Annotated in this window: 32 protein-coding genes; 21 read left to right on the top strand and 11 right to left on the bottom strand. The window is 38.9% G+C overall.

The window, feature by feature from the left end; all coding sequences use genetic code 11:
• Positions 1-264: 264 nt before the first annotated feature.
• The 4 genes from mtnN to A6E03_RS16470 all read left to right on the top strand — a co-directional run bounded on the left by mtnN (position 265) and on the right by A6E03_RS16470 (position 4,132).
• Complete coding sequence (mtnN, locus tag A6E03_RS16485) at positions 265-960, top strand: 5'-methylthioadenosine/S-adenosylhomocysteine nucleosidase (RefSeq protein WP_065601310.1); 696 nt, start codon at positions 265-267, stop codon at positions 958-960.
• A gap of 66 nt (positions 961-1,026) precedes the next feature.
• The gene (locus A6E03_RS16480) at positions 1,027-1,980 is read left to right on the top strand and encodes a cobalamin biosynthesis family protein (protein WP_065592159.1); all 954 of its coding nucleotides are present in this window, start codon (positions 1,027-1,029) and stop codon (positions 1,978-1,980) included.
• Positions 1,981-2,023: 43 nt separating this feature from the next.
• Positions 2,024-2,635 carry a TRIC cation channel family protein gene (locus A6E03_RS16475; RefSeq protein ID WP_065592160.1) on the top strand — a complete coding sequence of 204 codons (612 nt, stop codon included), beginning with the start codon at positions 2,024-2,026 and terminating at the stop codon, positions 2,633-2,635.
• A gap of 189 nt (positions 2,636-2,824) precedes the next feature.
• Positions 2,825-4,132 carry a peptidoglycan DD-metalloendopeptidase family protein gene (locus tag A6E03_RS16470; protein ID WP_176703498.1) on the top strand — a complete coding sequence of 436 codons (1,308 nt, stop codon included), beginning with the start codon at positions 2,825-2,827 and terminating at the stop codon, positions 4,130-4,132.
• A 54-nt stretch (positions 4,133-4,186) separates the two neighbouring features.
• Here A6E03_RS16470 and A6E03_RS16465 read toward each other — a convergent pair whose 3' ends face one another.
• From A6E03_RS16465 to erpA, 3 genes are all read right to left on the bottom strand, one after another.
• On the bottom strand, positions 4,187-7,282 hold the full coding sequence (locus A6E03_RS16465; protein WP_065601308.1) for an efflux RND transporter permease subunit: 3,096 nt from the start codon (positions 7,280-7,282) through the stop codon (positions 4,187-4,189).
• A gap of 9 nt (positions 7,283-7,291) precedes the next feature.
• Entirely contained in the window at positions 7,292-8,404 is a 1,113-nt protein-coding gene (locus A6E03_RS16460) for an efflux RND transporter periplasmic adaptor subunit (protein ID WP_065601307.1), read from the bottom strand.
• A 137-nt stretch (positions 8,405-8,541) separates the two neighbouring features.
• Complete coding sequence (gene erpA / locus A6E03_RS16455; RefSeq protein WP_065592164.1) at positions 8,542-8,883, bottom strand: iron-sulfur cluster insertion protein ErpA; 342 nt, start codon at positions 8,881-8,883, stop codon at positions 8,542-8,544.
• A 234-nt stretch (positions 8,884-9,117) separates the two neighbouring features.
• On the opposite strand from erpA, the gene hemL reads away from it, so the two are divergent.
• The 14 genes from hemL to A6E03_RS16385 all read left to right on the top strand — a co-directional run bounded on the left by hemL (position 9,118) and on the right by A6E03_RS16385 (position 31,411).
• Positions 9,118-10,413 carry a glutamate-1-semialdehyde 2,1-aminomutase gene (hemL, locus tag A6E03_RS16450; RefSeq protein WP_065601306.1) on the top strand — a complete coding sequence of 432 codons (1,296 nt, stop codon included), beginning with the start codon at positions 9,118-9,120 and terminating at the stop codon, positions 10,411-10,413.
• A 264-nt stretch (positions 10,414-10,677) separates the two neighbouring features.
• Positions 10,678-11,763 (top strand): AI-2E family transporter, encoded by a 1,086-nt coding sequence (locus tag A6E03_RS16445; RefSeq protein WP_065592166.1) that lies wholly within the window; start codon positions 10,678-10,680, stop codon positions 11,761-11,763.
• Positions 11,764-11,888: 125 nt separating this feature from the next.
• Positions 11,889-12,908, top strand: a complete 1,020-nt coding sequence (gene rsmC / locus A6E03_RS16440) for a 16S rRNA (guanine(1207)-N(2))-methyltransferase RsmC (protein ID WP_065592167.1) — start codon at positions 11,889-11,891, stop codon at positions 12,906-12,908.
• Positions 12,909-13,072: 164 nt separating this feature from the next.
• Positions 13,073-16,453, top strand: coding sequence for a response regulator (locus A6E03_RS16435; protein WP_065592168.1), 3,381 nt, complete (start codon positions 13,073-13,075; stop codon positions 16,451-16,453).
• Positions 16,454-17,063: 610 nt separating this feature from the next.
• Positions 17,064-18,737: an ABC transporter substrate-binding protein gene (locus A6E03_RS16430; protein ID WP_065601305.1), complete on the top strand. Its 1,674-nt coding sequence runs from the start codon at positions 17,064-17,066 to the stop codon at positions 18,735-18,737.
• 148 nt (positions 18,738-18,885) lie between these two features.
• The gene (locus A6E03_RS16425) at positions 18,886-19,872 is read left to right on the top strand and encodes an ABC transporter permease (RefSeq protein ID WP_065592170.1); all 987 of its coding nucleotides are present in this window, start codon (positions 18,886-18,888) and stop codon (positions 19,870-19,872) included.
• A gap of 2 nt (positions 19,873-19,874) precedes the next feature.
• Positions 19,875-20,900 carry an ABC transporter permease gene (locus A6E03_RS16420; RefSeq protein ID WP_065592171.1) on the top strand — a complete coding sequence of 342 codons (1,026 nt, stop codon included), beginning with the start codon at positions 19,875-19,877 and terminating at the stop codon, positions 20,898-20,900.
• A gap of 1 nt (position 20,901) precedes the next feature.
• A complete protein-coding gene (locus tag A6E03_RS16415) occupies positions 20,902-21,885 on the top strand; it encodes an ABC transporter ATP-binding protein (protein ID WP_065592172.1) in 984 nt (327 codons plus the stop codon).
• Positions 21,886-21,907: 22 nt separating this feature from the next.
• On the top strand, positions 21,908-22,903 hold the full coding sequence (locus A6E03_RS16410; protein ID WP_065592173.1) for an ABC transporter ATP-binding protein: 996 nt from the start codon (positions 21,908-21,910) through the stop codon (positions 22,901-22,903).
• Between the two features lie 51 nt (positions 22,904-22,954).
• Positions 22,955-24,673, top strand: a complete 1,719-nt coding sequence (locus A6E03_RS16405; protein WP_065601304.1) for a glycoside hydrolase family 9 protein — start codon at positions 22,955-22,957, stop codon at positions 24,671-24,673.
• A 2-nt stretch (positions 24,674-24,675) separates the two neighbouring features.
• Positions 24,676-25,551 (top strand): N-acetylglucosamine kinase, encoded by an 876-nt coding sequence (locus A6E03_RS16400; RefSeq protein ID WP_065601303.1) that lies wholly within the window; start codon positions 24,676-24,678, stop codon positions 25,549-25,551.
• 22 nt (positions 25,552-25,573) lie between these two features.
• Positions 25,574-27,475 carry a beta-N-acetylhexosaminidase gene (locus A6E03_RS16395; protein WP_065601302.1) on the top strand — a complete coding sequence of 634 codons (1,902 nt, stop codon included), beginning with the start codon at positions 25,574-25,576 and terminating at the stop codon, positions 27,473-27,475.
• Between the two features lie 38 nt (positions 27,476-27,513).
• The gene (locus A6E03_RS16390; RefSeq protein ID WP_065592177.1) at positions 27,514-29,919 is read left to right on the top strand and encodes a GH36-type glycosyl hydrolase domain-containing protein; all 2,406 of its coding nucleotides are present in this window, start codon (positions 27,514-27,516) and stop codon (positions 29,917-29,919) included.
• A gap of 79 nt (positions 29,920-29,998) precedes the next feature.
• A complete protein-coding gene (locus A6E03_RS16385) occupies positions 29,999-31,411 on the top strand; it encodes a phosphoglucomutase/phosphomannomutase family protein (RefSeq protein WP_065601301.1) in 1,413 nt (470 codons plus the stop codon).
• Between the two features lie 92 nt (positions 31,412-31,503).
• Here the strand turns inward: A6E03_RS16385 and A6E03_RS16380 are convergent, their stop codons facing one another.
• From A6E03_RS16380 to A6E03_RS16355, 6 genes are all read right to left on the bottom strand, one after another.
• A complete protein-coding gene (locus A6E03_RS16380) occupies positions 31,504-32,544 on the bottom strand; it encodes an ABC transporter ATP-binding protein (protein WP_065592179.1) in 1,041 nt (346 codons plus the stop codon).
• On the bottom strand, positions 32,544-34,175 hold the full coding sequence (locus A6E03_RS16375; RefSeq protein WP_065592180.1) for an iron ABC transporter permease: 1,632 nt from the start codon (positions 34,173-34,175) through the stop codon (positions 32,544-32,546). Before A6E03_RS16375 ends, A6E03_RS16380 begins: the two co-directional genes overlap by 1 nt.
• A 66-nt stretch (positions 34,176-34,241) precedes the next feature.
• Positions 34,242-35,255 (bottom strand): Fe(3+) ABC transporter substrate-binding protein, encoded by a 1,014-nt coding sequence (locus A6E03_RS16370; protein ID WP_065592181.1) that lies wholly within the window; start codon positions 35,253-35,255, stop codon positions 34,242-34,244.
• 171 nt (positions 35,256-35,426) lie between these two features.
• Positions 35,427-36,656 carry an ammonium transporter gene (locus tag A6E03_RS16365; RefSeq protein ID WP_065592182.1) on the bottom strand — a complete coding sequence of 410 codons (1,230 nt, stop codon included), beginning with the start codon at positions 36,654-36,656 and terminating at the stop codon, positions 35,427-35,429.
• A gap of 17 nt (positions 36,657-36,673) precedes the next feature.
• On the bottom strand, positions 36,674-37,012 hold the full coding sequence (gene glnK / locus A6E03_RS16360) for a P-II family nitrogen regulator (protein WP_060994159.1): 339 nt from the start codon (positions 37,010-37,012) through the stop codon (positions 36,674-36,676).
• A 168-nt stretch (positions 37,013-37,180) separates the two neighbouring features.
• Positions 37,181-37,549, bottom strand: coding sequence for a YacL family protein (locus tag A6E03_RS16355; protein WP_065592183.1), 369 nt, complete (start codon positions 37,547-37,549; stop codon positions 37,181-37,183).
• Between the two features lie 137 nt (positions 37,550-37,686).
• Here A6E03_RS16355 and A6E03_RS16350 point away from each other — a divergent pair, with 137 nt between their 5' ends.
• From A6E03_RS16350 to A6E03_RS16340, 3 genes are all read left to right on the top strand, one after another.
• The gene (locus tag A6E03_RS16350) at positions 37,687-38,829 is read left to right on the top strand and encodes a sugar diacid recognition domain-containing protein (protein ID WP_065592184.1); all 1,143 of its coding nucleotides are present in this window, start codon (positions 37,687-37,689) and stop codon (positions 38,827-38,829) included.
• Between the two features lie 129 nt (positions 38,830-38,958).
• Complete coding sequence (locus A6E03_RS16345; protein WP_065601300.1) at positions 38,959-40,224, top strand: GntP family permease; 1,266 nt, start codon at positions 38,959-38,961, stop codon at positions 40,222-40,224.
• 12 nt (positions 40,225-40,236) lie between these two features.
• Positions 40,237-41,376, top strand: coding sequence for a glycerate kinase (locus A6E03_RS16340; RefSeq protein ID WP_065601299.1), 1,140 nt, complete (start codon positions 40,237-40,239; stop codon positions 41,374-41,376).
• Between the two features lie 99 nt (positions 41,377-41,475).
• Here the strand turns inward: A6E03_RS16340 and acnB are convergent, their stop codons facing one another.
• Together acnB and A6E03_RS16330 are read right to left on the bottom strand one after the other, a co-directional pair.
• Positions 41,476-44,064: a bifunctional aconitate hydratase 2/2-methylisocitrate dehydratase gene (gene acnB / locus A6E03_RS16335; protein ID WP_065592187.1), complete on the bottom strand. Its 2,589-nt coding sequence runs from the start codon at positions 44,062-44,064 to the stop codon at positions 41,476-41,478.
• Between the two features lie 222 nt (positions 44,065-44,286).
• On the bottom strand, positions 44,287-46,545 hold the full coding sequence (locus A6E03_RS16330) for a patatin-like phospholipase family protein (protein ID WP_065592188.1): 2,259 nt from the start codon (positions 46,543-46,545) through the stop codon (positions 44,287-44,289).
• Positions 46,546-46,935: the final 390 nt, after the last annotated feature.

The following is a 46,935-nucleotide window of genomic DNA, read 5'->3' as shown; positions in this document are numbered from 1 at the left end:
AAATTTTTAAAGAGCAAACTAACAGTAAAACCGTGATTCGCATCACTCGCTTCGTGTCAGTGGATGCGCAGTATAGGCAAATCAGATTTTCGTGCAAGCATTTTTATTAAAAAAAATACCGCTCGAACAACAAGTGAACAACAAGGTCAATTATCGACCTTTCAATCGCCCTTTATCGCTAAATTCGTACATTACTCTTATCTCCTCACTCTTTAATAGCTATGTTACAATCACCTTCTATTCTACTTTTATCGAGATATACAAATGAAAATCGGCATTATTGGTGCAATGGAACAAGAAGTTGCCATCCTTAAAGAAAAAATTGAAGGATTAACAACAACAATAAAAGCAGGTTGTACTTTTCATACAGGTACACTTTCAGGAACTGATGTTGTTTTATTGCAATCAGGCATTGGTAAAGTTGCAGCTGCAGTAGGTACAACTCTACTTATTTCTGATCATCATGTAGATCTTGTTCTTAATACTGGTTCTGCTGGTGGTTTCGATTCATCATTAAACCTAGGCGATGTAGTTATTTCAACTGAAGTTCGCCATCACGATGCAGACGTTACTGCGTTTGGTTACGAAATAGGTCAAATGGCACAACAACCAGCCGCTTTTAAAGCTGATGAAAAATTAATGTCTGTAGCAGAGCAAGCATTAACGCAAATGAAAGATAAACATGCTGTTCGTGGTTTAATTTGTACGGGTGATGCTTTTGTATGTACGCCTGAACGTCAAGAATTTATCCGAACTAACTTCCCTTCAGTTATTGCTGTAGAAATGGAAGCCTCTGCTATTGCTCAAACTTGCCACCAATTTGATGTTCCATTTGTTGTTGTTCGTGCAATTTCTGACGTAGCAGATAAAGAGTCACCAATGACTTTTGATGAATTCCTGCCTCTTGCAGCACAAAGTTCATCAGAAATGGTGATTAATATGGTTGCTCTATTGAAATAATTTCACCTTTATTAAGCTAACTTATTTGGGTTGGCTTAATACTCTGACTATTAGTTAACTATATTCATGTTTGATAAATTTTCTTTATTGATAGCTGATTACTCCCTATTAGTTTTATGGGGGGCTTTATTATTCCATTTAGTTTTACCAATACCTGTCCATGCTCACCCAATGGCTATTTGGCGTAAATTCGCAAAATTGCTAGCTAAAAAAGTCAATACCACTAGCTCCTATCAACAACGTTTGATTTCGGGTTCACTTGCGTGGGCGCTAATGATAACCCCTGCCATTATTATTTATATTGCTGCATTACCTCTCATCTGGAATCTGCCATTATTTAATCTAGGATTACTTTTAATCTCCTTGGAATGGCGAGGTGTCGAAAAACTTTGTAAAAATACGATACAAGCAATCAACCAAGAAGACAAAAAAGAAGCAAAAACGATTTTAATGCCTTGGTTAAATAGAGATGTTGAACCGCTTTCCCTTTTAGGCTTAGGTAAAGCAAGCGCAGAGACAATGGTTTTAGGTTATGCACGAACCGTAATTGGCGTGCTGTTCTGGTATGGTATTGCTGGAGGGATCGGGGCTTTTATTTATCGTTTATCTTTAGAATTAGCTCGTGCTTGGTCACCGTCAAGAGATACATTTAGGCCATTTGGCATTCCTGCATTAACCGTTCAATCCACTCTAGATTTCATTCCTTTAAAACTGTTTAGCTTTTTATGTCTTTTAGGAAAACACGCCCAAACAATACTTCAAACGATTAAACAGCAAGGAAAAAGCTGGCCAAATAAAAATAATGCTTGGCTACTTATCATTATTGGCAAAAAATTTGAGCTTTCTATGGGCGGTCCTGTTATTTATCAGGGCAAGAAAATCAGTAGGCCAAAAATTGGAGGGCGAATCGCACCTTCGGCGATTCATTTAGCACAAATACATCGTTTTTTAAGTTGGAGAATAGCTATCTGGCTAATTCTTCAAAGTACTCTAATGGTTATAATCAAACATGGTTTATAACTGTACTCTCAACAACATCATGCAGTAAGTCATAGAGGACAAGATGTTAATCTATATAATTGATATGTTCGGCACCGCCATCTTTGCTATTTCGGGAGTGTTATTAGCAGGAAGGTTAAAAATGGACCCCTTTGGCGTCACGGTACTTGCGAGCGTTACCGCCATCGGTGGTGGTACAATTCGAGATATGGCACTTGGTGCTACCCCTGTTTTCTGGATTACTGATACAAACTATTTATTAGTCATTTTTATTACCTGCATTTTAACCATGTTAATCATCAGAAAACCTAAACGCCTTCCTTGGTATGTTCTCCCTGTCTCTGATGCTATTGGATTAGCGGTCTTTGTAGGGATCGGTGTAGAAAAAGCCTTGAGCTATAATGCAGATCCTATGGTGGCAGTGATTATGGGAGTAATTACAGGTTGTGGCGGTGGGATAATTCGAGATGTACTTGCTCGAGAAGTCCCAATGGTATTAAGAAGTGAAGTGTATGCGACTGCTTGTATTTTAGGAGGCATAGTTCATACCTCTGCACTCGAGTTTAATATCCAAAGTTCAACAGCGATGCTTATGGGAGTAGCTGCCACACTCATAATTCGTTTAGCTGCAATTCGTTGGCATTTATCCTTACCAACATTTGCATTAAATAAATAAGACTCAGACAGGCAGTAAAACCAGCTGCCTGTTGAGTAATTTAATATTAGGATTGTTGTTTTATTGAACTTTTATGATAAAAAAGGTGACCAAGGTTTAACTATAACCCCGTGTCATAGTAGTTAACTAAAAAACAAGCTAAACTTCTATGTCGTTATTTACATTCAAAATTTACTACCTAATCGAATGATATTATCTAAATTAACTCGCATTCCTGTAATCCATCGCATTCTTATTGGTATTTGTAGTGCTGGTATAGCGGCAACAATCGCTACAATACCCGACTCTGTTGCACCCGACTCTGGGTTTTACAAACTATCAATTGGCCAAAGCTACCCTATCGAGATCCGCAAAGAATCTCTTGTTACCCATGAACTAACTGAAAAAAACAAACAACTTTCGTGGGAAACCTATACGGTTAAGCCGGGTGAAAGTGCATCAGTCTTATTTAGTCGAGCAGGTCTAACCGCTCGACAACTTTACAATTTGACGAGCAGCGATAAAGAAATAGAGACACAATTAACCCGCCTCCGTCCAGGAGATAAATTAAAGTTTGGTTTTAATCAAGATCAAGAAATCATTCAACTTATTCGACCTATCAACAAATTTGAAACCTACCATATTAGTAAAGTAGGCGATAATTATCTTGGTCTGTTTGAAAAACAAGAAATAGAAACTCAACTGAATTATACCAAAGCAACCATTACGTCTAACTTTTGGAATGCTTCTATTGGTGCTGGCTTAAACGCCAATCAAATAATGGAGCTAGCTGGCATTTTTGGTTGGGATATCGACTTTGCGTTAGATATCCGAGAAGGCGATAACTTCAAAGTTCTTTATGAAGAAAAGTACGTCGAAGGCGAATACGCGGGTAAAGGAAATATCATTGCTGCATCATTTACCAATCGAGGTGATACTTTTACTGCCATTCGTAATGATAAAAACGGCAATTTCTATGAACCAAATGGCCGAGCAATGAAAAAGGCTTTTTTACGTTCACCAATTAATTTCCGTTATGTAAGCTCTAACTTTAACCCTCGTCGCTTGCACCCTGTAACTGGCCAAAGAAAAGCCCATAGAGGAACAGATTATGTAGCTCCTGTTGGCACTCCTATTTGGGCGGCTGGTGATGGTGTTGTCGATAAAGCCGGCTATAACCAATTTAATGGTAACTACGTATTTATTCGCCACAGTAATACTTATATTACGAAGTACCTACACATGACTAAACGTTATGTCAAAACAGGTCAACGAGTAAAACAAGGCGATACTGTTGGTACCCTTGGTGGCACAGGCCGAGTGACAGGCCCTCACTTACATTATGAATTTTTAGTAAACGGTGTTCATAAAGATGCCAGAACCGTCTCTTTACCTCAATCGAAATCATTAACTGGTAACGATAAAAAAGAGTTTGAAGTTGTGGCTAAAGAACGCTTAAAACAATTAGAACAATACAGCGAATTTATTGTAGGTAACCACCCTGTACTTACTCACTAAACAATAAATCATCATAATGCCCTAATGAATACAATATTCGTTAGGGCATATTTTTTAGTGGCTTCTTTTTATATCTCTATCTCTTCCAAGCATTAATAGACACGGCGTTAGTACCAAAGTTAATACCGTAGCAAATGCTAATCCTCCGGCAACAGCGGTTGCTAATTGAGACCACCACTGCGTACTCGGTGCTCCAAACTCAACTTTTTGATTAACTAAATCAATATTCATTTCAAGCACCATGGGCATTAAACCTAGAATCGTCGTTACGGTTGTGAGTAGTACAGGTCTTAAACGTTGGATCCCTGTACGTAATATGGCATCTACTTTTTCAACGCCTTCTTTACGCAAGGTATTATAAGTATCAATAAGAACTATATTATTATTAACAACGATCCCCGCTAAAGATATAACCCCGATTCCTGACATAATGATGCCAAAAGGACGTTGGAATATTAGTAAACCAGCAAACACCCCAACCGTAGAAAATAAAACGGCGCTTAAAATCAGAAACGCTTGATAAAAACTATTAAATTGAGTCACTAGGATTATCGCCATTACAGCTAACGCAACGATAAAGGCATTCTGAAGAAATGCAGCTGAATTGTTTTGCTCTTCATTCTGTCCCCTTAATTTAAACTCAACACCTTCAGGTAAACCTAAAGCAACAAGAGCTAATTCAATTTTAGGTAACTCAATACTTAGATTATACCCCTCACTCATATCGGCTTTAACCGTTAAGATTCTATGCCCATCAATACGATGAATTGTATCTTGTTTATGAGTAGGAATAACTCGAGCAAAATTAGTAATAGGCACTAATCCCAATACCGTTTTTACTCTTAATTCATCAAAGCGCCCAATATCTCGATGCTCTTCAGGAAAACGAACTAAAATATCAACCTGCTCATTATTATCATCTGGTAAATAGTCTCCTATCTTCAGACCATTAGTAACAAATTGAACCGTATTACCGACAAGAGTCGCATCTGCCCCAAAACGAGCGGCATCATCTCTGCGAATATCAATTTTCCAATCAATGCCTTGTTTGTTTGAGGTATCACTGACATTAGTAAAAGCAGCATCACCATCAATCCAAGACCTTACTTTTTTTACTGATTGGTTCAAGTCATCTCCGTTACGGGCACTAAGCTCTATCACTAAATCATGCTCACTTGGGGGGCCTGCATTTGGTGTACTGAACTCTAATTCAATTCCCGCAATATCCTTTGTCTGTATTCTTAAATCTTCGATAATCTCTTTTACTGGTCGACGGTATTGCCAATCTACAGGTGTGATCTGTATTTGCCCAATCTCATCATCTCCACCCGTTCGAGTATAAACACTATCTAGTTCTTCCATTCCTAAAATAGGATCCTGAACTTCAACCATTAGCTTATCTTTTTCATTAATAGAAAGATCACCATGAGACCGTACTTTTACAGTTAAAAACGGGGGGTCAACGTCGGGGAAGAAAACAACACCTAAACCTGCTTTAGCATAAGTAAATCCAATACCAATCGAGAATATAATAGCGAGAAATAAGATCTTAAACGGGTGCTTTAACGCAATAGATAGCGTATTAAAGTAAAGCTTAGTGATCCCTTCAGCCTGACTATAATCACCTTGGCTCAAAGCGTATAGTTTCTCTTTTTTCTTAGGTAGTATTTGCTGAGGTTTCCCACATAAACTTCCCAATACAGGAACAAATAACAGCGCCATAAACAAGGAGGCGCTTAATGTCGCAATCAGCGTAAGTGGCAGGTATTTCATGAATTCGCCAGTGATATCTGGCCAAAATAATAAGGGAGCAAAAGCGGCTAATGTTGTCGCGGTAGATGCGGTAATTGGCCACGCCATTCGTTGAGCAGCTTCTCGATAGGCTTCTACTTTATCTGCCCCTTCTTGCATTCTTCTATCTGCATATTCGGTAACAACAATAGCGCCATCAACCAACATTCCAACGGCCATTATGAGAGAGAACAACACCACAATATTGATGGTCAAGCCAAATAAAGCCAACACTAACAACCCTGTTAAAAAAGAACCTGGGATAGATATTCCTACTAATAAGGCTGTTCTTGCACCCAAAATAGCAATGATAACAATCACAACTAATAAGATGGCTGAAAGAATATTATTTTGCAGATCATTAAGCATTATCTTAACGTCTTTTGATTCATCCCATGTGTACTTAACTAATAGATTGTTTGGCCAGTAATCTAATTCTTGAGCTCCAGCTAAAACGGCTTTTACTATCTCAACCGTCTCTATAATATTTTCACCCGAGCGTTTTTTAATATCGAGAACAATCGCCTTTTCGCCATTTAAACGCGCATAACTATTTGGGTCTCGAAACGCTTTACGAACTGTCGCAATATCTCCAAATGTGACGACTTGTTTGCCATCAACTTTAATTGGTAATTCTAAAACGTCTTTTAGTGAATCAAATACTGAAGGCACTTTTACAGAAAAACGACCATAACCAGTATCAACAAACCCAGCCGCAACCACTCGATTATTTAATGCGATGAGATTATAAATTGCAGCTTGATCTAAACCGTAGCTTTCAAGTAAAAGTGGATCGACAATAATTTCAACAACATCCTCTCGATCACCAGCAATATCCACTTCTAAAATTTGTTTATAGCTTTCTAATTTATCTCGTAATTGACGAGCAATTTTAACCGTAGTTCTTTCTGGTACCGTTCCGTATAACACCACAGAAAGAACCGCTTGCTCGGCAGCTAAAGTAACTTCATTTATCGTTGGTTCATCACTTTCTTCAGGTAAATCTGGCTTTACCAAATCAACCGCATCTCTTACATCAGTTAATGCCTTATCTAAATCCGTCCCTACGTTAAATTCCAAAGTTACCGAACCATGCCCTTCACCAGCCACAGCCGTCATTTCTTTAATACCTTCAATAGAGCGTAATTCTTGCTCCATAGGACGGACGAGTAAACGCTCTGAATCTTCAGGTGAAATCCCCTGATGGCTCATGGACACGTAAATAATAGGAATAGTAATGTCGGGATTCGATTCTTTTGGAATGACAATATACGTCGAGATACCAGCAATAAGCAGTAATACCAATAGCATTAGCATGGTTCGAGAGCGACTTAATGCTGCATTAATAATAGCTAACATATGACTTCCCTATTTTCGTTGAGCGTGAATAAAATCACCATCACGGACAAATCCTTGTCCAACCGTAATCATATCAACTTCATCACCAAGGCCGGTTAGCCAAATACCATCATCTTCTGCTTTGACTAATTGAATAGGAATAAACTTAACACGTAGATCGCTCTCTGAATTACCTTCACTTTGAATCACTGTTTTTACACCTAAATCCCCACCTTCATTCAATGCGAGCATTGCAGGAGAGACTTTTATCGCCGGTTGGAGCGCAAGATTAATAACAACTTCAGCGCTCATTCCAGCAAAGATTTGAGCGCCTATATTAGGAATTTCTATTTCAACAGCGAATGTATTTGTTGATGAAGAGGAAACCCTTGATATATATCGAACATCCCCTTCTATAGACGTATCATTAATAAAAATAACTTCGGCTTTTTGATCTTTCACTAATTGTTCAATATGCCTTTCACTGACATTGACTTCAATAACGAGAGGATCTAACACAACAACTTTTGCAACAGGATCACCACGACTAACAAAATCACCGACCTCCACAAAAAGATGCTCAACAACACCATCAAATGGTGCCGTAATTGTGGTGTTTTTTAGAATCAGTTCCGCATTTCTAACTCTCGCTTTGGCTTCCGCTAAAGACGCTTGAGCTTTACTAAAAGCGACATCTCCCTGTAAACCTTTACGACGAAGTTGTTTCGCAGCATTAAATTCTTTTAAACGAACCGAGTAAATTGCTTTTACTTGGCTTAGTTGTAAATCCAGATCGGCCATATCAAGGTGAGCAATAGGTTGATCTTTTTTGACTCGCTCCCCTTTTCTTACTAGAAAACTTTCAATTTGAGCAGCAACTTGAGCGCCTAAAATCGTTTTACGATCAGGAGCAGTTCTACCATAAAGAGAAATTGTTTTGTGAGTGGGTATTGATTGAAAACGCTCAACAATAACGTTAGCCAAAGGGACATTAAGTATTGGGTTCGCTTGTTTTATTTCGGAATTTTCAGCGTGAGAAGGCCCACTCATTATCCACAGAAATAAGCTTAGAAATAAAAAAACTGAGATTATCCATGGTCGATGGACAAGATAGGAAAAAAAAGCAGGTGTGTATTTACCCATAGCAACAATCCTTAGTGCTTTAGAGGTAGATAAACAGTAATACATCCTAATTTACTGTGAAACTAATAAACCTTGTACATAAATTAAATAAAAAAAGGGAAGTGAGAAACGCTTCACTTACCCTTTAATATCAGTGATTAAACACTGAATGACGCCCCACAACCACACGTAGTCGTTGCATTAGGGTTATTGATAAAGAAACGAGAACCTTCTAGGCCTTCCATATAATCTACAACACCACCAATTAGGTATTGTAGACTCATTGGGTCAACTACCAATGTAACGCCATCATTTACAAGCGTCATATCGCCTTCGTTTACGTCTTCATCAAAAGTAAATCCGTATTGGAAACCGCTACAACCACCACCTGTAATATAAACACGTAGTTTTAGATTTGGATTTTCTTCTTCTGCTATTAACGTTTTTACTTTTGCTGCTGCAACATCAGAAAACGTTAACGGCACAGATACATCACTCATTTAAACCTCTCAAGATTGGTTTCCAATTCTATTTTAATTCTGATTATCTAATACCTGACTGTTTCATTCAAGTATTCAATACTTCCATCGTACTAAACAACGCCAATCATCTCTCATTCAGCACGATTATTTACTTATTAGATGGGGATTAATACGATCAACTCAAGCATTCTGATTCAATTTAGGTACAATAACTGCCAACTGGTCCAATTGATTACTATGAGGATATAAGTAATGACCAAATCAGCAGAACTATTTGCAAAAGCGCAAGAGAAAATCCCTGGTGGTGTAAACTCACCTGTCCGTGCTTTTGCTGGCGTTGGTGGCTCACCAATTTTCATTGAGCGTGCCGATGGCCCATTAATTTTTGATGCCGATGGCAAAGCTTATATTGACTATGTTGGCTCTTGGGGCCCTATGATCCTTGGTCATAATCACGCAGCTATTCGTGAAGCCGTAATATCTGCTGCACAACGTGGCTTAAGTTTCGGTGCTCCAACAGAGACTGAAATTAACATGGCTGAACTTGTTTCTGAATTAGTACCATCGATGGAACAAATTCGCATGGTGAGTTCTGGCACAGAAGCAACCATGAGCGCAATTCGTCTTGCTCGTGGTTATACTGGTCGTGACAAGATCATGAAATTTGAAGGTTGTTACCACGGCCATGCCGACAGCTTACTAGTAAAAGCGGGATCTGGTGCATTAACACTTGGACAACCTAGTTCCCCTGGTGTTCCTGCTGATTTTGCCAAATACACACTAACAGCAACGTTTAATAACTTAGCGTCTGTTCGTGAACTATTTGCCGCGAATAAAGGTGAGATCGCTTGTATTATCGTTGAGCCTGTTGCTGGCAACATGAATTGCATTCCACCAGTAGAAGGTTTCCATGAAGGTCTTCGTGAAATCTGTGATGCTGAAGGCGCTCTATTAATTTTTGACGAAGTAATGACCGGTTTCCGTGTTGCTGAGAATTGTGCTCAAGGCTATTACAACATTAAACCAGACCTAACTTGCTTAGGTAAAGTTATCGGTGGCGGAATGCCTGTTGGTGCTTTTGGTGGCCGTAAAGATGTAATGCAATACATAGCACCGACTGGCCCTGTATATCAAGCAGGCACATTGTCTGGCAACCCAGTAGCCATGGCAGCAGGCTTCGCTTGTTTGAAAGTTCTTACTGAAGAAGGCAATGAAAAACGCCTTGCCACAACAACAAAACAATTAGCTTTAGGTTTTAAAGAACTTGCAAATAAACATGGTATACCAATGGTTGTGAATTACGTTGGTGGCATGTTTGGTTTCTTCTTTACTGATCAAGAAACAGTAACAACCTACGAAGACGTAACTAAATGCGACATCGAACAATTCAAGCGTTTTTTCAACCTAATGTTAAAACACGGTGTTTACCTTGCTCCTTCAGCATTTGAAGCTGGCTTTACTTCTTTAGCTCATGGGCCAAAAGAGATTTCAGCGACACTAGAAGCCGCTGAACGTTGTTTTGCTACAATGGCTTCAGAAGCGAAATAAATCTAGAACGATGTAAATTAATGAATGGTTGACTCTGTATTGAGACGGCCATTTTTATTGCCAGAAATAAACCACCATTATTATTAATCCAATAATAATCACAGGAACGATTGGTGCTTTTCTTTTTTTATTACTACTGCATGTTTCTTTCTCACAACAGCCCATTACTACTCTCCATTATTCTTGCTAAGCTAACCAAGTACCTATATAACTTAACTAACTGTCATTATTTATAAATAGCTAACCGCATCATAAGGGAATAATGTGTCTCATTTCAATAAACTAAATTCTAGCCATTGGGTTTTAATTGCTGCTTTACTTGCCGCGGGTTATGCGTGTTTTCTATTAATTCAGCCTTATTTAAACCCTATTATACTCGCCTTTATTATGTCTCTTTTATTTGCACCTTTGCATAATAAAATCAGCGAAAAACTGCCAAATAGCCCAAATAGTGCCGCTATTTTGTCTTGTACTGCACTGACCTTTATTATTGCTATTCCCTTGTTCTTTGTCTTTGTCGCTATTGTGCAACAAGGAGCAACTTTCTCTAAAGACGCTTATCATTGGGTTACAGAAGGTGGGATTCAGGCTTTATTTGAACACCCTATTGTCGCTCAAATATTAGCGTTTATTAATAAGCATCTTCCTTTTGATGCTATTGACCCAGCTGAAATCACTCAGAAAGTTGCTCAATTAGCCTCTCAAGTTGGAACTAAAGTTGTTGGCATCAGTGCTCAAATATTAGGTGATGTTACAAATGTACTAATGAATTTCTTCTTAATGCTGTTTGTTCTTTTCTTCTTATTACGAGACCAAGACAAAATCATCTCTGCGTTTAGGCATGTATTACCTCTTTCAAGAAGCCAAGAAGATCGCTTACTGACTGAAATTGAAGAAGTATCAAAATCTGCAATTCTTGGATCTTTCTTGACCGCTATCGCTCAAGGTTTAGCCGGTGGTTTTGCTATGTGGTTGGCTGGTTTCCCTGGCTTATTTTGGGGAACAATGATGGGGTTTGCTTCCTTCATTCCTGTCGTTGGCACCGCTCTTATTTGGGTACCAGCAACGATTTACCTACTTTTAACGAATCAGTGGGAATGGGCTATTTTCTTAACGGCTTGGGGAGTATTGGTTGTAGGATCGATTGATAACATCGTGCGACCATTATTAATGCAAGGTAATTCAGGAATGAATACGTTACTTATTTTCTTCTCTTTATTGGGCGGCATTCATTTATACGGCTTAATTGGTTTAATTTATGGACCTATTATTTTCGCTCTGACTTTAGTTCTTTTTAATATGTATGAGACTGAATTTAAAACATTTTTAGATCAACAAGATAAGAATTAATACCTTAAACCCTATCACATAGAGGCTGTATTTCGTTACTCACGTAAACAGCCTCTTACTTTTCTTTTCCTTACCCTTTCTTTGTGGGACAATCTCGCCAGTTTTTGTATTCTTTCGAGGCCATTATGTCTTACTCTGCTCCAAGTCAAATCACTCAGCGTCAACTTGCTTATTTTGAAGGTAAGCATGTTCTTATTGCCGGAGAGCTCATTGATGATTTTCCTCTTGAGCTAGATAAACACTGTGCTTCTACATCTATCTTCACGACTAACTATGCCTATTACAAACAATTTGCTAAGCACGATGCTATCAAGTGTTATTTTGGTGCAGAGTTAGTCGAAGACACCACTGCTGATATGATTTTACTTTATTGGCCAAAAGCAAAAGCAGAAGCTGAGTACTTACTAACAATGCTATTAGCAAAGTTAGGTAAAAATACTGAAATCGTCGTAGTGGGTGAAAACAGAAGTGGCGTTAAAAGTATTGAAAAGATGTTTTCAGATTTAGGACCGATGACTAAATTTGATTCAGCTCGTCGATGCAGTTTTTATTGGGGACAATGTACAGAAAATGTTCCTACTTTTGATCTGCAAGAATGGTTTAAAGAATATCAGGTTCAATTTGAAAGCCACACGATAGAAGTAAGAAGTTTACCTGGTGTATTTAGCCATGGTGAATTTGATAAAGGTTCTGAATTATTACTGCAAACATTACCTAACTTACGCGGCCATGTTTTAGATTTTGGTTGTGGCGCAGGGGTTTTAGGATCAGTAATGAAAACGTTGAATCCTAAAATTCATTTAGACATGGTTGATATCAGCGCCCTTGCCATTGCCTCCTCTATTGAAACATTAAAAGCAAATGGCTTAGAAGGGAATGTATTTGCAAGTGATGTATATTCGAATACAAAAGAGAACTATCAATTTATTGTAAGTAATCCACCGTTTCATGCCGGATTAAAAACTCATTATTCTTCAACCGAAGAATTACTTGAAAAAGCTCCACACAACCTAACTCATCAAGGCCAACTGATTTTAGTCGCAAATAGTTTTTTACAATATCCACCAATTATTGAAAAAGCATTTGGACATTGCAATACTTTAGCTAAGAATAATAAATTCAAAATCTATTCAGCTCATAAATAATTATTGCCTACCGCCGCACTTTAACGCTCTGCTGCTTGATTTTTAACGTAATTTACGTATAAGAGGCAGCAGAGTTTTTCGTTAAAATCCACTAAATCACGCTCACTGATACGTTAATTGTGTCAATTTTACTGAATGGATAACAGTGTAGGTCAGGCCATAAAATGGAAAAGAAACAACACTTTAAACGTCTTCAAAATACATTAATGCTTGCATTCCTAGTATTAAGTATCACACCACTTTCGATCATCGCTATTTTTTTCCTTCAATCTCATAGCCAAGATCTTGCAACCCAAAGCACCGCTCACCTTGTCTCATTACGGGACAACAAAGAACAACAAGTGAGTAACTACTTTAAAGCTAGAGAATCTGAAGTTTTAGGTTTTGCACGCTCAGAACTAGCCAATGCGAGTGGGGGCCGTTTTTATGGTTTAATTAGTGCGTTCTCTCATTTAGGTACCTCTATCGACAATGCAAGAGAAAACGCTCAATTAAGATATATAGAAGGTTCTGGAGATAAAATTCGTACTAGTATTTTACCTGAATCAGATTCCTATATTGGTAGTGAACGCTATCGTCTCCTACATAAACGCTATCATTGGGCGTACCAAGAACTTCTTAAACGCTCTGATTTTACTGACATATTACTTGTTGATATTAATGGTAATGTCGTCTATTCAACGAAGAAAGAAGATAATTACGGAACCAATTTACTTACAGATAAATATAAAGGAACCGCATTAGAGAAAACTTACAGCCAAGTACGAACCATGGTTGAGGACTCTAAAAATAAAGACAATATACCCGTTATATTTTCAGATTTCTCTTATGTAAATGGTGAAAGCATTTCATGGTTTGCAGCACCTATTGTGCAGCAAGGTTATTTACATAGTTTTGTGTTATTCAAATTACCAAACACAGGGTTAACAAACCTGTTAGGTAATATTAAAGGCAATACATCAACGAAAACCTATTTTGTTGGGGAGGATTCTTATTCCCGTATTGATAGCAGCGACACAAGTAAAAATTTATCTAAAAATATGGCGGCCGCATTATCTGGTAAAAAAGATGTCGGCAGTTTTATAGATAAAAATGGCCAAAAAGTTCTGGCCGCTTTCACTGCAATTAATATTGATAAACACACATGGGGTTTATCAATTGAATTACCTGAAAAAGAAGCCTTCGCTCGAATTCAGCAATTGGAACAAATATTTATTATCGCAATGATTATAGCCATAATCAGTGTTGTAATAGCCTCTCATTTCTTGTCCAACTCCATTACAGCCCCGTTATTAAGGCTAACATGGGCAGCAGAACGAGTGTCGGCTGGCGATCTTGACCAAGATATGTTCAGTACTGATAGAAAAGATGAAATAGGCCGACTTGCTGTAAGCTTCGCTCGAATGCAGCGATCTATAAGAGAAAAGATCCAATTAATTAAAGCTCAAAATGAAGAACTCGAAGCCAATATAACGATTATCCAAAATAAGAATAATGAGTTAGAAGCTGCCGATAAGTTAAAAGATGAATTTTTAGCAACGACCTCTCACGAACTACGAACTCCATTACATGGCATGGTTGGAATCGCAGAGGCGCTTTATACCGGTGCTAATGGACCAATATCTGCATCTCATCGACACCAATTAGAGATCATAATTAACAGCGGTCAACGATTAACACATCTTGTTAATGATTTATTGGATTATCATAAAATGCGTCATGGTAATTTAGATATTAGCCGTCATGTTGCAGATCTTTCATCTGCAACAAGCTTAGTACTAGAACTCTCCCAACATTTACTTGGTAATAAGCCAATTCGTATTATCAATCAAGTAGACAAATCATTGCCTTCTGTTTATGCCGATGAACAACGGCTTGAGCAGGTTCTATATAACTTGATTGGTAATGCTATTAAATACACATCAGAAGGCAAAATTGTTATATCGGCAAGTGCTGTCGACCAATTTTTGCGAGTTCAAGTCGTAGATACAGGACATGGGATCCCTGCTGATGAATTAGAACATATTTTTGAACCATTAATTCAAGCGGGACATGATTCTAATCGTTATCGTCAAGGATCTGGGCTTGGCCTATCCATTAGTCGCCAGCTGATTGAACTCATGGGTGGTTCTTTGTATGTAAGCAGTCAACCGATGGTTGGCGCTACCTTCAGTTTTACTATACCTTTAGCAACTAAAGAACAGATACAAGAACATAAACAATTATCTAAAGAAGACATCATCCATTATCAAACCCCTGAAATTTTAGAATATGATTTAGATGAATTAACGGAGAAGTTTCCAGAAAATCCAGATGGCGCTTTGTTATTAGTTGCTGATGATGAACCGGTAAACCTTCAAGTCTTAAGTAGTTTCTTAAGACTTGAAGGTTATCGAGTTAAAACAGCAAGTGATGGCCCTGAAACATTGAAAGTATTACAAGAAGAAAAACCAGAGTTACTACTTCTTGATGTAATGATGCCTGGAATGAGTGGCTATGAAGTATGCCAATCACTTAGACAGCAATATAATCATTCTCAACTGCCAATAATAATGTTAACTGCATTAAATCAAACTCAGGATCGCATTAGAGGATTTGAATCAGGCGCAAACGACTATTTAAATAAGCCTTTTAATAAACAAGAATTAGCGGCTCGAATTAAAGCTCATCTTCAAGCAAGTCAAGCCGAGGGCGTTCTTAATGAGAATGGACGATTACAGCAAGAAATTCGTCACCGAGAAAAAATTGAAGCTAGCCTGCTAGAAACTCAAGCTCATATTTTAGAACAATTAAATAATGCTCATGAAGCGATTATCTGTGCAAAAAATGATGGATATATCCAATATGTAAATCAATCTGCTGCTAAGTTATTTCAACGAACCGAAGAGCAACTGTCTCGCTATACGATAGATGAACTTATTGCAAAAAGAAGCTTAATTGAAAACAAACATAATTATAGGGGCAACATTGATGTATACATTGATGGAAATATCGAGCAGATAAATGCTGATCTTCTACACCTACCAGCGGAGTCTGGTCTCTCATTAATGCTTATTGTTAGTCATACACATGAAGCGAGCGAACAACGTATACATGATTTAGAGCATGCTGTAGAAGCGCTCTCTGCCTTCGCTTTTGACGGTGATAAACAGAAATTAGATTCCTTATCATCAGTGGGAGGAGACATTGCTTTATTAGCCCATAAAGCCAATGAAAATAAAGAAGATAAAGGTGTCATTATGAGAGAGCTAATCGTGGATGGCATGACATCTGGATTAATATACTGGGAAGAAGGTACAGGGCAAACAAAATATACCCTTGCTGAGGAAAGTGGGTTATGGCGAGTTTATTTAGATAGAAGTACCTTACAAACTCGTACTCTCGATAAATACCTACGAGTTGAAACTCTACCTAAAACCCCAAGATGGCGAACGGTCATTAGTACTTTAGAGTACATACTTGACCATTGCGAAAAATATAACCCTCAACGAGATAAACTAATTCGAATAAAAGACAAACTACAAATACTCATTTCATCAAATTAGACACCTCATACTCGACTAAAAAAACCACTTTTATTGTGGTTTTTTTTATCTGCAAAATTTCACGAAGAAAAATAAGATCAATGTAATGATTAAAACACTCGCTAATTTGATGCGGAAAATTAATAGATGACACCATCATATTACTTTTATCATCATAATGAGAAGCGACTCACAACAAATCTAAAGCGATAATTTTAGCAAAAAAATTAACGACATAGATCACTAGTGATGATTATCACCTTATATAAAAAATGAAGATAAACCTTTTAAAAAAAGGAGATAAACAGTAAGTAAGCACTAACATTACGTTATACAGCATTGCGTAAATAAGACCAACGTCACACTCGACGTATCGAATAAAAAATAAGCACAACAATCGAAAGTGACGTTTTTAACGTTAAAAAATACAGTTTTGCCGTTTTTGACGGTAATCGAAATTGACGTTTTAAGCAGAAAGCGTTTTCCTATACATGCCCAAGGCCTACAGACCACTCAACACCCATTTAGGATGTTCTGGAAAAATTGGATTTGAGGTAGGCCTTTAATGTGTATTTAGCACATTGTTAAATACGTATAATCGTGAAACTAAAGCAAAGAGTAAGGAACAGCTATGCTTGCCAATATTAAAAAAACTACACTAGCTGCTGCTGTATTAGCAGCAACAACTGGTTTTGCTGCTACAGACGCAGCAGCTCGCAGTGAGCTAACAATAGTTGCAGAGTTCTACCCTACAATGATTCAAAACTTTAACCCATACTTAGCAACTAACCTTCGTACAACAACTGATTTTGTTTACGAATCATTAGTTATCTTTAATGAGATGCATGGTAATAAACCTGTTATGCGTCTTGCAGAAGACTTCCGTATGTCTGATGACCTAATGAGTGTTACTTTTGACATTCGTAAAGGCGTAAAATGGTCTGATGGTGAAAAATTCACAGCTGACGATGTTATCTACTCTTATCAACTACTGAAGGACAAGCCAGAACTTGACCAACGTGGTATCAATAAGTGGGTGACTAAAGTTGAACGTTTGAATGAATACCAAGTTAAATTCAATTTATCTGAAGCTAACTCAAACGTACCTTATGAAATTTCACTTGTACCAGTCGTTGCTGAACACATTTGGTCAAAAGTTGAAAACCCAACAACGTTTACGAATGAAAACCCAGTTGGTACAGGTCCATTCACTGAAATTGATACGTTTACACCACAACTTTATATTCAGTGTCGTAACCCTAACTACTGGGATAATGACAACCTAGATGTTGACTGTTTACGTGTTCCTCAAATTGCGAACAATGACCAATTACTAGGTAAAATCGTAAACTCTGAATTGGATTGGACTTCATCTTTCATTCCTGATATCGATCGTACTTACGCATCTGCAAGTCCTAACCACCAATACTGGTACCCGCCATCAGGTACACAAGCATTAATGGTTAACTTCAAAAACCCAGATGCAGCTAAAAATGAAGCGCTAACAAACGTTGAGTTCCGTCGCGCAATGGGTATGGCTCTTGATCGCCAAACTATCATTGATATCGCATTCTACGGTGGCGGTACTGTGAATGATTTCGCATCAGGTCTTGGTTATGCATTTGAAGCATGGTCTGACGAAGCGACTCATAATAAGTACAAGAAATTCAATACTTATAATGTTGAAGGCGCTAAGAAACAACTTGCTAAAGCAGGCTTTAAAGATGTGAACGGCGATGGCTATGTTGATACTCCATCAGGTAAATCATTTGAACTTCTAATTCAATCTCCAAACGGTTGGACTGACTTTAACAACACAGTACAACTTGCTGTTGAACAATTAGATGAAGTAGGCATTAAAACAAAAGCTCGTACTCCTGAATTCGCAGTTTATAACCAAGCGATGCTAGAAGGAACATATGACTTAGCCTTCACTAACTACTTCCACGGTGCCGATCCACACCTATACTGGAACAGTGCATACAACTCTGCACTACAAGAAGGTGATGGTATGCCTCGTTTCGCAATGCATTACTTCAAAGATGCGAAACTAGATGCATTACTTGATAGCTTCTACAAAACAGCAGACAAAGAAGAGCAAGTTGAAATCGCTCATGGCATTCAGAAGATCATCGCTGAAAACCAAGTAACACTTCCAATTTTGTCTGGTGCTTACATGTACCAATACAACACACAACGCTTCACTGGTTGGTGGAACGAGAAGAATCCTCAGGGCCGTCCAAACATCTGGGCTGGTATTCCAGAGCGTCTTCTACACGTTCTTGACTTAAAACCTGTTAAGTAATATGTAACAACTTTTGCGGTGCATATCTTGTGCACCGCCTATTCTCCCCCTTCCCTACTAGCTAAAGGATTGGCGCTTGTCGTCAGGGGATTTTACGTCCTGATTTCCAGGTCAGGCAAATAATATCTGGATGAGAAAGGTGTGAGTTATGGGATTTTTTCTAAGACGTTTATCGTTCTATTTTATTGCGTTGGTCGTTGCTGCAACGATTAACTTTATCATTCCGCGAGCAATGCCTGGTGACCCTGTTGTCATGATGTTTGCGAATGCCACAACTCAGGTAACTCCTGAGCGTATCGAAGCCATGAAACAACTGCTTGGTTTTGTTGATGGTCCTCTTTATCAGCAATACTTTATCTACATCAAAAACATTCTAACTTGGGACTTAGGTACATCTATCAAATTCTACCCTCTAAGTGTAAATACACTATTAGGTGGCGCATTTGGTTGGTCTCTTTTCTTAGCGGGTACTGCGGTTATTATCTCATTCTCTTTAGGATCAATCTTAGGTATTTTTGCAGCATGGAAACGCGGCAGTGCTTACGACACATTTATCTCTCCAGGGATGCTCGTTATTCAAGCGGTACCACAAGTGGTTATCGCGATGCTTGCCATGTTTACTTTTGCCGTAGGATTAAAATGGTTCCCTACAGGGTATGCGTATACTCCAGGGGTTATACCTGACTGGACTAGCTGGGTATTCATAAAAGATGTCGCTTACCATGCAATTCTTCCATTAATCTGTGCTTCAGTTGTTCAAATTGGTGGTTTCCTAATCAATATGCGTAACAACATGATTAACCTTTTAGGTGAAGATTACATCACCATGGCAAAAGGAAAGGGATTAAGCGAAAACCGAGTTGTATTTAACTATGCAGCACGTAACGCAATGCTTCCTAGTGTTACCGCTCTATCTATGTCTCTTGGTATGGCCATTGGTGGTCAACTTATCGTTGAAATTATCTTTAACTACCCAGGTCTAGGCTCTGTATTGTTTAATGCAATTACGTCTCGTGACTACCAAGTTCTTCAAGGTCAGCTACTTATCATGACGCTGTTCATGTTGTTCTTTAACCTTCTTGCTGACATGTTATACGTTGTTCTAGACCCTCGCCTACGCAAGGGAGGAAAATAATAATGAAAGGCTTAATTAAACTTCTTTCTGGTAACCCTAAATCACTTTTTGGTTTAGGTATCCTATTCATGTTTATCTTCGTTGCAGTATTTGCTCCATTTTTGAGTGACCACGCACCAGATAAGCGAACAGGTAATCCACATGAATATCCAGGCTTTGTTGTAAATGCTGCTGAAAATAATCCTGATGGATGGGTTTCAGAAAATTTAGCAACTGATCGTCGTTCTTTATTAATGTCTAAAAAAGCAGACCACGTAATGGGAACAACACGCATGGGACGTGATGTTTGGTCTCAACTTGCTCATGGTGCTCGAGTATCACTAGCGGTTGGTTTTAGTGCGGGTTTAGTGGTGTGTTTCTTAGCAACAGTTATAGGTATCTCTGCAGGCTATTTCGGTGGCAAAGTTGATGACATATTAACGGCCGCGATGAACATCATGCTCGTTATTCCTCAGTACCCATTATTGTTCGTACTTGCCGCCTTTATTGGTGAAGCAGGACCTATGACCATTGCCCTCATAATAGGGTGTACATCCTGGGCTTGGGGCGCACGTGTAATTCGCTCTCAAACCTTAGCGCTACGTGAAAAAGAATTTGTAAGAGCGGCTGAAGTATTAGGTGAATCATCATGGCGCATCATCTTTGTTGAGATTCTGCCAAACCTTATCTCAATCGTAGGTGCAAGCTTCATTGGTTCGGTAATGTACGCAATCATGATGGAAGCAACGATTTCATTCTTAGGTCTAGGTGACCCAAGTACGATTAGCTGGGGCATCATGCTGTACAACGTACAGACGTCTTCATCTATCTTAATTGGCGCATGGTGGGAACTAATAGCTCCTTGTATGGCATTGACTATTCTAGCTGTCGGTCTTGCAATGCTTAACTTCGCAGTAGATGAAATTGCTAACCCACAACTTCGTTCTCACAAAGGAATGAAACGCTGGAAAAAATTAGCAACTGAAGATACGCATGAACGTAAACCAGATTTAGCTAAACCAGTATTAAATTGGAACAGGGAAGATTGATATGACTGACCCACAAATTTCTATCCGCAATCTATGTGTGGATTACATTACTGAATCAGGTGATGTGCGTGCTGTAAACAATGTGAGTTTTGACATCGGTAAAGGTGAAGTCTTTGGTTTGGCGGGTGAATCAGGATGTGGTAAATCAACCATTGCATTCTCTTTAATGCGCCTGCATAAGCCGCCAGCATTCATCACTGGTGGTGAAGTTATATTTGATGGACAAGATATTTTAAAATACAGCGACCCTCAAATGCAGGCTTTCCGCTGGAGTCAAATGTCCATGGTATTCCAAAGTGCCATGAATGCATTAAACCCTGTACTTCCTATGGAAGAGCAGTTCTGTGATGTGATCATGCGCCACACCACCATGACTCGCGAGCAAGCGATTGTTCGTGCTCAAGGTTTATTAGAAATCGTTGATATTCACCCGAGTCGTTTAAGTGATTACCCTCACCAGTTCTCTGGTGGTATGCGTCAACGCTTGGTTATTGCTATTGCATTGGCGCTAAATCCTAAAATGATCATCATGGATGAACCAACAACCGCACTGGATGTTGTTGTTCAACGTGAAATTTTACAGAAGATTTATGCACTTAAAGAAGAGTTTGGTTTCTCAATTCTCTTCATTACGCACGATTTATCATTAATGGTTGAGTTCTCAGATCGCATAGGGATCATGTACTCAGGTGAATTGATTGAAGTGGCTTCGTCAAAAGAGATCCTTACCTCACCTTACCATCCATATACGAAAGGATTGGGGAGTTCATTCCCACCGTTAACGGGACCAAAAACCAAATTAACAGGTATCCCAGGGAACCCTCTTAATTTATTAGAAATCCCACAAGGTTGTCGCTTCCAGTCTCGTTGTGATCGTGTACACGAAGCATGTCGTACGATTCCTACACAGCTTCGTCAGATTGAGCCTGGTCACTTGTCAAATTGCCACCTTTACGGTGAGACAATTGCACAAGCAAAAGCATAAAACGGATTTTCTGGAGTAAATTATGAGCAAAGCATTTGGCGAACTACTGATTGAAGGTAAAAATCTAGTTAAAGATTTCCCTGTGAGTAGCAACGCCCTTAAAAACCCAATGATGCGAGCAATCAATGACGTATCATTCAAAATGTACAAAAGTCGTGGCCTTGCTGTTGTTGGTGAATCAGGTTCTGGTAAATCCACCACAGCAAAAATGATCGCAAAAATGTACGCACCAACAGACGGCGTTATCCAATATAAAGGCCGTGATATTCAAGATATCGTTAAGAAAAATGATCTCATGAAATATCGTGAAGGCGTACAAATGGTATGGCAAGACCCGTTCGGCTCTTTAAACCCAACCCATAATATTTTTCATCATATTGCTCGACCACTTCTTATTCATAAGAAAGTGACCCCTGGTAATAAAAAAGAACTTGAAGATCGTGTTCATGATCTTCTAGAACAAGTTGGCTTAATCCCACCGAAAGAAACGGCGGCTAAGTTCCCGCATCAACTTTCAGGCGGCCAACGTCAACGTGTAAACCTTGCTCGAAATATTGCAGTAGGTGCTGAAGTTGTTCTTGCTGATGAGCCTACATCAATGCTGGATGTTTCTATCCGTGCTGGTGTTCTTAATCTGATGGAAGAGATGAAGTTTGAGAAAGAAATGTCTCTACTTTACATCACTCACGATATCGCAACTGCTCGTTACATCGCAGAAGATCTCGCGGTAATGTACGTTGGACACATGGTTGAATGGGGCGATACAGATGAGATCATTCACGATCCTCAGCACCCATATACACAGCTGTTAGTTTCTGCAGTACCCGATCCAAGCAAATCGATCCACACTGAGTTGAAAGGCAATAAAGGGGAAATTCCTCTTTGGACACCAGAATCAGCAGGTTGCCCATTTGCAGGTCGTTGTACTCACGTAACAGAAAAATGTAAAGAACGTATGCCTGGCGTAACGAAACTGTCAGACAACCATTTTGTTCGTTGTTATTTGTACGAAAATTAATTTCATACAAGTGAACCTCAAACAGCAGTAATTGGTATTTTGGAGAAATAGATGCAACTGTTAACAAACCACATTGGCTATGAATTTAATGGCCCTAAATCAGCTGTCTTATTAACTGGCACACCTCTTAATAAAGAGCTATTAGGGACAATTGTTTGTACTCAAACACAACAGGTAAAACATCAGTTTTCTATTTCTTCATCGCTCCAAGTTGCACATTGGCACCAAGGATACTTTTCAGAAATCCATTTTTCTGATTTTACTGAGCACGGTGAATTTACTTTAGTGATTGATGAGATAACTTCCCATCCCTTCACTATTGGTACTGATTTATTAATGAAAAATACCTTTTCTGATGTTTTGCATTATTTTAAATCTCAACGCTGCAGTGGAATTTTTGACAAACAAGATCGGAAAACCCCTGTATTAAACAGTGATGAAACCGTCGATGTTCATGGTGGCTGGTACGACGCATCTGGTGATGTTAGTAAATACTTTAGCCACCTTTCTTACGCTAATTATTTAAACCCTCAGCAAATTCCAATGGTAGTTTGGAATATGCTAAAAGGGCTTGAATTAACTCAAAACCTATCGGATTTTGCAGCATTCTCCCGCACTCGCCTTAAGGAAGAGGCATTGTTTGGTGCTGACTTTTTAGTTCGAATGCAAAATCCGACAGGTTTCTTTTACATGACCGTATTTGATAAGTGGAGTAAAGACGTTAATCAACGTGAGCTCTGTGCTTACGCGACTCAAGATGGTCTTAAATCAGATGATTACCAAGCCGGTTTCCGTCAAGGTGGAGGTATAGCCATTGCAGCTCTTGCTTCTGCTTCTCGCTTAGATATTGATGGTGAATTTACTCGTGAAAACTATGTAGAAGCTGCGATAAAAGGCTATTGGCATCTGAAAGAGAATAACCTTAATTATTTAAATAATGGTGAAGAAAATATTATTGATGAATATTGCGCTCTTCTTGCTGTTATCGAGCTATTTAAAGCGACTCAAGATAACGTATTTTTACTGGAAGCTCGCTCATGGGCTGAAAGATTATCAGCTCGCCAACAAAGTGATGAACAACAAAACAATTTCTGGTCTGCAACTCAAAATGGCGAACGTCCTTATTTCCATGCAGCAGAAGCTGGTCTTCCCGCTATTGCGCTTTCGCAATATTTAGAGATTGAATCAGATAATAGCCGTCGTGCACATACACTGACCATTATTACTCAAGCGGTTGAATTTGAATTAACTATCTCTTCAGAAACATTCAATCCATTTGGTTACCCAAGACAATACGTTAAGCCCGTTAATAGCGAAAAACGCAGTGCCTTTTTTGTCGCTCATGACAATGAGTCTGGTTATTGGTGGCAAGGAGAGAATGCTCGTCTAGGTTCTTTAGCTAGCATGAGTTACTTAGTCTTACCTCATATGACCTCTAATGATATTAAGCAGAAGTTAGAGATCTTTGCTCAGAATAATTTGAATTGGGTATTAGGGTTAAATCCTTATGATATGTGCATGTTAGATGGTCATGGTCATAACAATCCTGATTACCTTCCTCATCTTGGATTTTTTAATGCTAAAGGTGGTGTTTGTAATGGCATTACCGGTGGGTTTGATAATGAAGAAGATATCGCTTTCAACCCTGCGCCACACGATGAGGATATGCTACAAAACTGGCGATGGGGTGAACAATGGATCCCTCACGGTGCATGGTATTTATTAGCAATTATGACTCAATCATCTTACCAAGCTAAGCAAGGGGAATAATCATGACCTATTTATATGTTGGCATTGATGGTGGTGGTACTTCTTGCCGCGCTCGAATTCGTAATGCACAAGGTGAATTATTAGGTGAGGCGAAAAGTGGCAGTGCAAATATCTTATTAGGCGTAGAAGTCGCAATGGATTCAATCATTACTGCGATTACCCAAGCGGCAGCACAAACTAAATTATCAGAAAATGATTTTGCCACAATGCACGTTGGTCTTGCCCTTGCTGGTGCAGAGCAAAAATCAGCTTGGCATAAGTTCATGCAATTGAAACATCCTTTTGCCTCAATGACATTAAATACAGATGCTTACGGCGCATGTTTAGGTGCTCATAAAGGAAAAAATGGAGCAATCATGATTGCAGGAACAGGCTCTTGTGGTATCTATATTCAAGATGCTCAACAGCATGTTGTTGGCGGTCGAGAATTCCCAATATCTGACCAAGGTGGTGGTGCCATTATGGGCCTTCATTTAATTCAAAATACGCTTTTGGCTTCTGATGGTATAAAACCTACCACCGATCTAACTGACCATGTATTAGCACATTTTAATCATGACATCGATAGCATTGTTGATTGGTCTAAAACGGCTCGTCCATGCGATTACGGACAATTTTCTCCAGTTATCTTCGCTCTTGCACTAAAAGGGGATGATCTCGCAATTGAACTGTTACAACAAACAGCCAGTGATATAGAAATGTTCTTAACGGCTTTACATAAAAAAGGCGCAACAGAAATTGCGTTAATGGGAAGTATTGGCGAGCGCATTGTTGAGTGGTTATCCCCTTCTATTCGCCAGTATTTAGTACAACCACAATGTGATGCGATTGAAGGTGGCATCATGATGGCAGGAAAAGCAGAACATAACCTGTTCTAGTATTTTTATAAGGAATTAAATAATGGATTATCGTGTAGATCTTGTTGTTTTATCTGAAAAAGACAACCTAAGCCGCTTTGGTTTAACACTACACAATTTAAGTGATGTCGACCTTCATGATTGGCAATTTCATTTTACGATTGACCGTTTTATTACACCGAACAGTAATACTCAAGGTCAACTTGAACAAGTCGGCAGTTTTTGCAAATTAATTCCAGATTCTACAAAGACACTGAAAGCAAATAACCATTTTTATGTTGAATTTACGATTGGAACCGCTCCTTTCCGATTTATTTCTGATGGGTTAGACGACGCGAGTATCTTAGTTACAAATAATGGAAAAAATGAATTTTTAGATGTTTCAATTTCGCCTATCGTATTAGGATCACCTTATTCAGAAAGAACTCAAATACAAAGAGTCGCACCAGCTGAATTATCTCTAATTCCAAAACCTAATTCGGTGCAACGTCTTGATGGATTCTTCAATTTAAAAGATGCATCATTAGAAATTCAAACGCACCTAGCTGAAGGTGCTGCGACATGGTTAACCAATGAACTAGAAGCCATTACATCTAAAAAATACGCCATTAATACTGATGGTCAGATTCAATTCATTGCTAACCCAACGTTAGATAAAGGTGCGTATCAACTCATCGTGTCTGAAGAGAATATAAAGATTAAAGCAGGTTCAAATGAAGGGTTTATTCACGCTTGTGCGACATTATTACAATTAGTGAATGCTGATATCCAACAAATACCATGTACAAAAATCAAAGATCAACCTCGCTTTCACTATCGCGGAATGATGCTAGATTGCGCCAGACATTTTCACCCTCTTGAACGAGTGAAAAGATTAATAAATCAATTAGCTCAATACAAATTCAATGTCTTCCATTGGCACCTTACTGATGATGAAGGTTGGCGTGTTGAGATAAAAGCATTTCCAGAATTAACGGATATAGGTGCATGGCGTGGGCCTGAGGAAATAATCGAACCTCAATATACTCACGTAGCAAAAAAACACGGTGGGTTTTACTCTCAAGAAGAGATCAAAGAAGTGATCGCTTACGCTGAATTACGTGGCATTACCGTGATCCCGGAAATCGACATTCCTGGGCACTGCCGCGCCGCAATCAAAGCATTACCTCATTTATTAGTTGATACTGACGATCTCTCCAATTACCACAGTATCCAACATTACACAGATAACGTGCTTTCTCCTGCATTAGAAGGAACTTACACCTTTATTGATACCGTATTAGAAGAAATTGCGGAGCTATTTCCTGCACCCTTTATTCATATTGGCGCAGATGAGGTACCTAAAGGTGTTTGGACCAATAGTCAAAAGTGTCAAACACTAATGGAAGAGCAAGGCTATAGCGATCCTGTTGAACTTCAAGGTCACCTACTTCGTCATGCTGAAACAAAATTAAAGCAGCTCGGTAAAAGAATGTTGGGGTGGGAAGAGGCGCAACACGGAAATAAAGTCAGTAAAGACACGGTTATTTATTCTTGGTTAAGCGAAGAAGCGGCACTTAATTGCGCTAAACAAGGCTTTGATGTGGTACTTCAACCTGGACAAACGACTTACCTAGATATGGCTCAAGATTATGCTCCTGAAGAGCCAGGGGTAGATTGGGCTAATGTACTTCCTCTTGAAGATGCATATAACTATGAACCACTAGCAGAACTTGCTGATAACGACCCTATTCGTAAACGAATTCTTGGTATTCAATGCGCGCTTTGGTGTGAAATCATCAATAACCAAGAGCGTATGGATTACATGATTTTCCCACGCCTTTTAGCGATGTCTGAAGGGATGTGGACACAAAAACAACACAGAAACTGGACAGACTTTTTATCAAGGTTAAATGGACGATTACCAACCCTAACACGTCAGGGTATTAATTTCCGTCAACCATAAGTCACCCAATTATTAGTATTTTAGTTAAGGAAAAAACAATGAAATACGGCTTTTTTGATAACGATAACCGTGAATATGTAATCACACGCCCTGACGTACCAGCTCCATGGACTAACTACTTAGGCACAGAAAAATTCTGTACGGTTATTTCTCACAATGCTGGCGGTTACTCTTTTTATAACTCTCCAGAGTATAATCGTGTTACTAAATTCCGTCCAAACGGCACATTTGATCGCCCTGGACACTATGTTTACCTTCGTGACGATGAAACGGGTGATTACTGGTCAATCTCATGGCAGCCTGTTGCAAAGAGTTTAGATGAAGCAAGCTACGAAGTTCGTCACGGCCTGTCTTACTCTAAATTTAAATGTGATTACAACGGCATTGAAGCAACTAAAACCTTATTTGTTCCAAAAGGTGAAGACGCTGAAGTGTGGGATGTGGTTATTAAGAATACCAGCGATAAGCCTCGTGTTATCTCTGCATTCTCTTTTGTTGAATTCTCATTCAGCCATATCCAATCAGATAACCAAAACCACCAAATGTCATTGTACTCTGCAGGTACCTCTTACAATGAAGGCGTGATCGAATACGATCTTTACTACAACACCAATGATTTTGAAGGTTTCTACTACTTAGCGTCTACGTTTGATCCCGATTCATACGACGGTCAACGTGACAGCTTCTTAGGTGCATACCGTGATGAAGCAAATCCAATTGCGGTTGAAAAAGGTCAATGTTCTAACTCTGCACAAACCTGTTACAACCACTGTGGTTCTCTTCATAAGCAATTTACTATTCAACCTGGCGAAGAAGTTCGTTTTGCTTACGTACTTGGTCTAGGTAAAGGCAATGGCGAACGTCTACGTCAAAAATACCAAGACGTTGCTAATGTCGATGCCGCTTTCCAAGAGATCAAAGATCACTGGAGCGAGCGTTGTGAAAAATTCCAAGTTAAATCACCAAACGAAGGTTTGGATACGATGATCAACACTTGGACACTGTACCAAGCAGAAACATGCGTGGTTTGGTCTCGTTTTGCTTCATTCATCGAAGTGGGTGGACGTACGGGTCTTGGTTACCGTGATACGGCTCAAGATGCAATCTCAGTACCTCATGCTAATCCAAAAATGACTCGTAAACGTATTGTGGATTTATTACGTGGCCAAGTTAAAGCGGGTTACGGTCTACACCTATTTGATCCTGACTGGTTTGATCCTGAGAAAGCAGACGTTGTTCCATCAAAATCACCAACGGTAGTTCCAACACCATCGGATGACGATAAGATCCACGGCATTGAAGATACCTGTTCTGATGACCATTTATGGATCGTTCCAACGATCATCAAATATGTAATGGAAACCGGTGAACACTCTTTCTTCGATGAAGTGATCCCATACGCTGATGGCGGTGACGCAACAGTTTATGAGCACATGAAAGCAGCATTAGATTTCTCTGCAGAATACGTTGGCCGTACTGGTATTTGTAAAGGTTTACGCGCTGATTGGAATGACTGCCTAAACTTAGGTGGTGGCGAATCATCAATGGTTTCATTCTTACATTTCTGGGCATTAGAAGAATTCTTAGATTTAGCTAAATTCCGTAACAATGATGCTGATATATCGAAATACTCGGAAATGGCAGCTAACGTACGCGAAGCGTGTGAAACTCACCTTTGGGATGAAGAAGGCGGCTGGTACATTCGTGGTCTAACCAAAGATGGCGACAAAATTGGTACAGCACAGCAAACTGAAGGCCGCGTTCATCTTGAATCAAACACATTAGCGGTTTTATCTGGTGCTGTATCTCAAGAACGTGGTGAAAAAGCAATGGATGCCGTTGATGAGAACTTATTCTCTGAATACGGTTTACACCTAAATTCACCTTCATTCTCAACACCAAATGATGACATTGGTTTTGTTACTCGTGTTTACCAAGGCGTAAAAGAGAATGGTGCTATCTTCTCTCACCCAAACCCATGGGCTTGGGTAGCAGAAGCAAAACTAGGTCGTGGTGACCGTGCAATGAAGTTCTACGATGCACTAAACCCATACAACCAAAATGACATGATTGAAACACGTATAGCTGAACCATACTCATACGTACAGTTTATCATGGGTAAAGATCATCAAGATCATGGTCGTGCTAATCACCCTTGGTTAACAGGTACTTCTGGTTGGGCTTACTTCGCGGTAACTAACTTTATTCTTGGTGTTCGTGTTGGCTTTGAAGGTTTAACCGTTGATCCTTGTATCCCAACAGATTGGCCTGAGTTCTCAGTAACTCGTCAATGGCGTGGCGCGACTTACAACATTCAAGTGAAAAACCCGAATTCAGTAAGTAAAGGCGTGCAATCAATCTCGATTAATGGCGAAGACGTTAACGGTGCAGTTCCAGTCCAAGCGGAAGGCAGTGTTAATGACGTTATCGTTATTATGGGTTAGTTCGTTTAATTAACGGCCTAATATAGTGACAAAAGTAAGGTGCTTTTTATTAAGCACTTTACTCTAAAAGGAATTTACTATGATCCAATTTGGTACTGGCGGATGGCGCGCTTTCATCGGTGAAGAGTTTACTAAAGACAATGTACGTCTTGTCGCTCAAGCACTATCAAACATTATGATCAATGAACAAGCTCAAAAAAATGGCTTTGTTATTGGTTATGACCGTCGTTTTCTTTCAGATAAAGCAGGTAAATGGTTCGCTGAAGTTATTGCAGCAAACGGCATAAAAGTCAGCTTTATTGATAGATTTGTCCCAACACCTATTGTGATGTTTCAAGCCAAAGAAATGGGTTGTATCTACTCAGCTTGTATCACTGCCTCTCATAACCCAGCAGATTATAATGGCATTAAAGTCTTTATTGAAGGCGGTCGTGATGCCGATGAAATCATCACACAAAAGATTGAACAACAAATTTCTCACCTAACGCAACAAGATGTTAGCAGTGTCGATTTTGAAGAAGCGCTAAATGATGGTTGTATTGAAATCATCAACCCAATGAACGATTTTGTTGATTCAATCATCGATAAAATTGATATGGCATCAATTAAAAAAGCCAACTTACGCGTACTAATTGATCCTATGTTTGGGGTTGCAAAAAATGCCTTACAAACGGTGTTAATCAGTGCTCGTTGTGATGTTGATGTGATTAATGATGGCGAAAACCCTTCTTTTGGCGGTCTTATGCCATCCCCAAATGCAGCCACACTTTATCGCTTAAAGCACTTAGTCGCTCATGATGGTTACGATATTGGTATCGGTACTGATGGTGATGCTGACCGCTTAGGTATCATTGATGAAAAAGGTCACTTTATTCATCCAAATGAAGTGCTATTACTGCTTTATTATTACCTACTTGAGTACAAAGGCTGGAAAGGCTCTGTCGTACGTAATATCGCAACCACGCACTTATTAGATAAAGTCGCAGCAGATCACGGCGAGAAAAGCTTTGAGGTTCCTGTAGGCTTTAAGCATATCAGTTCACAAATGGAAGCGGATGATTCTCTACTTGGTGGCGAAAGCTCGGGTGGGTTAACTATTCGCGGTCATATCAAAGGTAAAGATGGCGTATTTGCTTCAAGTTTATTAGTTGAAATGATCAGTGTTACAGGCAAAAAACTCTCTGAAATGCTTGATGAAATTTATGCTAAATATGGTTATGCCTACACTGCCGAAGGCGACTGTACTTTTAAAGCAAGTGGAAAAGAAGCCCTTTACAATAAAATTTATATCGAAAAGCAACTGCCTGAATTTGAATATGAAATAGAGAAAGTAAGCTATGAAGATGGCGCAAAAGTCTATTTTAAAAATGGGGGTTGGGTGATTGCTCGTTTCTCAGGAACTGAACCATTACTACGAATTTTTGCTGAAATGGAAGACAAATTGACAGCAGAAAAAGTACTGAATCAAATGAAAGCTTTCCTTTCTCTTTAGTTTCCTACGTATTTTTAATAAAAATACGCCTCTAAAGACTTAACCCAGCTAATACTTGAGTCGATTAGCTGGGTTCTTTTTATCTAAAATTTTTAATTGTTCTCTTGAATAAATACGATTGGACAATGAGGCTTTATTTCTACCCTTACTTTCTCACCATTAGATAAAGAATCATTAGATACGCCAATTAATTGCGTCCCGTCATCTTCAATTACATATCGGCACGTATCACCCATAAATTGTAATTCTTTAACAATAGCACTGCCTGACGCGTCTCTATATAACGTAATGTTTTGTGGGCGAAGTAAAACATTCGCTTTCTTATTTGCATCTTCAGTACTACGGCCACAAGAGATCAATCCAACCGCAGTTTCAATGTTCCCATCCAGGCCAATCATACCTGATACATAAGAGCCACCACCTAAGAAATCAGCAACGAAGCGACTGTTTGGTGAATAATATAAATCATTTGCACTACCGAATTGCTCAATCACACCATGATTCATTACCGCTAATTTATCAGAGAAAGCAAACGCTTCTTCACGGCTATGAGTAACGAAAATAGCCGTCACACCTTGTGCTTTAAAAATACGGCGGATCTCTTTAATTAAATCATGTCGAACTTGAGTATCAATATTAGAAAAGGGTTCATCCAATAATAGAAGATCTGGTTCGCTAGCTAACGCTCTTGCAATCGCAACACGCTGTTGCTGGCCCCCAGATAATTGGTGTGGGTAACGATCACCAAATCCACTTAAATGAACAAGATGAAGCATTGATTCAACTTTATCCGTTGCTCGTTGCTTTTCCCATTTTTTTAAGCCAAAACCAATATTTTCACTTACGGTAAGATGCGGAAACAATGCATAATCTTGAAAGATCATACCAATATTTCTCTGCTCTGGTGGTAACCACGTATTACGGTCTGTAATTACCTTTCCATTAAGGTTCATCTCACCTTTAGATAAAGGCAAAAGCCCCGCAATAGCTTTAAGTAATGTTGTTTTACCGCAACCACTTGCACCTAATAAACAAACGATTTCACCAGATTCAACATCCAAAGATAACTGGGATAAAATATCCTGATCATGATAGCTACAAGTTAAATTAGAAATAGATAATGCAGAATTCATTAATGATGTTGCTCCAGAGAACGGTTAACTATGATCAATGGGATCAAGCCAACTAAAACCAATAATACTGCAGGCATTGCTGCAATTTCTAATTGCTCATCAGAAGCAAAATTAAATACATAAGTGGCTAGTGTTTCAAAGTTAAATGGGCGCAATAACAGTGCTGCATTCAACTCTTTCATTGTTTCTATAAACACCAACAAACCAGCGATTAAACAGCCACGACGAATTAATGGAAAATGAACTCGACGTAACATAGACCACGTTCCACAACCTAAAGTACGTGATGCCATATCTAATGACGGTGGGATTTTATTTAAATTACTTTCAATTGAGCCAATCGCAACCGCAGAAAAACGAGTTACCGATGCAAAAATTAACGCAAAGATTGATCCGGAGAATATTAACCCAACCATCCCAAAACCTAATTGTTTTGAAATATCATTAACCAAATGATCTAACCCAATCATTGGTAACATAACACCAATAGCAAGCACCGTTCCGGGAACTGCATAACCAAGAGATGCCAAACGCATTGGCATAACACTCCACTTATTATTCGGTTGTAGACGATGTAAAAAATTCACCACCAAAGCAATAATTACAGCGATAATGGCTGCAATCGAAGAGACGTATAAGCTATTTAACGCATACTCTTGAAATTCAGCAGTCCAACTTTCTTCAAAGTAATGAAAAGAGTAACTAATTAACTGTAATAGCGGAAAGATAAAAGCAATAGAAACTAATCCCCAGCACCAAGTAAATGCGCCCCACTTTTTCCAACCATGAAGCTCATATTGAAACTCTTCGTTGGTATTAAACTTCTCTTGGAACATTTTTTGTTTACGACGACTATAACGCTCACCGCTGATCAACAATAAAATCCCCATCAACATAAACGCAGACACTTTAGCTGCGGCATTCAAATTTGAATAACCTAACCACGTATCATAAACTGCCGTCGTTAATGTATTTACTGCAAAATAGCTAACTGTGCCAAAATCCCCTAACGCTTCCATCGCTACTAAAGATAAAGCAACCGCAATAGAAGGCCTTGCAAGAGGTAATGATATGCGCTTAAAGCTCTCCCAAGGAGTACATTTTAATAAGCGTGCCGATTGTAGCAAGCTGATGTTTTGCTCCATAAATGCAGCACGAGCAAGTAAATATACGTATGGGTATAGCACCAAAGACATCACAAGAATGGCGCCAGTTAAGGTTCGAATATCTGGGAACCAATAATCACCATAAGATTGCCATCCGGTAATATCTCGGAGTAATACTTGAATTGGTCCAGCAAAATCAAGCCAATCGGTATAGATATATCCCACAATATAAGCAGGCATAGCCAAAGGAAGCACTAATGCCCATTGTAATATTGAAGAGGAAGGAACACGGCACATGGCCATAAACCATGCAGAGGGGACACCTAAAATTAAGGAAAAGAACATCGCACCAAATACTAATAGAACCGTATTTAACGTATAGGTAGGTAACACGGTATTAAACAGATGAGTAAAGATATCATCGGTATTACCTAGTGCGGTATATAGGATCGCTAAGATCGGCAAAACCAGCAATAGAGATAAACTCCAACTACTGGTTTTCCAGAATAATAATTTTTCTTTCATTGCCTAAACTGCAAGGCTCTTTTTAAATGGTGAGGTATTGTTACCTCACCAATAATAAATATCAAATTAAAGATCAAACTTAACTTCATCTAGAAGCTTGATTGCTTTTGTATGGTTATCTGCAATAGCATCTAAAGATAGAGTATCGGCTTTAAACTCGCCCCAAGATGCAACGAGCTCTGAACGTTTAACACCCGGTTTTACTGGGTATTCATAATTAACTTCCGCATACATACCTTGTGCTACATCACCCGTTAAGAATTCCATTAGTTTTAATGCATTATCTTTATTTGGTGCGTATTTAGCCATCGCCATACCACTGATGTTTACGTGAGTACCATCTGTGTTTTGGTTAGGGAAGTTAATGTATACCGATTCAGCCCATGATACTTGCTTAGGATCATTAACCATCTTACCTAGGTAGTAGCTATTGCCTAAAGCGACATCACAAAGACCTTCTTTAATCGCTTTAACTTGTGCGCGGTCATTACCTTGAGGTTTACGAGCTAGGTTTGCTTTTACGCCTTCCAACCATGTTTTTGCTTCTGCTTCACCATGATGAGCAATCATAGAAGATACAAGAGATACATTGTAAGGGTGCTTACCGCTGCGAGTACAAATTTTGCCTTTCCACTCTGGGTTAGCTAAATCCGCATAATCAAAATCAGCGCCTAATTTACCAACACGATCACGAGATGAATATACATTACGAGCACGTAAAGTTAATGCGAACCACTCATTATCTGTATCGCGGTATTGAGCAGGTACATTTGCATCAATCGTTTTACTATCAACAGGCTGAACTAAGCTTTTGTTTGTTAGTTCCGCTAAACGGCTAATATCAGTAGTTAGAACGACATCGGCAGGGCTTAACTCACCTTCTTGAGCTAATTTTTCAGCTAGACCTTTCTTAGCAAATTTCACATTAACTTTAATACCAGTCTCTTTGGTAAACTCTTTAAACATTGGTTCAACAAGGAACGGTTGGCGATAAGAGTAAACATTAACTTCTTCGGCAGCCATAACACTTGGTGCGAACACGCCTGCAATTAATGCAGAAACTGATAATAACTTTTTCATGATATTCCTTTAAAATCTCTAGTTACAAATGGTAATAAGAATACTTATCAATATCGATATTATACAAAGCAATTTCTAAATGGCAATGATCTCAGGCGCTTTTTATAGCAAAAAGCCTCAATACCGAAGAATTGAGGCTTAAAAGATGTAACAAATCATTTACGTGATATTTTATTTCACACTAACAAATTCCGGATAGGCATCAATACCACAATCGTGTACATCCATTCCTTCTAATTCTTCATCTTCAGTTACTCGAATACCCATTGTCGCTTTAAGTATTGCCCAAACCACCAGACTTGCACCAAACACCCAAGCAAAGATGACTATTGCTCCAAATAATTGAGCTCCAAAAGTAGCATCAGCATTATTCACCGGTACCATCATTAAACCAAACAATCCACATACACCGTGTACTGAAATTGCACCAACTGGATCATCAATTTTAATTTTATCAAACGCTACAATACTAAAGACAACGAGAACTCCAGCAATTGCACCAATACTAACGGCGGCTAAAGGAGATGGAGATAAAGGATCCGCGGTAATTGCTACAAGCCCAGCTAATGCACCATTTAATACCATTGTTAAATCAGCTTTACCCCATGTTGTTTTACAGACAAATAACGCCGTTATTGCCCCCGCAGCGGCTGCCGCATTGGTATTTAAGAATATTTGACCTACAGCAGTTGCATTCTCAAAGTCTGATAACATTAATTGAGAACCACCATTAAAGCCAAACCAACCAAACCATAAAATGAAGGTACCTAAAGTCGCTAATGGCATATTTGAACCTTGAATAGGGTAAATTTGGCCTTTCTTACCATATTTACCTTTACGAGCACCGAGCAACAAAACACCAGCAAGAGCAGCTGAAGCACCTGCCATATGAACAATACCAGAACCTGCAAAATCACTAAAACCTGCTTCAGATAAGAAACCACCACCCCATGTCCAGTAGCCTTCCATTGGGTAAATAAATGCAGTTAAAATTACAGAGAAAACAAGAAAAGACCACAGTTTCATACGCTCAGCAACTGCTCCTGAAACGACTGACATTGCCGTTGCAACAAAAACTACTTGGAAAAAGAAGTCTGACTCTAAAGAGTGATCCGCCCCTTCTGATTGAGTTCCGATTAAAGCTCCTATAGAAGGAATAAAACCACCTTCTGTGTTATCGACATACATGATGTTATAACCGACAACTAAATAAGTTGTACAAGCAATGGCATACAAACAAAGGTTCTTAGTTAAAATTTCTGTCGTATTTTTTGAGCGAACTAACCCGGCTTCTAACATAGCAAAACCTGCGGCCATCCACATTACCAATGCGCCTGACATTAAGAAGAAAAAGGTGTCTAGGGCATAACGAAGTTCTGATACTGTTGTTGAAAGTTCCATAATATTGTCCTTTATCCTTAAAGTGCTTCAGTGTCAGTTTCACCAGTACGAATACGTACTGCTTGCTGAAGGTCATAAACGAAAATCTTTCCGTCGCCAATTTTCCCGGTATGTGCCGCTTTGGTTATCGCTTCAATAATGTTATCAACATGCTCAGCTTGAACCGCTATTTCTAATTTAACTTTTGGTAGAAAATCTACTTGATACTCAGCACCTCGATATAATTCGGTATGACCTTTTTGACGACCGAACCCTTTCACTTCAGAAACCGTCATTCCATCAACGCCTGCATCAGCAAGAGCTTCACGAACATCATCTAATTTAAATGGTTTTATAATGGCATTAATTATTTTCATGATTCAATCCTTCGAATTATTTGTAACTTATAATTAATAATCCAATTCGTGTGCCAAGTTTTAAAAATAATAATAATCAACAAGTTAAATTTATTTTGTTCTAAAATAAAAAAAGGCTGCACTAAATAAGTGCAGCCTTTCCCAAATAATGAGCAATTAGAAGACGAATTAAAAGCGTCGAATAAATGCTTCCCAACTTTGAAGCATAGTTTCAAAATCTTCTAGACCACAGACTGATACACATTCATCGTCATACATATGTATATCTTCTTCAAATTCCTCTTCAGAATCTTCAAACAATGCGTTTTCTTGAACGATAACTTCTTGATCTGTAAGAATTAGAGTCATTACTTGCCCCGAACGCTTCCACTCATCTTGAGTATTCTTTACTGCTGCTATTTGCTTGTACAACTCCGCCAATAATTCGGTATCTTTTGAGACATCTTCCACTAACCAACGCCCCATGGCTTCATGCCCCATAGAGAAATTCGCATGATAAGTACCATCTAGTGTATTTTTTTTAAATTCGTAATCCATCGGAAACCCTTACGATAATTGACGTTAGCTCACACGTTTTTAACCAAAGACAATGCTGAGCTATTTTCCTCAAGTATAATCCTATCCCTAGTATTTTTATAGTTAAGTCCCCTATCCATGATGAAAGAGACCGAATCATGCAATTAACCACAATGATCGCAAAACAAATTGTTGAACGAACCATGAAAATAATTAAGCACTCAGTCAATGTCATGGATGAATATGGCGTAATTATTGGCTCTGGCGATCCTGCTCGACTTAATTGCCGTCATGAAGGCGCAATTTTAGCTATTAATGAAAATAGAATTGTTGAAATAGATCATTCTACGGCTCAACAATTACGAGGGGTAAAGGCCGGGATCAATCTTCCAATCATTTTTCAAAATAACGTTATTGGTGTCGTTGGTATTTCAGGTGAACTGACTGACATACAACAATATGGTGAATTAGTAAAAATGACTGCAGAGCTGATTATTGAGCAAGCTGCTTTAATGACAGAGATACAATGGAGTAAACGACATAAAGAAGAGTTAGTGCTGCAACTTATCCAACCTTCAGATCTCAATACCCAGCAGCTGTATTCAATTGCTGAACGATTAGAGCTAGATCTTAATCAACCTCGAATTGCAACTATCATTAAAGTCGATTCATTTAATGGCGAAAACCTATCACTTACTCATTTACAAAAATTAGTTCACTTACTTGAATTCCCTGAAAGAGATAATTTAGTTGCCATTAGTTCTGTAACTCTAAATGAGGTCGTCGTTTTAAAACCGATTACACTAACAGATACGAGCTGGAATCGATCCCACGAAGAGAAACGTATTCGCCAACTTTTTCAACGGATCTCTCATGATGAAAAATTCACGATAAAGATTGCTCTTGGTGATTATTTTCCTAATTTAGAAGGATTAGCGCAATCTTACATGACAGCAAAAGCGACAATGAGAACGGTAAATACCAAAAGTCGTATTCTATTTTACCAAGATAATATCTTACCTGTACTCATTGACGGCTTGCAATCAGATACGTGGAGAGCCGAGCAATTAATACTGCCTATTAAAAAGCTCACCGAAAATGATACAAAAGGCATCTTACTGAAAACCTTACGTACCTTTTTTAATCATAATTGTGATTCAGCTCAAACCTGTAAGGTTCTTCATATTCATCGTAATACACTACGTTATCGACTAGATAAAATAGAAAAAGAAACTTCATTAGATATCAATAAGATAAAGGATAAAACTTATTTATATCTTTCGGTGTTAGCTTATAAATAAAAATACGTAATTGTGCACCTGCACAGTATTTATAACTATTACATAGCAACTTTTGTTCACTTGTCTAAAGCTTATTTTCACAGTTAAAGTTAGATTACTGACGTCTTAATTATTAAATGGAATAGTAATATGATTGAAGTATCTACCCTAGGTGCTCTGTCTGCCCTAATCGTTGCAATTACACTTATTTTGAAAAAAGTACCACCAGCGTATGGCATGATCATTGGTGCTTTAATTGGTGGTATTGTTGGTGGAGTCTCTCTGACTGACACGGTAAACCTAATGATTGGCGGTGCTCAAGGTATTGTTACTGCCGTACTTCGTATTTTAGCCGCTGGCGTGCTTGCTGGTGTTCTAATCGAATCAGGCGCGGCAACCTCTATTGCAGAAACCATTGTAAAAAAAGTCGGCGAAACTCGAGCTTTACTTGCTTTAGCTGTAGCGACAATGATCCTAACAGCCGTAGGTGTTTTTGTTGATGTTGCTGTTATTACCGTAGCTCCGATTGCACTTGCTATTGCACGTCGTGCTGACCTTTCAAAAATGGCCATTCTATTAGCTATGGTTGGTGGTGGTAAAGCGGGTAACGTAATGTCACCAAATCCAAACGCTATTGCAGCTGCTGACGCATTTAATGTTCCCCTAACTTCAGTAATGGCTGCGGGTGTTATCCCTGGCTTATTCGGCTTAGTTTTTGCCTATTTCATCGCCAAAAGATTAGTAAATAAAGGCAGTAAAGTTCAAGAACATGAGGTTGTTTCAGTTGACCATTCTCGCTTACCAACTTTTGTTGCCTCAATCGTAGCTCCTCTTGTTGCTATCAGTCTTCTTGCTTTACGCCCTATCGCTGGAATTAATGTTGACCCTTTAATTGCCCTTCCACTTGGTGGCTTACTTGGTGCAGTCGCTATGGGCCGCTTTAGAGATACCAACCATTTTGCGATATCTGGACTTTCTCGTATGGCTCCAGTGGCAGTAATGCTGCTTGGTACTGGTACTCTTGCTGGTATTATTGCGAACTCAGGCCTTAAGTCAGGGTTAATTGAAGTATTAACCGCATCAGGTCTTCCTTCTTATTTATTAGCACCAATTTCTGGTGCAATGATGTCACTCGCAACAGCATCAACTACAGCAGGAACTGCTGTTGCTGCAAGTGTATTTAGCCATACTATTCTAGAGCTTGGTGTTCCTGCTCTTGCTGGTGCTGCAATGATCCACGCAGGTGCGACAGTATTAGATCACATGCCGCATGGTAGCTTCTTTCATGCAACAGGTGGCGCAGTTCACATGGATATGAAAGAACGTTTAAAACTAATCCCTTACGAATCAGCAGTCGGTCTTATGATCGCTACCGTTTCTACTCTTATTTTTGGCGTCTTTGGTTTATTTGTTTAATAAGGCTTTATTATGAAAATTGTTATTGCTCCCGATTCATACAAAGAAAGTTTAACCGCAATGGAAGTTGCTACTGCAATTGAAGCTGGTTTTAAACAAGTGCTGCCAAATGCTGAATACATAAAATTACCAATGGCTGATGGAGGTGAAGGTACAGTTCAATCTCTAATCGATGCTACTGGCGGATCAATTATTGAATGCCAAGTCACAGCTCCTCTTGGAAATACGGTTACTGGTTTTTATGGCTTATTGGGTGATGGTAAAACGGCCATTGTTGAAATGGCAGCAGCCTCAGGCCTTCATCTTGTCGCACCAGAACATCGTAATCCATTACATACGACAAGCTATGGTACCGGTGAATTAATTAAAGCGGCGCTAGACAAAGGCGTTAAACATATCATCGTTGGTATTGGTGGCAGTGCGACTAATGATGGTGGTATTGGTATGGCTCAAGCTCTTGGTATTAAACTATTAGACCAAGAAGGTAACGATCTTATTTTTGGTGGTGGATCATTAGTAAACCTAGCCACTATCGATGTGAGTAATAAAGATCCTCGATTAGATAATATTCTATTAGAAGTCGCTTGTGATGTTGATAACCCATTATGCGGCCCTAAAGGTGCCTCGTTTATCTTTGGCCCACAAAAAGGGGCAACTCCAGAGATAGCTAACCAACTTGATAATAACCTAAATCATTACGCTGACGTAATGAAGAAGCAGTTAAATAAAGACGTTAAAAATACAGCTGGCGCAGGTGCTGCTGGCGGCCTTGGTGCTGCACTGCTTGGGCTATTTGACGCGACACTTCGCCCTGGTATCGAAATCGTAATGGATGCGGTTAATTTAAGTGATGTGTTGTCTAATGCTGATTTAGTGATTACAGGTGAAGGTCGTATCGATAGCCAAACCATCCATGGTAAAACACCCATTGGCGTAGCTAGGACTGCGAAAAAATATAACTTACCTGTTATTGGTATTGCTGGTTGTTTATCTGACGATTGTGCCGTTGTTCATGATTACGGTATTGATGCGGTATTTAGTGTTGTCCCTCGCTCTGTATCATTAGACATCGCACTAAAAGAAGCGGCAATAAATGTTGAAAATACAGCAAGAAACGTAGCTTCTATTTACTCTATCAATGCTAAAAAATGATGTAATTCGTTTTTAATAAGAACACATTAGATACGTTATTAAATAATATACAATAAAAAAGCAGCCGATTTGGCTGCTTTTTTTATTAATAAACTAAGATTAAGCCGGCTCTTGGAAAATAACCGTATCTGCTTTGTCTGTGTATTGACCCATTTTATGGAAATTCAAATAACGGTATGTATCTGCTGCTGTTGCATTCACTTTTTGAGCATATTCTAAATACTCAGCTTGCGTTGGAATTCGACCTAGAATCGCTCCAACCGCAGATAACTCAGCAGACGCTAGATAAACATTAGCACCATTACCTAAACGGTTCGGGAAGTTACGTGTTGATGTCGACATTACTGTTGCTTTATCAGCAACACGGGCTTGGTTACCCATACATAGAGAACAACCCGGAGTTTCAATACGAACCCCAGCACGACCAAAGATCCCGTAGTAGCCTTCTTCTATTAGTTGATCTTTATCCATTTTCGTCGGTGGAGCAACCCATAAACGAGTACTTAGAGAGCCATTAAACTCTTCTAGCATTTTACCTGCGGCGCGGAAATGACCAATATTCGTCATACAAGAACCAATGAACACTTCATCAATTTCTGTACCTTGAACTTCTGAAAGTAAACGAGCATCATCAGGATCATTTGGAGCACAAAGAATTGGTTCTTTAATATCGGCAAGATCAATATCTATTACATGCGCATATTCCGCATCTTTATCTGCTTCCATTAGCTCTGGATTCGCTAACCATTCTTCCATGGCTGTCACACGACGCTCAATCGTACGTACATCACCATAGCCTTCTGCAATCATCCACTTCAGCATAACGATGTTCGATTTCAAGTATTCTTCAATCGACTCTTGAGATAACTTAACAGTACAACCTGCAGCTGAACGCTCTGCCGACGCATCCGAAAGCTCAAATGCTTGCTCTACTGATAAATGTTCAACACCTTCAATCTCTAATACGCGACCAGAGAATTCATTAACCTTACCCGCTTTGGCTACTGTTAATAGGCCTTGCTGAATACCGTAATAAGGGATTGCATGAACAAGATCACGTAATGTAATACCTGGTTGCATTTCACCTTTAAAACGAACCAAAATTGATTCAGGCATATCCAGAGGCATAACACCCGTCGCAGCAGCAAATGCTACAAGGCCTGAACCTGCAGGGAATGAAATACCTAGAGGGAAACGTGTATGTGAATCGCCACCAGTACCTACGGTATCAGGCAATAACATACGGTTTAGCCATGAGTGGATAACACCATCACCCGGACGCAGTGAAACACCCGCACGGTTCATGATGAAATCAGGTAGCGTATGGTGAGTGTTTACATCTACTGGTTTTGGATAAGCCGATGTATGACAGAATGACTGCATTACAAGATCAGCCGAGAAGCCAAGACACGCGAGATCTTTAAGCTCATCACGAGTCATTGGCCCTGTTGTATCTTGAGAACCAACCGTTGCCATCTTAGGTTCACAGTACTGACCAGCACGTACACCTTCAACACCACACGCTTTACCAACCATCTTCTGAGCTAGTGTATAACCTTTATCAGAAGCTAAAGGATCGATAGGTTTAGCAAATAAGTCAGTTTCAGCTAAGCCAAGAGAATCACGAGCTCGGCCTGTTAAACCACGACCGATAATTAATGGAATACGACCACCGGCACGTACTTCATCTAGAAGAACTTTTCCTAGTTCAAAGCTTGAGATATCTACACCATCTTTACGAACAACACCTTCATAAGGGTAGATATCAATAACGTCGCCCATATTCATGTCTTGTACATTTAATTCGATCGGTAGTGCGCCCGAATCTTCCATTGTGTTATAGAAGATTGGTGCGATTTTACCTCCTAAACAAACACCGCCTGTACGCTTGTTTGGCACATAAGGGATATCGTCGCCCATAAACCAAAGTACTGAGTTTGTTGCAGATTTACGTGAAGAACCAGTACCGACAACATCACCAACGTAAGCCAGTGGAATACCGTCTTTTTGCATATCTTCAATTTGAGTAATTGGACCAACACTGCCTTGATCGTCAGGTGTAATACCATCACGCTCCATCTTCAGCATAGCTTTTGCGTGTACTGGAATATCAGGTCGTGACCACGCATCTGGCGCAGGAGATAAGTCATCGGTATTAGTTTCACCAGTAACTTTAAATACTTTAACGGTTATCTTTTCTGATACTTTGTTTTTAGCTGTAAACCATTCAGCATCAGCCCAAGATTGCAGTACTTGTTGTGCTGATGCGTTACCTGCTTTCGCTTTCTCTTCTACATCGTAGAACGCATCGAACATAAGTAGAGTATGAGACAGTGCTTTTACAGCGATAGGAGCAAGCTTAGCATCATCTAGTAAAGATACTAGAGATTCAATGTTATAACCACCTTGCATAGTACCAAGCAATTCAGTCGCTTTTGCTTTGCTAACTAATGGAGACTCCACTTCGCCTTTTGTAATTGCAGTTAAGAAACCAGCTTTAACATAAGCGGCTTCATCAACACCTGGGGGAATTCGATTTTCTAGTAAATCAAGAATGACTTCTTCTTCACCTTGTGGCGGATTCTTTACTAGTTCAACCAATGCTGCTACTTGTTCAGCATTTAATGGTCTTGGGACCACACCTTCAGAAGCACGTTCTGCGACGTGTTTACGATAAGCTTCAAGCACGACTTAATTCCTCACTTTCTGGTCTACTCTTAATGAGTAAACATCCTTGGAAACGATTCAGTTTATATCCATTAACTTTTAAATACTGTTATAAATCTCAATAAAACAAGAGAATATGATGTCGATATAGACTAAAAATGTGGCGAGATGATACCAAATTTAACTTAAAATTAAAATCTCATCACATCAAACAACATACGACTTATGACTCACTTTTAAACATTATAATGTTGCACCAATGCTTAAATATACTGATTCATGATTTTGCTCTGTTCTGCCATAAGCCAAAATGATAGGGCCTATTGGTGAATCTATTCCGGCAAAAATGGAGCCCGCAGTATACATAGGAGCATCACTAAAATGCTCGTCATTCCACACACTTCCTTGCTCAATAGAGCTTCCTAAGTATATAGGTGACTGGAATAATCCAAAATCATTATCCATTAAGCGATAACGATATACTAAACTTGCAAATGCCAAGTTTTCGCCAGATAAACTGTCTTTTGATATTCCTGATAAATGCAAAAAACCACCGAGAGATTTAGGCTCAAGAGAAATTCCTCCATTTTTATTTTCAACAACCCCATACTCTCCATGCACGACTAAAGTATGACGTTTTATGGTATAAGCAAATCGACCATTAACGGTTAGTTCAACAACTGAATCATCTTTCGTATCACTACTAGTTAATTCTCCGAATGTATCTTCACTGTATAAATACTCAGAAAATAAATAAAATCCTTTCGTTGGAAAAGTAAAATTGTCTAATGTATCTAAACGATATTGTGCGAATATCCCTTTTCTTTCATAGTTACTATTAAAGTCAGGTATAATATTTAAAACCAAATCACCTGTTGTATATCTCCCCCCGATTCTAAAATCACTCCAAAGCGCTGGTTGTATACCTAGAGAAGCTTCAAATTCAAATTCATTGTATTCAGTCGGCAGATAATTATCTATATTATCAAGAGTAGGCGTTGCTCTAAACTGAGTTTGAGTTACGCTATAAGTACCTTTTAAAGAAGAAAATAATAACTGGTTACTAAGAAAAGGAGTATACAGTTCGGCTTGCATCAACTTATCTGTACCTAACTCGAAATTCGTTCTTAATTCAGAGCTATTCTCAGACAGCCCTATAATATTAATATCCGTAAAATTAATTGAGAAACCTAAGGAATATTTACTTTCATTATAAAAATCATCCTCTAATGAGAATCGAAAATCTAAATAGTTTGGCCCCCAACTTTTCTCATTAACATCAACAACTAATTCCGTAGCCCCATCACTGGTTGTTTGGTAAAAATAATCAATTCTTTCAAATCTATCAATCGTATATAACGCTCTGACTTTTTCCTCTAATTGATCTGAAGAATAAGTTTTACCTTCATCTATTTGAAGATATTCCAATAACATGCGTTCACTGTATGAACTATTATTATTCAGTGTCACATGATCTATTTTAAGATTATTACCACGTTTTAATTTACTGGTTTTTTTCTCTTTTTCACTTAAATACGCTTGGTATTCTGAGGCTGGTAGTACTAACTTATTTAGATTTAAATGCTGTTCATAAGCAATATCGTAACCCTTTCCATAAGCAAAAGGCATTTTGTCGAATTCTGCCGTATCCATTTTACCGACATTTGGAGCAAGAAAAATATCGTTATTGTTCAGTAGGGCTTCTTGCTGTTTAGTACTATTTTTTACTATATAGTTTGTTAGCTGCCCCATTACCGATAAATAACTTGATATATCTTCGGCTTCTAAATAATCAGAACCAATATCTACAGCTATGATGATATCTGCCCCCATCTCTCTAGCAACATCTACAGGCATATTATTTACACTGCCGCCATCGACGAGTAAACGACCTTCATATTCAACAGGGGGTAAGGCTCCAGGCACTGACATACTAGCCATCATTGCTTCAGCTAAATTGCCTTTATCTAAAACAACAGGTTCCAATTTTTCAATGTCCGTTGCTACAGCCCTAAAAGGAATAGGAAGATCATCAAACGATTGTAAATAAGAGACATTACCTGAGGTTGTGCGAAGAATTTTGGCCATATTTTGGCCTTGAACGAATCCTTTTGGTGCTTTTAGTTCTGTAAATGAAAAACCAATATCCGTTCCTATTTGGTAGCGGTCTTCATATTCTTTATCCCTTATTTCTCTTTCACTTCGTTCTACTTTATCAACAAAACCACTATTCCAATCAACAGTATCAATGAACACGGCTATCTCATCAGCACTCATCCCTGATGCATAAAGACCACCGACATAAGCCCCCATACTAGTACCAGTAATGTAATCTATAGGAATATGCATCTCTTCTAATGCTTTAAGTACACCAATATGGGCGGCACCTTTTGCCCCACCCCCAGCAAGTACAAGGCCTATTTTAGGACGAGTTTGCTCTGCGAAAACCAAAGGTGAAATAAAAAGACATAAAGCAGGAAGTAAAAGTGATTTAAAGTGCATGATGTCATCCTTGAAATAGCAATGCTAAAAGAATACAGGATGAAAGAGGGATGAGAAAGCTTAACTAATGTCATTTAACCGTGTTTATACCGTTAAATACGTTTCTATAGACGTTAAAAAGCCCTAATCTTTCGATTAGGGCTTTTTAAAATAGTGGCTACGTTAACGGGACTTTCTATTAACCTTGAAAGCGACACGTCCCCCGGCGTGACTGGCCGCTAAGCTCTCCAATAAAAAGCCTAACCAACTGAACTACCATTCCGCAGTGTCTATTTAGCATCATTTTACTTTTAGACAGGCGTAAAAAAGCCTAACCAACTGAACTACCACTCCGCAGTGTCTATTCAGCATCTCTTTATTTTTAGACAGGCGTAAAAAAGCCCTAATCTT

The organism is Aliivibrio sp. 1S128 (genome assembly GCF_001691065.1).
Lineage (GTDB): Bacteria > Pseudomonadota > Gammaproteobacteria > Enterobacterales > Vibrionaceae > Aliivibrio.
The sequence above is the reverse complement of the archived record's forward strand: the minus strand, read 5'-3'. Positions and strand labels throughout refer to the sequence as shown.

Bases quoted from the DNA above. Each gene is read 5' to 3' on its own strand.
- mtnN (WP_065601310.1), top strand. From the start codon at position 265: ATGAAAATCGGCATTATTGGTGCAATGGAACAAGAAGTTGCCATCCTT.
- A6E03_RS16480 (WP_065592159.1), top strand. From the start codon at position 1,027: ATGTTTGATAAATTTTCTTTATTGATAGCTGATTACTCCCTATTAGTT.
- A6E03_RS16475 (WP_065592160.1), top strand. From the start codon at position 2,024: ATGTTAATCTATATAATTGATATGTTCGGCACCGCCATCTTTGCTATT.
- A6E03_RS16465 (WP_065601308.1), bottom strand. From the start codon at position 7,282: ATGTTAGCTATTATTAATGCAGCATTAAGTCGCTCTCGAACCATGCTA.
- A6E03_RS16460 (WP_065601307.1), bottom strand. From the start codon at position 8,404: ATGGGTAAATACACACCTGCTTTTTTTTCCTATCTTGTCCATCGACCA.
- erpA (WP_065592164.1), bottom strand. From the start codon at position 8,883: ATGAGTGATGTATCTGTGCCGTTAACGTTTTCTGATGTTGCAGCAGCA.
- hemL (WP_065601306.1), top strand. From the start codon at position 9,118: ATGACCAAATCAGCAGAACTATTTGCAAAAGCGCAAGAGAAAATCCCT.
- rsmC (WP_065592167.1), top strand. From the start codon at position 11,889: ATGTCTTACTCTGCTCCAAGTCAAATCACTCAGCGTCAACTTGCTTAT.
- A6E03_RS16435 (WP_065592168.1), top strand. From the start codon at position 13,073: ATGGAAAAGAAACAACACTTTAAACGTCTTCAAAATACATTAATGCTT.
- A6E03_RS16430 (WP_065601305.1), top strand. From the start codon at position 17,064: ATGCTTGCCAATATTAAAAAAACTACACTAGCTGCTGCTGTATTAGCA.
- A6E03_RS16425 (WP_065592170.1), top strand. From the start codon at position 18,886: ATGGGATTTTTTCTAAGACGTTTATCGTTCTATTTTATTGCGTTGGTC.
- A6E03_RS16420 (WP_065592171.1), top strand. From the start codon at position 19,875: ATGAAAGGCTTAATTAAACTTCTTTCTGGTAACCCTAAATCACTTTTT.
- A6E03_RS16415 (WP_065592172.1), top strand. From the start codon at position 20,902: ATGACTGACCCACAAATTTCTATCCGCAATCTATGTGTGGATTACATT.
- A6E03_RS16410 (WP_065592173.1), top strand. From the start codon at position 21,908: ATGAGCAAAGCATTTGGCGAACTACTGATTGAAGGTAAAAATCTAGTT.
- A6E03_RS16405 (WP_065601304.1), top strand. From the start codon at position 22,955: ATGCAACTGTTAACAAACCACATTGGCTATGAATTTAATGGCCCTAAA.
- A6E03_RS16400 (WP_065601303.1), top strand. From the start codon at position 24,676: ATGACCTATTTATATGTTGGCATTGATGGTGGTGGTACTTCTTGCCGC.
- A6E03_RS16395 (WP_065601302.1), top strand. From the start codon at position 25,574: ATGGATTATCGTGTAGATCTTGTTGTTTTATCTGAAAAAGACAACCTA.
- A6E03_RS16390 (WP_065592177.1), top strand. From the start codon at position 27,514: ATGAAATACGGCTTTTTTGATAACGATAACCGTGAATATGTAATCACA.
- A6E03_RS16385 (WP_065601301.1), top strand. From the start codon at position 29,999: ATGATCCAATTTGGTACTGGCGGATGGCGCGCTTTCATCGGTGAAGAG.
- A6E03_RS16380 (WP_065592179.1), bottom strand. From the start codon at position 32,544: ATGAATTCTGCATTATCTATTTCTAATTTAACTTGTAGCTATCATGAT.
- A6E03_RS16375 (WP_065592180.1), bottom strand. From the start codon at position 34,175: ATGAAAGAAAAATTATTATTCTGGAAAACCAGTAGTTGGAGTTTATCT.
- A6E03_RS16370 (WP_065592181.1), bottom strand. From the start codon at position 35,255: ATGAAAAAGTTATTATCAGTTTCTGCATTAATTGCAGGCGTGTTCGCA.
- A6E03_RS16365 (WP_065592182.1), bottom strand. From the start codon at position 36,656: ATGGAACTTTCAACAACAGTATCAGAACTTCGTTATGCCCTAGACACC.
- glnK (WP_060994159.1), bottom strand. From the start codon at position 37,012: ATGAAAATAATTAATGCCATTATAAAACCATTTAAATTAGATGATGTT.
- A6E03_RS16355 (WP_065592183.1), bottom strand. From the start codon at position 37,549: ATGGATTACGAATTTAAAAAAAATACACTAGATGGTACTTATCATGCG.
- A6E03_RS16350 (WP_065592184.1), top strand. From the start codon at position 37,687: ATGCAATTAACCACAATGATCGCAAAACAAATTGTTGAACGAACCATG.
- A6E03_RS16345 (WP_065601300.1), top strand. From the start codon at position 38,959: ATGATTGAAGTATCTACCCTAGGTGCTCTGTCTGCCCTAATCGTTGCA.
- A6E03_RS16340 (WP_065601299.1), top strand. From the start codon at position 40,237: ATGAAAATTGTTATTGCTCCCGATTCATACAAAGAAAGTTTAACCGCA.
- A6E03_RS16330 (WP_065592188.1), bottom strand. From the start codon at position 46,545: ATGCACTTTAAATCACTTTTACTTCCTGCTTTATGTCTTTTTATTTCA.